Source organism: Rahnella sp. 1L-D-7-B-C2, assembly GCF_057290995.1.
Genome location: NZ_JBXAVQ010000024.1, coordinates 1 through 57,014 on the forward strand (window position 1 = coordinate 1; position 57,014 = coordinate 57,014).

A 57,014-nucleotide genomic window follows, 5' to 3' on the forward strand; every position below is an offset into this window, starting at 1 on the left:
GCGTTTGTTACGTCCGGTCATAATGTCACCTGTTTTGACTATGAGGCGATGATATCACCTCTATTCAGGTGGCCAAATTAACTATGCCACTACAGTTACGCTCACCAGACTTAACACGGTTCACTACCGACTTACGATGTCCGTATGCCAGCAACAGTTCGTAGACAAAATCATCTTTCGAGATTATTTGGCTTGATACTTGTTTCACCAAACTCTTAACATTTTCTTCTATTTGTACGCTATTCATGTGTTTTACAACCTAAATGACATTGGTTGAATTTTAATGTGCACAGTTCATTCAAGCTATTCTTTAACTTGAATTTTAACTATTATAGTGTCAACTAAAACTGTACATCCCTATGCAGGGCAATGCCCCCCTCTTCATCGCACTCAATAACTATCTTCTTTCTCCGTCAGAACGCTCACGGTCAATCTTTGTCAACGGTGCATTGAGTTGATGTTCTTTCATTCCATGTTTGTATGCATTGTATTGCCAGATAACAAACTTCTGTTTGTATCTCCAGTTCTCTTCTTTAAGCTCTTCGATTTCGCTTTCAAGATTCACAATCCTATCGGCTGCAATGTTCAAACTAGCCGGACGCGGATTTTTGGGGCCTCGGCCTTTAAGCGCCTCTTTTTTTGTTTGATAGGCAATCACAATTGTCTCATGTGCATTAAGTGACTGTCTTGACGGCAACTTTCCTACCAATGGCTCTGCCGCCTCACAAATTGCTGACCAAGACAGTTTTGGTTCCTGCCATCCTCGAATCAGGTTCACGATGGCATTTATGTCTCTATTATCCAGATGCTTAGCCAAAACCACCTCCTAACAACATTGTCAAATCGTCTAACATCACAGCATCTTCACTTTCTTTGCCTTTTTGTTCAATGGACTGAATGGACTTCTTTTCGGCAACACGGCGAAGCTGACTAAAATCATTGCCCAAAAGTTTAATCTGCGCACCACTTTCAATATCTGGATCTTCTAAAATTACGACTAGCTCCCTAAGCCGGATGACGGTTTTCTTGTGATACTGATACCAGCGATCAGTACCCATCTCACCGCTTGCCACAGCCATTTCGGCAAGCGAAAACAGTCGCTCTGACTTCACCAACCGTTTCTTAATACGATCTAATTTTTCTGTATCATCGCCCTTGATACAAACCTGCTCAGTACAGTTGACGCAATCTCGGAACTTTTCGCAGGGACTCATGGCGTAATCATGCACACAGTAGCCATATTCCGTCACATGCACCGCCGCATGCTCCAATGTATTGAACTCCTGCGCAGTCAAGGGCAGATGATTTGCCACCTCGCCAACAGGATCAAATAGCGCTTTAGTGGGGTCTAGGCGTTCAGCCATACCAACTAGCTCGTATTCAGTCATGTGGTTGTAAGTTCGATTCTGTTTCACGTCGGCCCGCCCTGACCACTTGGCAATTTCCAGGTTTGACAGCCCGCCGCGCTGGGCAATGGTGTTGAGCAGGTGTCGTGCCTGATGCGACGTCAATTTGACCCGTTCTCCGTTTTCAGCACGGTAACCATGGCGATCAAATATACTGGCATGTTTTCCATCCAGGGCCTCACGAGGCACCAGATCATTGTTGCAGAAATTATTGGTTGGCTTATGTAATTCAACCGGTAGGCATCCTCGGTTTCCGTGGAACTGATTAGCATTTAGTACAAACAAGGCATTGCTGTACTTAATTTCCTTATCTCTATCAAACCACGGAAAATCATCAGGTAAACGCGCCATAGTATGCTGCCACAGGCTATTTAGCGTATGTACATCATCTTCTTTAGCTAAACGTCGATTACCAAGAGACGACCTACACGTCTTTTTTGAGTCGTGTGCAAAGCCTAGAGCCATACAAGCCTGCTCCATCGTCAATGGCTCATCATCAGCGACATCAGGGCAGTTAGCATGGCGGTAAAACTTATTCGGGTGTTTCTCAATCCACTTAGCAAGTTGGCGGGCATTCTCTGACAATTTTTTCGCTCTGGCGACGGCTGTTTTGGCGACAGACATCATCACCGTTGGTATCCATTTGATATCGCCCTCGTAGCCTTTTCCCGAGAAAAAACGCCAGCCATAGCGTTCTATCCCTTCACGATCTGTTTCAAATACTTCGCAATCCACAGGCAGTGCTAGCACCTCTGTAATGCGTGACGGTGCTGACATCAACATAGCAAACACCGACGTTGTGAAGATGTCACGTCCGTCAACTGGATCGTTGGCAAAAATCTCCGCCAGCGCATTGAGAGCTACATCACTCGGAAGTTTTTCTTCCCTATTTTTCTTCGCCTCTTTACCTGTCTTGTTCTTGTCCTCAGCACGCTTAATTGGATTGACCCAATTTTGCACAGCACTTGATACAAGCTGGTTTTCAATGACAAACTTAGTCAACCGCTCAATCTCTCGGCCACAATGATATGCTGCACCATCGGAGTAGTGCTGCCTTGCCAATTCAACTGCTTCATCAAGCACAGAAATTGACAAGCCATCAATATTTGCATTCCCGTTTACTTGAAGCAAAGCCGCCTCAATCGCACGGAGGGCCTTACTTTCATTCTTTACCCCTGTGGGTTGATGCCCCTGCTGGTAACGGAAATAAGCTTTGGCGAAATCAATGAACGCGGGGTCTTGTACCTCTCTCTGCACGGGTTTTCGCGTAATAATGCCTAACTTGGCAAACACTGTTATGTTTGGCCAAACAGGAGCTTCCCAATTTAGATCAGAGCCGAATACAGTCAATTGATCTCGGCACTTAGATATGAATGCTTCAAGATTTTCTGCTGCGGTTAGAGTAGCCTTTGGCTTGAACTGGAAAATCTCAGCCATTGGTCATTGCTCCCTGTTGGCTAATCTCATCACGACGTTTTGCACAACGCATTATCACATCTGCCACCGCGATAATACTGCGATCAAGTACGGCAGCAATCTGGATGTCGCCAGTTATCTCTTTCACCCGTTCACGCTCGTTGAGTAGACCCTGATAGATATTCTCATGTGGGCCATCCAGCCAAGGCTGGAAATGCATGCAGGTATAGCAAGGAATAGGAACATTGGCACCACAAAAGCCATGTTCTCCACAAGTGCCAACATCCTGACCCATCTCGGTCCGAATACGACTGGTAGGGTCGTTACCTCGATGAGCATCCCTCTCTGAATCGACAAGTACCCCGACAAAGGCTTGAGCGTATGGTGCCAATTGGAAGCCAACAGCCTCATCCAGCTTTTTCACATGTTCGGGGATATTTTTGATGTAAACGCCTGCGTTTTGGGTGTCCGTATGGTCAAGCAGTTCCGCAATCACCAGTTCACCAAACCCTTCCCGGGCAGCTCGTGTGCCCGTGGTATAACGAAAACGACGAGCATTGATATGTAATCGTTCACCGGTACGTTCCGAGCGGATATCGGACTTTTCTACGATGTACTTGAGTGTGCCGGTTATCTCTGCTGCAGGGATGTGGAGTTTGTCGGTAGTAAGCAGTTGGCGGAATTCATAAGGAGATTGGACAGCAGATAACACATCAAGATCTGGAAACAGAGGGATTTGCTGCCGATCATCTTCCTGCAATTCGAACCTCAGATGCTTCTCAACAAGTGCAATTGCATTCCTTGCCTGAGCGCTCAGGATAGCCCATAGTTCGAGTGATATCGCAAAGGGCTTGAAGTTTGTTCGGAAAGAGCTACTGCGTTGCTTCGCTCTCGGCACATTCAACACATAAAAGGGTTCTCCCTTTTCATTTTTGCCACAGAGGACATCGACCACACGAAGTAACGATATTTGGATGGGACGACGTCCCGTATGACTGATACCAAGTGTCATAGCCAACTCGGCTATCGTAATTAAGCTCTTTTCATAAGCCCGAACAGCCCCTTCATTAACTGCTTTCAGCTCATGATCCGTCAGAGGCCCCTCTCGAGGATCCATGCGCTTAACCGCATCACCCTTACGATTACCCTTTAGCGTCCAGCCATCAAGCAGACGGACCACTTCCTTACTGATGCCGGGGTAGCCTAGCTCGTACCAGGATCGAAGAAAACCACGAATAGTTGCCAGATACCATTCTGTTGCAGGCGACAGCATTGACCGATAATTAACCAATGCCGTATCAGTAATTGCTTCCGCTTCAGTCTCACGCAGCATGTGCTGAAACCGCATAATAATGTTCAAAGTATGAGAAGCAGAAAGACTGGAAGCATAAAATGCTAGCGTGCGCAGGCAGCCATCTAGCACCTCTCCTGACAAGTAATGGTGAATGTCTGCAAGATTAACAGGGGTATTTTTATCCAAAATCCACGATTCATCGTACAACTGAAAGAAGTAGCCATTGGCCTTGGCACTGATTCGCTCGCGCACTAATGCAGGTAAGAAGTTATTCGTCATCATTCTTCATGTCCTTTGGCAAGCGAGTGCCGTTACCTTCTTGTAATGCCAAAGCGGCCTCAAACCCTTTTTGCTGAATGAAACGCTTGTTGTAAGTCGCTGCGGTTCCCGAACCATCTCTCCAGCCCATTAAGTACGAACGAAGTTGCTCTTGGCGTTCCTCACTGACTTTCTCATTCATGGCATCCATTCTTTCTGAAAACTTGCGATTCCACGTATGTCGGAGAGAGTGTCCTGTCGCTGCATGCAATTGCGGTGATACAGCCCTGACCACGGAAAAAATTTTGTGATACCCCCCTTTGGAGATAGGATTTCCAATAGTTGGCCCTAGCTTGTAAGTCACAAACAGGTAGTCATTTTTCTTTGCATTTCGGACTTTCCGGCGGTCTTGAATGATATAACTATGCAGTTCTTGAACTAAGGATTCAGCCAACGGTAAGAGCCGTTCTCTGGTTTTAGCATTAGGCTGATTGGTTCTAGAGTCAGCTCGCTCATCTGCTCGCCTAACGATACGGATCCTGTTAGTACTAAAATCAACATCCTGTATTCTGATGTTTAACAATTCACCACCTCGAATACCAAGATAAAACAGAAGCAAGATCATCAGCCGATTGCGCCGCTGCACATCTATTGAAAAAGGATTTGACTCTGATCCAGGTCGGATGACTTCAAATAGCGAATCCAATTGAACATCATTCAATGACCTGTCTTGCAACTCACTACTTCTGCTCTTTCTAGACGGTCGGCGTTTCTTTAACTGCTGCGCCATAGCATTGATCTGTTCGACAACTTCCAGTTCTGCCGTCTTTAAGATATGCATCGCATACCAGCGTAAATAGTTGGCAAACGTTGTCAGCCGGGAATGCTGTGTCCCGTTATCAACGGTATCGGTCATCGCATCTGCCAACCAAGGGGTAGAGGACGCCATTAATGGCTTCTTTCCTTGCTTACGCTGAGCAAAATCTCGCAGATCGTCCAGCTCATGTGGTTTGAAGAAGTCTTTACTCAAAAACCGCTGCTCAAGGTTGATGCCACGGCTATCCACAAAGCGTAATAACATAACTAAGTTGCTAGCCGCCGCCAACATCGTTGAAAAAGCATCACCTCTATTGCGGATTTGGGTTGTTAGAAACAGAGTAGGGTAATACACGGGAAGGCCAGAAGAACGCTCCATAACCATGCAGTATCGCTCACCACTGTCCATGATGAATGTTGTAATCCCGTAGCTCTTCTTCATGCATGCACACCCGATAAACTTTACACAATTACAAGGTACGCAATATGCTAAAAGGATATCAATCTATACTTGACAATTTTTTGGAGTGAAAAAATAAAAAGCCCCTGAATTAACAGAGGCTTAATAGATAATTCTTTACAAATCAGTCTTAGGTAAATCCTAGAACGGGATATCGTCGTCGAAATCCATTGGTGGTTCGTTGTTCTGTGCTGGTGCGTTGTTTTGCGCCGCCGGGCGCGCCTGCTGGCCGCCGCTGAACTGGTTGCCGCCTTGTGGCTGCTGAGGCTGACCCCAACCGCCCTGCTGGCCGCCGCCTGCTGCCTGACCACCGCCTGCTGGTGCGCCGCCGCCACTTGCACGGCCGCCGAGCATCTGCATGGTGCCGCCCACGTTAACAACGACTTCGGTGGTGTATTTTTCAACGCCAGCCTGATCGGTCCATTTACGGGTTTGCAGTGCACCTTCGATATAAACCTGAGAGCCTTTTTTCAGGTATTCACCGGCAACTTCGGCCAGTTTGCCGAACAGTACAACGCGGTGCCATTCGGTTTTTTCTTTCTGCTCGCCGGTGGCTTTATCACGCCAGCTTTCGGAGGTCGCCAGTGTCATGTTAGCCACTGCGCCGCCGTTTGGCATGTAACGGATTTCCGGATCTTGCCCGAGATTACCGACGAGAATAACTTTGTTTACGCCTCTGCTGGCCATGTGGATTCTCCTGATGATGTATGTCGTGGTTGAAACCACAGTTTGGGTGTGAGGGTCTCACTTCGCGTCATTATAACCACAAATCGTTCCCTTCGTACCACGGATGTAAAAGGATGCGGCATTCTTTCCAGATTGTTCAGCAAACGTTCCGCCGTTACATCGAGTACTGGATATACATTCAGGTTTCGGGGTGGCATAGACTGTGATTTGTGTCATAATTGCGCGTTACGTTCTTCTCTGTGCCCGATTCGCTGACCGGCGCGATGCAACATTTTCCGACGGTCACCGGCACGGTGAGCTATCAAGTTAATCCGGGAATGATGAATGGATAAGATCGAAGTTCGGGGCGCACGCACCCATAATCTCAAGAATATCAACCTGATTATCCCGCGCGACAAACTGATTGTTGTCACCGGCTTATCGGGATCTGGCAAGTCCTCTCTGGCGTTCGACACGCTCTACGCCGAAGGCCAGCGCCGCTACGTCGAGTCGCTGTCTGCCTATGCACGCCAATTTTTATCCTTAATGGAAAAACCGGACGTTGACCATATTGAAGGTCTGTCTCCGGCGATTTCGATTGAGCAAAAATCGACATCGCACAACCCGCGTTCTACCGTCGGGACTATCACGGAAATCCACGACTATCTGCGTCTGCTGTTTGCCCGCGTAGGTGAGCCGCGCTGCCCGGATCATAACGTTCCGCTGTCAGCCCAGACCGTCAGCCAGATGGTTGATAACGTGCTGGCGCAGCCGGAAGGCCAGCGCCTGATGCTGCTGGCGACGATCATCAAAGATCGTAAAGGCGAGCACACTAAAACGCTGGAAAATCTGGCGTCGCAGGGTTACATCCGTGCGCGTATCGACGGCGAAGTGTGCGATCTGTCCGATCCGCCGAAGCTGGAACTGCAGAAAAAGCACACCATCGAAGTCGTGGTTGACCGCTTTAAAGTGCGCGAAGATTTACAACAACGTCTGGCGGAATCCTTCGAGACCGCGCTGGAGCTCTCCGGCGGTACTGCCGTGGTCGCTGATATGGATGACCCGAAAGCCCCGGAAATGCTGTTCTCGGCGAACTTTGCCTGCCCGATTTGTGGTTACAGCATGAGCGAGCTCGAACCGCGCATGTTCTCGTTCAATAACCCGGCCGGTGCCTGCCAGACCTGCGACGGTCTGGGCGTACAGCAATTTTTCGATCCGGATCGCGTGGTGCAAAACCCTGAGCTTTCCCTGGCCGGTGGCGCCATCCGCGGCTGGGATCGCCGTAACTTCTATTACTTCCAGATGCTGCGCTCTCTCGGCGAGCATTATGATTTTGATGTAGAAGCGCCTTATAACGAACTGAGCAGCGACGTGAAAAACGCCATCCTGCACGGCTCCGGCAAAACGACCATTGAATTCAAATACATTAACGATCGCGGTGATACGTCGATCCGTCGTCATCCGTTCGAAGGTGTGCTGCATAACATGGAGCGCCGTTATAAAGAAACGGAATCCAGCGCGGTGCGTGAAGAGCTCTCGAAATACATCAGTAACCGTTCATGCGCATCCTGCAAAGGCACCCGCCTGCGCGAAGAAGCGCGTAACGTATTTGTGGAAGAAACGACGCTGCCGGAAATCTCTGATTTCAGCATCGGTCATGCGATGGATTTCTTCCGCAATATGAAACTCAGCGGCCAGCGCGCGCAAATCGCCGAGAAAGTCTTGAAAGAGATTGGCGATCGCCTGAAATTCCTGGTGAACGTTGGCCTGAATTATCTCTCGCTTTCCCGTTCTGCTGAAACCCTGTCCGGCGGTGAAGCCCAGCGTATCCGTCTGGCGAGCCAGATCGGTGCCGGACTGGTGGGCGTGATGTACGTCCTCGATGAGCCGTCTATCGGCCTGCATCAGCGTGACAACGAACGTCTGCTGGAAACGCTGATCCACCTGCGTGACCTCGGAAATACCGTGATCGTGGTAGAACATGATGAAGACGCAATCCGCGCCGCTGACCATATCATTGATATCGGCCCGGGTGCGGGGGTTCACGGTGGCCGCGTGGTCGCCGAAGGTACCGCCGACGATATTATGGCGCAGGAAGATTCCCTGACCGGTCAGTTCCTCAGTGGCAAACGTGAGATTTCAGTGCCCGCCCAACGCGTGCCTGCCGATGCCACCAAAGTGCTGAAGCTTTCCGGCGCCAAGGGCAACAACCTGAAAGACGTGACGCTGACGCTGCCGGTGGGTCTGTTCACCTGTATCACCGGCGTGTCCGGCTCAGGCAAATCTACGCTTATTAACGATACGCTTTTCCCGCTGGCACAGCGTGAACTGAACGGCGCGACGCTTGCCGAAGCTGCACCATACCGTGAGATCGAAGGTCTGGGGCATTTCGATAAAGTCATCGATATCGACCAGAGCCCGATTGGCCGTACACCGCGTTCTAACCCGGCCACTTACACCGGTATCTTTACGCCGGTTCGCGAACTGTTTGCCGGTGTACCGGAATCTCGTTCACGCGGTTATACACCTGGCCGTTTCAGTTTCAACGTCAAAGGTGGGCGCTGCGAAGCCTGCCAGGGCGACGGCGTGATCAAAGTAGAAATGCACTTCCTGCCGGACATTTATGTGCCGTGCGATCAGTGCCGTGGCAAACGCTACAACCGCGAAACGCTGGAAGTGAAATACAAGGGCAAGAGCATCCACGAAGTGCTGGAAATGACCATCGAAGAGGCCCGTGAATTCTTTGATGCCGTGCCGGCACTGGCGCGAAAATTGCAGACACTGATCGACGTCGGCCTGACCTATATTTGCCTCGGCCAGTCAGCAACCACGCTGTCCGGCGGTGAAGCGCAGCGCGTGAAACTGGCGCGCGAGCTCTCCAAACGCGGTACCGGTCAGACCCTGTACATTCTTGACGAACCGACCACCGGCCTGCACTTTGCCGATATTCAGCAATTACTGGAAGTGCTGCATCAGCTGCGCGATCAGGGCAACACCATCGTGGTGATTGAACACAATCTGGACGTGATTAAAACCGCAGACTGGATTGTCGATCTGGGGCCGGAAGGCGGCGCGGGCGGCGGACAGATTCTGGTCGCCGGTACGCCGGAAACCGTGGCGGAATGCAAAGAATCGCACACCGCCCGCTTCCTGAAACCGCTGCTGGAACGCCACCGTCAGCAGGCGAAGAAAACGGCTTAACCGCTATGTAAAAAGCCTTCCCGATTGGGAAGGCTTTTTTTCTCTGTATTCGCTATTTAAAAATCTTCTGCACAAACTCGACATACGCCGGGCGCCAGACGTCCATTTCATGGCCAAGATTCGGGTATTCGTGGTAATCGAATTTAATCTTTTTCTCTTCGAGCTCAGATTTCAGCCCCGCAATATCTTTGCCCGTCACCACATCTTTTTCCCCGACGACCACTGTAAAGTTTTTCAGCTGCGCGTTGATTTTCTCCGGTTCGGCGAAGCGTTTTGCCACGTCTGCATTCGGCACCGTCGTCGTGCTGACACCGCTAAACGTCGCCAGCCAGCCGAACTGGTCGAGGTGCGTCATCCCGCTGACCAGCGTCTGATATCCTCCCTGCGAAAGGCCCGCAAGCGCGCGTCCGGCGGCGTCATCACGCACGCGGAAGGTTTTGGAAATCAACGGAATGATATCGCCGGTCAGCTCTTTATCCGCTGCGGCAGCATTGCGCGGATAGAACTCTTTGCGGCGATCTTTAGTGACGTACTCCTCAGGCACGATGCCTTTGGCGTCGGTTTCGGTATCCGGGATGACCACTAACATCGGCGCGATTTTTTTCTCCGCCAGCAGATTATCCATGATTTGCGGAATGCGCCCCTGATCCAGCGCCGAGCGGCCGGTGTCGCCAAAACCGTGATAGAAATAAAGCACCGGCAGCGGTTGCGACGCATCGGTGTAGCCCGGCGGCGTCCAGACCGCCACCTGCCGTTCTGAATTCAGCGCCGCCGAATGGTAGGTCAGCATGCGCACTTCGCCGTGCGGCACGTTCTTCACATCCAGAATACTGCCCGGCACCAGAATCAGGCTGGTGTTCACCTGACGCTGCGGTTTCGGCATCGCACTGCCCGGATCGGCGATGCGCAGGCCATCCACGTTAAAGAAATATTCATACAGATCCGGTTTTTGCGCCGCAGAGGTCCAGCTCCAGACGCCTTTTTCATCCTTGGTCATCTGATGAGGAATATAGCTCACCGGCGTTGAACCGGTCACCACGTCCACATGCTCCGCCGTGGGCGCGTAAAGCCGGTAAGTGATGGTGAGATCAGGATTCACGGCGGTGATGTAAGTCTTCGCCGGAGACGATGCGTCAGGATCCTGCGGCAGGCTCTGCGCGAACGCGGTCAGGGGGAGCGGCGCACTGAGCGCCAGAATCAAAAGCGTGGCGAGATTCAGCCGGTTACGGGTCATCATCCTTTCCTTCTGGGTTGGCGTGAGCAGACGGACAACCAGTCCTTAAGTAACTCACTGTTTTTGCACAACTCTCAGAGTAGGTTATTTTTACCGCAAGCGGACGTGATCGGCGTCACTGTTTGGAGGTTGGTTCTAAGGAATGCAGCTGCGGAAGCGCGCTGAGCCGCTCAAAAGCAAAATCCCAGAAAGTGCGGACTTTACGCGGCATCTGCTGCACCTGCTGCGCCACTAACTGGACCGGCAACGGCAGCGGTTCGAAATCCGTTAACAGCCGCACCATGTTTCCCGCCTGCAAATCGTCCATTACCTGATACGACAGCAGCCGCGCAATACCCTGCCCGCTGCGCACGGCCAGCAGTTGCGACTCAACGTCATTCGACAGCAACCGTGGCGAGAGGCGCACGCGCAGGCCCTCCTCGTGCGGTCCGAACCGCCATTCGCGGATCTGCGTTCGCAGCGTGCCCATAATAGTCTGATGCCTGGCCAGCTCCGACGGATGCTGTGGGACGCCGTACTCGGCCAGATAATCCGGGCTGGCGACCAGCACGCGGGTTACTTCCGCCACCTTGCGCGCGACTTTCCCCGAATCTATCTGATGTCCGATACGCACCGCCAGATCCAGCCCTTCGTCAATCAAATCCAGATTGCGGTCGTTGAGCATCATTTCAATCTGCATGTCCGGGTTCTGCGCCAGAAACGCCATCACCACCGGCGCAACGTGTTTACGGCCGAACTGCACCGGCGCAGTTAACCGCAACAGGCCACTGAGCTGGGTTTCGGCCGCGTCTTCGACGGCGTCCTGATACTGGCTGAGCAGAACGCGCGCTTTTTCGGCCAGCCTTGCACCCGCTTCGGTCGGCGCGAGGCTGCGCGTGGTGCGCTCAACCAGCCGCGCGCCAAAGCGATGTTCCAGCGAGGCGATGGCACGGGTGATTGCCGGAGGGGAACGGTGAAGTTTACGGGCAGCTTCTGCCAGGCTGCCATACTGAAGTACGGCGACAAAAATCGCCATTTCGTCCAAACGATCCATAGATTCTTCCACAAAGTGAAACACTCAATTTCAATCTTCGTGGATCACAATCGTTTAGCGCAAGAGTAATCTGCAATGACAGCCACAGAGGAGAAACCTTATGTCCGCCATTCAACTGTTCAGCACGCCGTTTTCCGGCCACTGCCACCGCGTCACCCTGCTGCTCAACATGCTCAACTTACCGTTTGAAGTGAAAGATGCGCCTGCCGATGTACGTCAGTCCGCCGAATTTTTACGCCTGAATCCGCTGGGGCAAATCCCGGTGCTTGTCGATGACGGCCACGCCATCACCGACAGCAATGCGATTCTGGTGTATCTGGTGAAACGCTACGCGCCAGACAGTCACTGGCTGCCGGAAGATCCGCTGAAAGCGGCAGAGGTGCAGAAATGGTTATCCCGCGCCGCGGGTGAAGTGCGATTCGGCCCGGCCTCTGCGCGCATGGTGAAACAGTTTTCCGCGCCGGAATCGCTGGAAAGCGCGCTGGCGGTCACGGCAAAATTCCTGCCGCAGCTGGAACTGCACGTTGAGACGCATGAGTTTCTGGCGACAGAGCGCGCCACCATTGCCGATCTGGCCTGCTATGCCTATGTCGCGACCGCACCGGAAGGCGGTATTTCGCTGGCACAGTATCCTGCGATTCAACGCTGGCTGAGGCGCATTGAGAGCCTGCCGGGCTTCACGCCGCTGCCCGCCCTGCCGCTGCCAGAAGACAAGAAGTAAGTGCCATGAATAATCCGTTCCATGCCGGTGAACGTCAGGCGCAGGCACTGGCCGGTTTCGACGTCGTCGCGCATGGGATCCGCGAGGCGATGCCAGAACAACATCAGCTGTTTTTCGCCGCGCTGCCCTACCTGTTTATCTCAACGCTGGATGAAAACGGCTGGCCGGTGGCGACATTGTTGAGCGGCCCTGCCGGTTTTATCCGTGCGCCAGATGACGGTCATTTACGGGTTAACGCGCCGCGACGGGCAGACGATCCCGCGCTGGCGGCATTGCAGCCGGGTAAACAGATCGGTGCGCTGGGGATCGATTTTTCTAACCGGCGCCGCAACCGCGTCAACGGCAGGATCGGGCGGATGGACAAAAATCGGATCGAGATCGTCGTCGATCAGAGTTTTGGTAACTGTCCGCAATATATTCAGATCCGCCAACTGGCCGACGCACCGGTCAGCACATCGCTGGCACTGCGGGAAGATATGACTGAGCCCGATGATGATGCCCGTGCGCTGATTGCGCGCTCTGACACCTTTTTCATCGCCAGTCACGCGCCCGATGGCGCAGATGTGTCACATCGCGGCGGTCAGCCGGGATTTGCGCATCTGGTGGGAAACCGGCTATGGGTACCGGATTATCGCGGCAATAAGTACATGAACACGCTGGGGAATCTGCTGGCCGAACCCCGCGCCGCGCTGCTGTTTATCGATTTCGACAACGGTGATATTTTGCATATTCAGGGCACAACGCAGATCCACTGGCAGGCGGATGAGATCCCCGTTCCGGCGGGCACTGAACGCTACTGGACGCTGGACATCACCCGCCTGTGGCGTTTTCGCTCCGCGTTGCCGTGGTGCGCTGAAACCGTGGAATACTCTTCCGCCACGCTGAACACCGGTCACTGGCAGCGTGAATCAGATGCCTAAATCGTGACGCACCGCTTCCGGCAGGCCAGAGACCACCAGCTGATAGGATCCGTCGATCAGATAATAAAACTGTGAATCCGGCAGGGAGCCGTCGAGATACACGGTGTTCCAGTGCGCTTTGTTGAGATGGTCGCCCGGTACAATTTCAGGGTATTTGGCACGCAACTGCTCCGCCAGCTCCGGGCTGGTTTTCAGCGAAATCGCCTCACGCCCGCCGACATCACACACCATGGCGAACATTGCGTCGCCCACTTTTACCTGATTTGCACCGCGCTGATTTTCAACACTTTGCTCCGCACCGGGTTTTCCCATGCAGTAAGTCAGCAGTTCCGAACTGGTCATGTTTGGATTTCTCCTTGTAATGTGATGACGATCCGGCGCTGTCCGCCGTCGATCCGATGTTCGCCCAGCCAGATCCCTTGCCAGGTGCCGAGCAGCAACCTTCCTCTGGAAACGGGCAGAACTAATGATGCACCGAGTAACGATGATTTAATGTGACCCGGCATGTCATCACGGCCTTCGTAATCATGCTCGTAGGGTGCATTCTCCGGCACGCTTCGCATGAAGTGTTGCTCCATGTCGAACCGCACCGTCGGATCACAGTTTTCATTGAGCGTCAGCGAGGCCGACGTATGCTGGATAAACAGATGAAGCAGCCCGGTTTGGACCTCGCCGAGCCGCGAAATTTTGCCGATCACTTCGTCGGTGACCAGATGAAAGCCCCGCGATTTCGCGCCGAGTGTAATAGTTTGCTGATGCCACATAGGATTTCTCAACACCTTGCCTGCGTAAAATTCAACTGTAGTAAGTGTGCAGCAACATGACGAAAAATAAAGGCGGAAGGCGTAAAGAGGCGTAAAGAAGAAAAAAGGGCCGACATTGCCGTCGGCCCTTGGGAAGTATTTTTAGCAGATTCTACTGCACTCGGGCGAAGGCTTCAGCCACCTGTTTAACGTTGTGGTGATTCAGACCCGCCATGCAAACTCGGCCGCTGGCAATCAGATAAACGCCGAACTCTTCACGCAGACGTATGACCTGTGCTTCGCTGAAACCGGTGTAGCTGAACATCCCGCGCTGTTGCAGCAGGTAGTCAAAGTTACGGCCCGGCAAGGCCGTTTTCAAGGTATCGACCAGCGTGTGGCGCATTTCCAGAATACGGGTGCGCATCTTCTCAACTTCAGCTTTCCATTGGGCGTTCAGCGCGCTGTCGCTCAGGACTTTGGCTACCACTTTCGCGCCGAAATTCGGCGGGCTGGAGTAGTTGCGGCGCACGGTCGCTTTCAGCTGACCCAGCACGCGGCCTGCGGCCTCGCTGTCTTCACACACTACGGATAATCCGCCGACGCGCTCGCCGTACAGGGAGAAAATTTTCGAGAACGAGTTGCTGACAAAGCAGTTAACGCCGGCAGATGCCATCGCGCGAATTGCGTAGGCGTCTTCCTCAATGCCTGCGCCAAAGCCCTGATAGGCGATGTCGAGGAACGGGATCAGCTCGCGCTGTTTGGTCACTTCGATCACCTGATCCCACTGCGCTGGCGTCAGGTCAGAACCGGTCGGGTTGTGACAGCACGGGTGCAGCAGCACAATGCTTTGCGCCGGCAGCGTTTTCAGGCGCTCAATCATCGCTGTGAAGTTCACGCCCAGTGTTTCTGGGTCGTAGTACGGATACGTGTGAACTTTAAAGCCCGCACCACCGAAGATAGCCACGTGATTTTCCCAGGTCGGGTCGCTCACATAAACGTCTGAATCCGGGAAGTAAAACTTCAGGAAGTCTGCGCCCACTTTCAGTGCGCCGGAACCTCCGACGGTCTGAATGGTGGCGATACGCTGCTGTTTGAGGGCCGGATGTTCAGCGCCAAATAACAGTTCCTGAATGCCAGCACGGTAAGCGGTCAGCCCTTCCATTGGCAGGTACACTGACGCGGCCTGTGGCTCGGCGTTCAGCTGGTTCTCTGCACTTTCTACTGCCGCCAGTTGCGGAATAATACCCTGCTCGTCGTAATACAGACCGATGCTCAGGTTCACTTTGTCTTGTCTTGGATCGGTTTTAAAGCTTTCCATCAGCGACAAAATCGGGTCACCGGCATAGGCATCGACATGTTGGAACACGGTATACATCTCCTTGGTAGGGTTAAGTGGCGCGGCGATCGCAACGCCCGAGCGGTGGATCGACACTGTTTCACAGACTATCAAAGTTCGTTAAAAAAGATGAGAACTATGTTGTCATTTTTCGGGCAGCCGCGCGGTCGTTGCGTCAGACGCTGTAACGCCCCGGACGATGATTCATCGCAATAATCAGATTCACAATCACCGCGCCCAGAATAGAGGCGATAAGCATTTCAAAGCTGACCACGAACAACGACGCCAGCACGATGCAGCAGTCCACGCCCATCTGCAATTTGCCCGCACGGATGCCGTATTTATCTTGCAGAAACAGCGCCAGAATATTCACGCCGCCGAGGCTGGCCTTGTGACGAAAGAGGACGATGAAGCCAATGCCCATAATAACGTTGCCGAATAATGTGGCGTAAAACGGCTGGAGATGGTCGAAGTGAACGAACAGCGGATGCAGATCGGAAAACACCGACACCAGCGCCACGGCGCTGAAGGTTTTCAACGTGAACTGCCAGCCCATGCGGCGTATAGAAAGATAATAGAAGGGTAAGTTGATGATAAAGAAGGCCGTGCCGAAGGAGACCTGCGTCAGATAATGCGCCAGAAACGCCATGCCGGCCGTGCCGCCGGTGAGCGCACCAACCTGGCGCAGCATTACCACGCCAAAAGAAACCATCAACGTACCAATCACAATCGCCAGCACGTCTTCCAGCGCCGTGTGCGCGGTACGCGGTTGTTCCACCGGCTTATCAAAATTATCTACACTTGCCATAAATTCCCACTTCCCCGAAAAATAACCACCAAAAGAGTTTTAGTGATAATTCCTGAGATGTGAATTCAAGGCAATATCAACGCACGGAATTTGCATTAAAAATCGAAAATAAGATTTTTAGTAGCGTTAATTATTCTTTACATGCACAAATCATGCATTTTAATTGATGTTTATGCACCACAACAGGGGTGTCGCCCCAAAAAGAGTCACCATAATAGTGCATTAAAAATAACGGCCATTAAACATCAGGCAACCGTTAATAAGCCGTTTTCTTTTAACCGGTTAAGCACAACCGACGTTTTTACATGTGCCACACTTTTATGCACTGAAAGGATTTGGCTGATCAATGTGCTTAAACCCGCTAAATCCTTCACCGCGACTTTTAATAAATAATCGGCGTCACCGGTGGTTTTATAGGCATCAATAATGGCGTCCACTTCACCGAGCATGCTGTGGAAGGAATTCACCTGCGCAGGCAAATGATTGATTAATCTAACTTCAATCAGGCCAATCATCCCCAGGCCGACCGCTTCAGGCGCCAGTCTGGCGTGATAACCGAGGATCAACTGCGCCTGTTCCAGCCCGATACGACGGCGGGAGCATTGTGATGCGGATAACCCAACCAGCTCACTAAGCTCCTGATTGGTCAGTCTTCCGTTGGCTTGTAATAACGTCAAAATCTTCAGGTCGTAATCATCAATGCTGTACATGGTGCTTTTCCTGTCGTTTTAATTTTTGTTTATCGTTATTTCACACTGCAAGGACTATTCCTACTTCATACCCTGAATAATTCGGGTTGCAGGAAGGCGGTCAGCGAATGAATCACGATAAGCTTACATGAGTAAGTGATTCGGATGATTGAACGCAGCCAACGCACCTGCAGTTTGAAGTATGCCGGGTATATAAGGACTAAATACTTATCGGCCTTTTTTTCTTATACTCGCGCAGATTAATAGCAAAAACAAAATGATTTCACCGCAAGGAAAGAATAATGAAAAAGATCCTCACCTCTCTCGCCCTCCTTACCCTGTTCCCCACGCTGGCTCTGGCAGACGCCACGTCCTCACGTCTGGAGCGGGTTATTCAGAAAGGTTCTCTGAATGTCTGCACCACCGGTGACTATAAACCTTATACTTTTTTGAAAGCGCCAGGCCAGTACGAGGGCATTGATATTGCGATGGCTGAGTCGCTGGCGGCAAGTCTGGACGTGAAGGTCAACTGGGTGCCGGTGACGTGGAAATCGCTGATGGATGAGATGTCGGCCGGGCATTGTGATATCGCGATGGGAGGGATTTCGGTCACGCTCAAACGCCAGCAAAAAGCCTGGTTCGCCAACGTACTGGATCAGGATGGCAAAATCCCGCTGGTGCGCTGCGAAGACGTGCGTAAATACCAGACCGTTGAACAGCTGAATAAACCGACCGTGCGCCTGATCGAACCGGCGGGCGGCACCAATGAGGCCTTCGTTCACAGCCATCTGCCAAAAGGCACGCTGACGTTGAGCGACAACGTGACCATCTTCCAGAAGCTGGCGGATAAGGAAGCGGACGTGATGATTACCGATGCGTCCGAAGCGTTGTATCAGCAGAAACGCTATCCGAAACTGTGCGCGGTGAACCCGAAGAAGCCGCTGCAATATGGCGAGAAAGCCTACATGCTGCCGCGTGATGATCTGAGCTGGAAAATGTATGTCGACCAGTGGCTTCATCTGAGTAAAGCCACCGGTGAGTATCAGCAGGTGGTCAGTAAATGGCTGGCGGTGAAGAAGTAAGGCGGTCAGTCGCCAATATAGTCACGGCTGACGCGCTCGCTTAACTGCGTAATCAGCTCGTAAGCACTGATGCCGGTAGCTGCAGCAACGCGCTCTGCCGGCAACTCCTTGCCCCAGAAAATCACCTCATCACCGACGTTATCTGTCGCATCCGGCCCTAAATCAACGGTGATCATGTCCATCGACACCCGCCCGGCGATCGGCACAATGCGGCCATTCACCAGCACCGGCGTGCCGTTCGGCGCACTGCGCGGATAACCGTCGCCATAGCCCATTGCCACCACGCCGAGGCGCGTATCGCGCTCGCTGGTCCAGGTGCTGCCGTAACCCACCGGCTCACCGGCAGCGTGTTCGCGCACGGCAATCAGGCTGGATGTGAGCGTCATTACCGGTTGCAGACCAAAATCACTGGCGTCACCGGTCTCCAAGGGCGACACACCGTAGAGAACGATGCCGGGGCGTACCAGATCCAGATGCGATTCCGGCCACAGCAGGATGCCACCGGAGGCAGCAATAGATTTCAGCCCCGCTTTGCCTTCGGATACCTCATGGAAACAACGCATCTGTTTTGGCGTCGCATCGCTTTGAGGTTCATCGGCGCGGCAGAAATGGCTCATCATATTGACCGGCTGAACCACGCTCGGGCAGGCGCTCAGACGCTGATAAAATGCGTCAGCCTGTGCGGGCTGAACGCCCAGACGGTGCATACCGGTATCGATTTTTAACCAGACGTTCAGCGGCCGTGCCAGTTGCGCATTTTCCAGCGCCTCGAGTTGTTCAACACTGTGGACGGCGGTATGCAGCTGATGTTCCACCAGCAGCGGTAATTCGCTGGCGGAGAAGAAGCCTTCAAGCAGGAGAACCGGTTTAACGATCCCGGCTTTGCGCAGCGATAATGCCTCGCTGAGCCGGGAGACGCCGTAAAAATCAGCGTCTTGCAGGCTGTGCACTGTTTCCAACAAACCGTGCCCATAAGCGTTTGCTTTCACTACCGCAACCAGACGACTTTGTGGCGCCAGATGACGTACCCGTTGCAGATTGTGTCGCAGAGCGCGGCGATCAATGACAGCCGTAGCCGCTTTCATTTTTAGTCCTTGGAATGAAATTAAGAGTTTCTGATAGCGGGGTTGAGAACCCAACCCCACCTGGCCTCCCCTTCTGGAAGGGGAGGGATAACGTCAAAAACCGGGAGGTTAATCTTCGTCGTATTGCGGGCCGCCATAGTTATCGAAACGCGAAAACTGGCCGTTGAAGGTCAGTCTTACCGTACCGATCGGGCCGTTACGCTGCTTACCGAGGATGATTTGCGCGATGCCTTTTTCTTCACTGTTATCGTGATAAACCTCGTCACGATAGATAAACATGATCAAGTCGGCGTCCTGCTCAATGGAGCCGGATTCACGTAAGTCGGAGTTGACCGGGCGTTTATCCGCACGTTGCTCCAGGCTTCGGTTAAGCTGCGACAGCGCCACCACCGGCACCTGCAATTCTTTCGCCAGCGCTTTCAGCGAGCGGGAGATTTCGGCTATTTCCAGCGTACGGTTGTCAGACAGCGCCGGAACGCGCATCAGCTGGAGATAGTCGATCATGATGAGGCTCAGGCCGCCGTGCTCACGGAAGATACGGCGCGCGCGCGAACGGACTTCCGTCGGCGTCAGGCCCGAAGAGTCATCGATATACATGTTCCGTTTTTCGAGCAAAATCCCCATGGTGCTGGAAATACGCGCCCAGTCCTCATCATCAAGCTGGCCGGTACGGATTTTGGTCTGGTCGACGCGGGAAAGCGACGCTAGCATACGCATCATGATCTGGTCACCGGGCATCTCGAGACTGAAGATTAAGACCGGTTTGTCCTGCATCATCGCGGCATTTTCGGCGAGGTTCATCGCAAACGTGGTTTTACCCATCGACGGACGCGCCGCCACGATGATTAAATCGGATTTTTGCAGACCCGCGGTTTTCTTATCCAGATCGGCATAGCCGGTCGAGACGCCCGTCACGCCGTCGTGCGGGCGCTGGAACAGCTCTTCGATACGGGAAACTGTGCTTTCCAAAATGCGGTCGATGCTTTTCGGGCCTTCGTCTTTACTGGCGCGGCTTTCGGCAATCTGGAATACGCGGGATTCGGCCAAATCCAGCAGGTCTTCGCTGCTGCGGCCCTGCGGATCATATCCGGCATCGGCAATTTCATTGGCGACGGAAATCATTTCACGCACCACGGCGCGTTCGCGCACGATGTCGGCATAAGCACCGATGTTCGCCGCACTTGGTGTGTTTTTCGAGAGTTCTGCCAGATAGGCGAAACCACCGACCGAATCCAAATCCCCTTTCTGTTCCAGAGATTCAGACAACGTAATCAGGTCGATCGGTTTGCTCATTTCCAGCAAGCGCTGCATTTCGGTGAAAATCAGGCGGTGTGGCCGGCTGAAGAAGTCATTGCTGACCACGCGCTCGGCGACGTTATCCCAGCGTTCGTTGTCCAGCATCAGCCCGCCCAGAACGGATTGCTCTGCTTCCAGCGAATGCGGCGGAAGCTTAAGGCCTTCCATCTGGCGATCGCGGGTTTCGTTCTGTTGAAAGGTTGGTTTTTTTGCTGCCATCGGTGGATTACTTCCTGCTCTAAGCGCCTGTTTTGTGAGCGTCGGGCTTCTAAAAAACCAAAGCCAGACTAGCGCGTTAGTATAGGTTGTCATGTCTCATTTCAAAAGGGTATTAACCGGCTGTGCCTAAAATCTGGATTGTCGCGGGCATTTAGCCTAGGGTTGAAAACAGACTCCATCACGAGGGAAAAGCATGGCCAAGCGCATCCAGTTTTCTGAAACAGGTACACCTGACGTTCTGCAATATGTTGATTATCAGCCACAAGATCCGCAGGCCGGTGAAGTTCAGGTCGAAAACAAAGCCATAGGCATCAATTACATTGATACCTATGTGCGCAGCGGCCTGTATCCGCCCGCCAGCTTCCCCGCCGGTTTAGGCACCGAAGCGGCAGGCGTGGTTATCAAAGTGGGCAGCGCCGTCACCGGCATCAAACCGGGCGATCGCGTGGTGTATGCCCAGTCAGCCCTGGGTGCTTACAGTGAAATCCATAACGTGCCGCAGGAAAAAATCGCCATTCTGCCGGATGTAATCAGCTTCGAGCAGGCGGCGGCATCTTTCCTGAAAGGACTGACGGTCTATTATCTGCTGCGTCTGACCCATAAAGTGCAGCCGGGCGAAACGATTTTGTTCCATGCCGCCGCCGGTGGCGTGGGTTTGATTGCCTGCCAGTGGGCGAAAGCGCTGGGCGTGAAACTGATCGGGACCGTCGGTTCAGATGAAAAAGCGGAGCGCACGAAACAGGCCGGTGCCTGGGCGACGATCAATTATCATAAAGAAGATATCGCTACCCGCGTGGCGGAGCTGACAAACGGTGAGAAAGTCGGCGTGGTCTACGATTCCGTCGGCAAAGACACGTTTGAAAAGTCACTGAACAGTCTGAAACGCCGTGGTTTACTGGTGAGTTTCGGCAATGCGTCCGGGCCGGTGAAAGGCGTGGATCTGGCGATCCTTAATCAGAAAGGCTCACTGTTCGTCACGCGCCCTTCCCTCAATGGCTATGTGACTAACCGCGAGGAGCTGGAAGAAGCCAGCGGCGAACTGTTCTCGCTGATCGCCAGCGGCGCAATTCAGGTAGACGTCAGCGATGCGCAGAAATTCCCGCTGTCCGAAGCCAAACGCGCACACGAAACGCTGGAAAGCCGCGCGACCCAGGGGTCGAGTTTGCTGATCCCTGGTAAATAATCAGTCCGCTGAATGATAAATGCAAAAAAGGCTTCCATCTGGAAGCCTTTCTTACTGTCTGATCCAGACGACCTCTGATTTCAGACGGGTACTGCCGTAGGGTACTGCAAGGTAAATCCGAAGGGCGGTGTCACTTATGCGACTATTGTGTGCCTCAACGGACTTGATGAATTCAGTTTATGGCCTGCTGACCATGCATGAATCTCATCCTAACAGTCACCCATGTTAAAAAATATGATTTATAACCTTTGACCGCACATTCTGATCCAGCTTGTGATCGCTAGCACATAAGTAAAAGTTATCTTTGTAACGATTACATTTTTATGTGCACAGCAGTGCGTTATTAACCGTCATGATTTCATGATGTTATAGAAGCCACTTATTGACTTCAAAAATCATGGTAAACGGCGGCGACGGTATTTAGGCGCGTCCGGCCTGATATACGCACGATAAATCCAGACCGCGATGACAGCCAGAACCAACCACGGCAACATTTTGATAACAATCGCCAAGAATCCGCCCAGCATCATCAGAGCAAACGCCACGATCAGTGCAGCCGCCATGCCCAGCAGAGAGACGCCGGTCAGCATCAGCATGAAGAAAAAGCCAAGCACAAAGAGAATTTCCAGCATCGGGTGCTCCTTAATAAGCGAATTGCATTAAGACGCGATGTCATAACACCTGTCTACCATTACAAGAAACGTGCCAATCGGAGACAGGAATTATTGCATTGAATATCAAGGATAAAATTATTCGCAGGCACGAATGACCTGCGAAGAGATAGCGAATTTGACTAACAGATAGTGATTTTACTCACAGCTTAAACCTGCGCTGTCGCTTCCTGAGGTTGATTTACCAACGACAGCGCCTGCTCAACCACATCAATGCCCGCGCCGGCTTTATGCGCATTCTCACTGAGATGACGACGGAACTGACGCGCACCTGGCACGCCCTGGAACAGGCCGAGAATATGGCGGGAGATATGACCAAGATAAGTGCCTTTACTCAGCTCCGCTTCAATATAAGGATACAGCGCGCGGATAATGTCCGGGCCTGTTTTCAGCGGTGCGTCTGAGCCAAATAGTTCGCGATCCACGTTCAATAACATGCCAGGATTTTGGTAAGCTTCGCGGCCCACCATGACGCCATCCATAAATTGCAGATGCGTTTTGGCTTCTTCCAGCGTCTTAATCCCACCATTAATCGCCATCGTCAGATGCGGGAAATCACGCTTAAGCTGATAAACGCGTGGGTAATCCAGCGGTGGGATTTCACGGTTTTCTTTCGGGCTCAGACCGGAAAGCCACGCTTTGCGCGCATGAATGATAAACGTATCGCAGCCGCCTTTTTCAGAGACCTGACGGATGAAATCGCACAGGAATTCATAGCTGTCCTGGTCGTCGATGCCGATGCGGGTTTTGACGGTAACAGGAATTGACACCACGTCGCGCATCGCTTTGATGCAATCCGCTACCAGCGACGCCTGTCCCATCAGACAGGCCCCGAACATGCCGTTCTGCACACGATCCGACGGGCAACCAACGTTGAGGTTAATTTCATCATACCCGCGCGCTTCGGCCAGTTTAGCGCAGTGCGCCAGATCGGCCGGATTACTGCCACCGAGCTGAAGCGACACCGGATGCTCTTCCTCACCAAAGCCGAGATAATCCCCTTTACCATGAATGATGGCGCCGGTGGTCACCATTTCAGTGTAAAGCAGCGTCTGGCCAGTCATCAGGCGGTGGAAATGGCGACAGTGACGATCGGTCCAGTCAAGCATCGGCGCAACGGAAAAACGCTGAGCGGAAAACGGGGTGGTTTGGGGTATTTCGTGTTGAGTTTCTGACATCGACCTGACATTCGCTGAAGGAGTTCGTGGCGCTCCCTCCGGCGCACAGGCCAGAGGGAAGGTAGTTGCTGATTATACCACAGAACAAAGATTCGGCATCCGGTGCGGGTTTTAGGAGGCAGAATATGTCACAGCCCGGCGGCGCATAATTCGTCGATTTGGCCGAAGCATGATAAAATCAACAATGGCCACATGATGTGGCTTATCGATCCCAATCTGCGCTCAGAGAACGTTTTTATGACCCTGAATAATCCGGAAAAAGTCCTTTCACAAGCTGAAGAGCTTTGCCAGCAGCGTAATGTTCGCCTTACGCCGCAGCGTCTGGAAGTGCTGCGCCTGATGACGCAACAGCCCGGTGCGATCAGCGCCTATGACTTACTGGATTTGCTGCGCGTCAGCGAACCGCAGGCCAAGCCACCAACGGTCTATCGTGCGCTGGATTTCCTGCTGGAACAGGGGTTTATTCACCGGGTGGAATCCGCTAACAGCTACGTGTTGTGCCATCATTTTGAAGAGCCGAGCCATACGTCAGCGCTGTTTATTTGCGATCGCTGCGGTCTGGTGACGGAAAAAACCACTGACGGTATCGAAGAGCGCCTGGCGAAACTGGCACTGGATTCTGGGTTCGAATTACGTCATTCCGTAGTAGAAGCGCATGGTCTGTGCGGCGAATGCAAAGTCGTTGAGACATGCGAAAGCCACGACCACTGCGATCACGACCACACAATTGTGGTGAAGAAACGCTAAATTTTATATCGCGGGATTTGAATAGCGAGGATGCGGTGCTGTCGGGAGGACTTTACGGCTGACGTACTCAAGATAAAACAGTGGGTACATCCTTGTACCCGTATCCTGAAAGCGTTCCGGGTAGGAGCAGCTTCTACTCAGGATACGTCACTGAAACACGAGGGGGAGTCGCGTTTTTACCAGTGATATTTGTTGCTTGATTCCCAATCCTTGAGCTCTTTCTCGGCCTGATCTTTCTGATAGCCGTAACGCTCCTGAATCTTACCAACCAGCTGATCGCGTTTACCTTCCACTACGGTCAGATCGTCGTCAGTCAGCTTGCCCCATTTTTCTTTTACTTTGCCTTTAAACTGCTTCCAGTTACCGTCGGCTTGGTCCTTATTCATAAAATATCTCCTGTTACCTTAGGGTTTATGGAGCTGCGGGTTACCGCTGCAGCTCGGGCTTAACACTTCTAAGGTTAGTAGAGAATTTGGATTTATCCTGCAAACGAAGGGATAAAACGCGTTATTAGGATTATTCCAAAGCAGGATATAACGACTAACCGCTATATCCTGCCATGTAAAAAAGTCGCCAATTCAGTGTGATGACGAGGAAAACCATGCGTCTCGCTGCCAGTACCGGTGCCATATCCAGCCGAGAGAAACGCCCCGCAGCCCGAGGAAGACGGTCAGCGCCAGCCACAGCGCATGGTTGCCCAAAAGCGGTAATGACAGCAACGTCAGTCCATACCCGAGTGCGGCAATCGCCATGCTGTTGCGCATATCCCGCCCGCGGGTCGCGCCGATAAACATACCATCGAGCAGGTAACACCAGACCGCGACCAGCGGCAGAACAATCTGCCATCCCAGATAACTGTCAGCCAGCTGGCGCAGCTCTGGCAGAGACGTCAGCGCATTAATAATTTGCTCGCCGGTCAGGGCATACAACAGCGCAAACGCCAGTGCCACCAGACCCGCCTGCCGACAGGCTGCGCGCCATACCTTCAGCAGTTTTTCACGGTTACGGGCACCAAACGCCTCACCGGAATGGGCTTCAATCGCGTAAGCAAAGCCATCGAGCGCAAAAGCTGTAAAGGTCAGAAGATTCATCAGAACGGCATTCACCGCAACAATATGGCTGCCGAGCCGCGCCCCGAGAATAGTCAGCGAGGCGAAACAGAGCTGGAGTAGTAACGAACGCAGCATAATGTCACGGTTGAGACTCAGCAACCGGTGCAAGTCGCCGCGCCACGATGAGGTCAGCAGCGGGAAAGTGATCCCCCAGCGCTTCATCACACGCCAGACAAAACACAGCCCGATGAACAGCGTGAAATACTCCGAACAGGCAGTTGCCGTCGCTGCGCCCTGTACATTCCAGCCGAGCCCTATCACCAGCCACAGATCCAGCACGATGTTAAGCAGGTTACCGGCAATCAGTAAAATCACCGGCCCGCGCACGTATTGAATTCCGAGGAGCCAGCCCAGGATCACCAGATTTGCCAGAGAAGCGGGCGCGCTAATCCAACGGATTTCAATAAACAGCCGCGCCTGTTCCAGCACCGACTGACTGCCGCCAACAATGTAAAAAGCCCCTTCCATCAGCGGATGACGGAACAATAAAATCACCACACCCGCCAGCACAGCCAGAAGAAAAGGCTGCACAAAAGCGCGCGCCAGCAGGACTTTATCTTTCGCGCCGAGCGCCTGCGCGGTCATACCGGTGGTACTCATGCGCAGGAACAGCAGCATCATGAACAGGAAGGTGGTGATCATCGAACCCACCGCGACGCCGCCGAGATAATCCGGGCTGTCGAGATGACCGATCACTGCCGTATCCACCAGTCCCAGCAAAGGCACAGTGATATTAGAAAAGATCATTGGCAGCGCGAGCATCCAGAGGGCTTTATCGGTCGGGCTCAGAAAAGTGTGTTGAAACTTTTGCAGAAGGGATTGATGTTGCATAGAGAATCTCATGCCGGAGGTTCAGGATATGCCTAAAATGAAATCGCCCCGTGAGGGGCGATGATGCGAAATTCGTGTGACTTAGTTCAGGGGAAAGCGCAGAAATCGCATTTTCGTTGACTGATTAGATCCAGTCGCCGTTGCGAATAACACCAACCGCTAAGCCTTCAATGCTGAAGTTTTGCTCACGCAGATCCACCACAATCGGCTGGAACTCGCTGTTTTCAGGCAGTAACTGCACCACGTTGCCTTGTTTCTTCAGGCGTTTTACCGTGACTTCATCATCGATACGGGCGACGACAACCTGGCCATTACGCACGTCCTGCGTTTTATGCACGGCCAGAAGATCACCATCAAGAATCCCAATATCGCGCATCGACATACCGCTAACGCGCAGCAGGAAATCCGCGCTCGGTTTAAACATCGCGGGATCTACCTGATAGTGTCCTTCGATATGTTGCTGAGCCAGCAGAGGTTCACCGGCGGCTACACGGCCAATGAGCGGTAAACCTTCTTCTTCTTCCATCAGCAGACGGATACCGCGCGAAGCCCCGGAGACAATCTCAATGACGCCTTTACGCGCCAGAGCTTTCAGGTGTTCTTCCGCAGCATTCGGGGAACGGAACCCAAGACGAGCGGCAATCTCCGCGCGGGTTGGTGGCATACCCGTAGTGGAGATATGATCGCGAATCAGGTCATAGACCTCTTGTTGTCTGGTCGTTAAAGCTTTCATTCCGCCCCCTGGTTGTTTATACAGTCTAGCTGTGAGTATATACAGCTATACGGGCAATGAAAACCTAAGATTGAATAAAAACAGTGCATAAGCGCGATTCCTGGAATACAGATTCCAAATCAGAACCATCGCGGCCAAAAGATGCTGACCCAGACAAAAATCGCCAATATGATGGTCAACAGTACAGCAGCCGACCCGATGTCTTTGGCACGTCCTGAGAGCACGTGAAACTCAGGCCCGATGCGGTCGATTGCGCATTCCACGGCGCTGTTGAGCAATTCCACCACGCAAACCAGGACCACCGAGCCGATTAGCAGGATGCGTTCGATGCTGCTCACATCGAACCAGAATGAGAGCAAAATTAAGGGGATAGCCGCACTGGCTTCCTGACGGAAAGCCGCTTCATTTTGCCATGCCGCTTTCAGCCCTTTCCATGAATATCCGGCTGCTTTATAAATTCGGGTAAATCCAGTGACTTGGTTCGCCATTCTGTTACTGATCCTTGAGGGGTAGTCCTTCGGGTGTTTGATGCATTTTAGCGGTTTAATGGTCTCTCATCACCACAGATCTCATTTGAGCTTTCTGGTATCCTTGCGGCGAAATGGCTAACAAGAGGCTTCACGTTTTTATGTCAGGTTGGCGTAGACTTTATTACACATTATTGAATTTACCGCTTTCATTGCTGGTAAAGAGCAAAGTCATACCTACAGATCCGGTGACCGAGTTGCACTTAGACCCGACGCGCCCGATCCTGTACGTATTACCTTATAACTCCAAAGCAGATTTGCTGACCCTGCGTGCGCAGTGTCTTGCCCAGAATTTGCCCGATCCGCTGATTCCGCTGGATATCGACGGCACACTGCTGCCAAGCCATGTGTTTATCGCTGAAGGCCCGCGCGTGTTTTCGTATTACACGCCGAAGCAGGAATCCGTAAAGCTGTTCCACGACTATCTGGATCTGCACCGTAATAATCCGGATTTAGACATTCAGATGTTGCCCGTCTCGGTGATGTTCGGACGTGCACCGGGCCGTGAAGGTCAGGATACGCCGCATCTGCGCGTGCTGAACGGCATTCAGAAATTCTTCGCCGTGTTGTGGCTAGGCCGCGACAGTTTTGTCCGCTTCTCTAATACGGTGTCGTTGCGCTACATGGCGACCGAGCACGGTACGGATAAAACCATCGCGCAAAAGCTCGCCCGCGTGGCGCGAATGCACTTCTCTCGCCTGCGTTTGGCAGCAGTCGGCCCGCGCCTGCCTGCCCGTCAGGATTTATTCAATAAGCTGCTGGCCTCGAAAGCCATTGAAAAAGCCATTGAAGATGAAGCGCGCAGCAAAAAGATTTCACACGAAAAGGCCCAGCAAAACGCTATCGCGCTGATGGAAGAGATTGCCGCGAACTTCTCTTATGAAGCCGTGCGCCTTTCCGACCGCGTACTGAGCTGGACGTGGAACCGCCTGTATAAAGGCATCAACGTGAATAACGCCGAGCGCGTGCGCCAGTTAGCGCAGGACGGTCAGGAAATCGTGTATGTGCCCTGCCACCGCAGCCACATGGATTATCTGCTGCTGTCTTACGTGCTCTATCATCAGGGGTTGGTGCCACCACACATTGCAGCCGGTATCAATCTGAATTTCTGGCCAGCCGGCCCGATTTTCCGCCGTCTGGGTGCGTTCTTTATCCGTCGTACCTTTAAAGGCAATAAACTTTACTCGACCGTGTTCCGCGAATATCTGGGCGAGCTGTTCAGCCGGGGTTATTCGGTGGAATACTTTGTCGAAGGGGGCCGCTCGCGAACCGGGCGTCTGCTGGAGCCAAAAACCGGCACGCTGGCGATGACGATTCAGGCCATGCTGCGCGGCGGTTCCCGCCCTATTACGCTGGTGCCGATTTACATCGGTTACGAACACGTGATGGAAGTGGGAACTTACGCGAAAGAGTTACGCGGCGCGACCAAAGAGAAAGAGAGCCTGACTCAAATGCTCAACGGACTGCGTAAGCTGCGCAACCTCGGTCAGGGCTATGTGAACTTCGGTGAACCTCTGCATCTGACCACCTATCTGAACCAAAACGTGCCAACGTGGCGTGAGGCGATCGACCCTATCGAAGCCCAGCGCCCGAGCTGGCTGACGCCGACGGTGCAGGATCTGGCTGAGCAGATTATGGTGCGCATCAACAATTCAGCGGCTGCCAACGCCATGAACCTGTGCTGTACCGCGCTGCTGGCGTCCCGTCAGCGCTCACTGACCCGCGAACAGTTGACTGAGCAGATTGATTGCTACCTGCAGCTGCTGCGCAATGTGCCGTACAATGCTGATTCAACGGTGCCCGATCTGACCGCCGATCAGTTACTTGATCACGCGCTGAACATGAACAAGTTCCAGGTCGAAAAAGATAATATCGGTGACATTATCGTTCTGCCGCGCGAGCAAGCCGTACTGATGACGTACTACCGCAACAACATCCATCATATGCTGGTGTTACCATCGCTGATTTCAAGCATCGTGATGCACCACCGTCTGGTCACCCGCGAGGAGTTGCTGCGTCAGGTTGAACTGATTTATCCGATGCTGAAAGCCGAACTGTTCATGCATTTCGATAAAACCGATCTGCCACAGGTGCTGGATGTTCTGACGCTGGAACTGGCGCGTCAGCAGATTATTCATCTGGAAGATGATGAGTTATCGCTGAACCCGGCACGTATCCGCACGCTGCAACTGCTGGCTGCCGGTGTACGTGAAACATTGCAACGCTACGCGATCACCTTCTCCTTGCTCACAACCAATCCAAGCATTAACCGCGGTGCGCTGGAAAAAGAGAGCCGGATTATGGCGCAGCGTCTGTCGGTGCTGCACGGTATCAATGCCCCTGAGTTCTTCGATAAAGCGGTATTCTCAACGCTGGTTGGCACGCTGCGCGCAGAGGGTTATATCAACGATATCGGTGATGCGATTCAGGAACAAACGCGCGAGATTTACAACATGCTTAGCGACCTGATGACGCCAGACATCAAACTCACTATCGAAAGCGCCGGTATGCCTTCCGAGCTGCCACAGCCGACTGAACCGCCGGCTGAACCTAAGATGGATGTGCGCGATACCGATCATTAATCGCCCGTACTAGCGCTTTAAAAGGTAGAAAACAAAACGCCCGGACTTTGCAAAAAGTCCGGGCGTTTTTTCATTGTCTGAAGGGATTAGAAACTGAACGCCGACAGACTCATCAGGATGCCAAGGAACAACACCAGGCCAACATAGTTATTCTGACGGAAAGCCAGGAAACAGGCGTCACGTTCGCGCTTCGCGATCAGTTTTTGCTGGTGCGCAAATAGCGCTGCGGCCAGCAACAGCGACCAGTAGAACGGCGCGCCAAGCAGGGAAAGATGCCCGACCATCGCCATCAGAACCAGCGTTGCCAGCTGCAACAGGCCGATGATCAGCGTGTCAAAACGGCCAAACAAAATGGCCGTCGATTTTACGCCAATCTTCAAATCGTCATCGCGATCGACCATCGCATATTGCGTGTCGTAGGCCACCGTCCAGCAGATATTTGCCACGAACAATAACCAGCAACTGAGCGGAACGGTTTCACTGACGGCTGCGAAAGCCATCGGGATCGCCCAGCCAAACGCCGCGCCCAATACAAACTGCGGCAGATGGCTGACGCGTTTCATGAACGGGTAAATCCACGCCAGCGCCAGCGCGGCAAGCGAGAGGAAAATCGTCATGCGGTTGAGGGTCAGCACCAGCAGGAACGACACCAGCACCAGCCCGGCAAACAGCATTTTGGCCTGTTTACCGCTGACTGCCCCACTCGGCAGCGGCCGGTTGGCGGTGCGCTTAACGTGCCCGTCGATTTTGCGGTCAGCATAATCATTCACCACGCAACCGGCGGCGCGCATAAAGAAAACGCCAAGCACGAACACCACTAAAATTTTTGCAGAAGGCATGCCGCCACCGGCGAGCCAAAGAGCCCACAGCGTCGGCCAAAGCAGCAACAGCGAACCGATGGGTTTATCAATGCGCATCAGGCGGCAATAATCCCGCCAGGTGCCCTGCGTCATACTTCCCGACACTCTCTGTTCTCCTTGTGGATTGGTCTGGCTCATATCCCGCTCACTTTGCCTTCAGGGCGGTGAACCGGTGAATCTGGCAAGAAAATTTCCGTCAGCAGCAGCGGTTTATCAGAAAGACGCAGACGCGAACGGCGCGCCCATAAGTCGCCCTGCTCACTTTGCAACTGCCCGAGATGGATGTAATCGCGGGTCAGGTTATTACCGCTGAAGAGGTAACGGCCAAGCGGTACGGTACCGAGATCCACCAGCGCCATGTCAGGCCCGGTCAGTGTCTCTTCGGGAATGACGGTACGACCGAGCAACCAGGGCTCAGCGTCGCCAAACAGTACGATTTCGCGCACCCAGTAACGGGTGCTTTCCGGCAACTGCTGCGCTTCACTTTCTCCCAGCTCAGCGCGGCTGACAAAGCATTCGTTTTGAGGTTTAACGGTGACAGTAACACCCTGTTTTTCAAAGCGACGGGTCATGGATCCCATTTCCATCAGCCAGTCAGCCACGTCCGCAGGAACATCAGTCGGATCGTTAAACCAGTGAATCGGGGGTTGTGCAGGGGAATGGGAATCAGACATCAACGGCTCCGTAATGGAGGTATTCATACCTCCAATGAATTATCTGCCTCGTATTCTAACGCATGAATGCGAGGCAGTAATTGCATCATTTTACTCGCGGCGCAGACGCTCGCTGTTCGCCAGGAAGAGTGTGACGACCAGAACGAGGATCGCGCAGGCATACACCAGCGTGTCATAAGGGCTTTTGTGATCGACAATAATCAGTCGAATAATCGCCGTGATACCGATGTAAATAAAGTAGCGCAGCGGGAAATGATATCCCGACGAAAAATACTTAATGATCAGCGCGATAAATTCGAAATAGAGGAAGTAAATGACAATCCCCTCTATCAGAAGATACGACGAAGACTGATCGTTATTCACGAACAATACCATTGCTAAATGATAGGTTTCGCGGCCGATAAAAATCATCAGAATCGCGGCCAGTCCCAATAAAAAAACGTTCAAAATTCGCTGCATGATGACCGAAATCATCGTTGCCCGTTTTGATCCTGCCATGTGATCTACATCCCACTTTTGTTATTAATACCCGCAGAATACCACAGAGTCCGCACAGGAAAAGCGCCATTAAAAAAGGGTCAGCCTGTGAAGGCTAACCCTTTTATTTCCAGCGTTCTTTTACGTATTTCTACGCAATTATGCGCGCCAGTTTTTGAAACGATTGATCAGGCCATTCGTCGAGCTGTCGTGACCCTTCACATCTTCGCTGCCTTCAAGCTCTGGCAGGATGCGGTTCGCCAGTTGTTTACCTAATTCCACGCCCCATTGGTCGAAGGTGTAGATGTTCAGGATAGCGCCCTGCGTGAAGATTTTGTGCTCGTACATCGCGATCAACGCACCCAGGCTGTATGGCGTGATTTCACGCAGCAGGATGGAGTTAGTCGGACGGTTACCTTCGAACACTTTGAACGGCGCAACGTGTTTCACGTCTTCCGGTTTTTTACCCTGGTCGGCGAATTCTTTCTCGACCACGTCCAGAGATTTACCAAATGCCAGCGCTTCCGTCTGTGCGAAGAAGTTAGACAGCAGTTTCGCGTGGTGATCACTCAGCGGGTTATGGCTGATGGCCGGCGCGATGAAGTCACAAGGGATGATTTTAGTACCCTGGTGAATCAGCTGATAGAACGCATGCTGGCCGTTGGTACCCGGCTCGCCCCAGATGATCGGGCCAGTCTGGTAATCCACCGGATTGCCGTTACGGTCAACGAATTTACCGTTGGATTCCATATTGCCTTGCTGGAAGTATGCAGCAAAACGGTGCATGTACTGATCGTATGGCAGGATCGCTTCGGTTTCAGTGCCGTAGAAATCGTTGTACCAGATACCGATCAGCGCCAGCAGAACCGGCAGGTTTTTCTCAGCAGGGGTATTCGCGAAGTGGTTATCCATCGCGTGCGCGCCGCTCAGCAGCTGCTCGAAGTTTTCGAAACCGACGGACAGCGCAATTGACAGGCCGATTGCGGACCACAGAGAGTAACGGCCACCGACCCAGTCCCAGAACTCGAACATGTTGTCGGTGTCGATACCAAACTCGCCGACCGCTTTACCGTTGGTAGACAGCGCGGCGAAGTGTTTCGCCACGTGTTTGTCATCGCCCGCGGTTTTCAGGAACCAGTCACGCGCGCTGTGGGCGTTAGTCATGGTTTCTTGCGTGGTGAACGTTTTTGATGCCACCAGGAACAGCGTGGTTTCCGGCGACAGGTCTTTCAGCGTTTCGGCGATATGGGTGCCATCAACGTTGGAGACGAAATGCATGTTCAGATGATTTTTATACGGACGCAGCGCTTCGGTCACCATGAACGGGCCGAGGTCTGAACCGCCGATACCGATGTTGACGATGTCAGTGATCGCTTTGCCGGTATAACCCTTCCAGTCACCACCGATAACGCGCTCGGTGAAACCTTTGATCTTCGCCAGAACCGCGTTGACTTCCGGCATCACATCTTTGCCATCGACCACAATCGGCGTGTTGCTGCGGTTACGCAGCGCAACGTGCAGAACGGCGCGGTCTTCGGTACGGTTGATCTTCTCACCAGAGAACATCGATTTGATGGCCCCCTGAAGATCAGTCTCTTTTGCCAGAGCCTGCAGCTTGTCCAGCGTTTCTGATGTGATGCGGTTTTTAGAGAAATCGACCAGCATCTGGTCTTCAAACGTGGCAGAGAACTTGGAGAAACGATCACCATCTTCAGCAAACAGATGGCTAATCTGCACATCTTTCATCGTGTCGAAATGCTGCTGCAGCGCTTGCCAGGCAGCGGTCTGAGTTGGATTGATATTTTTCATAGCAATGCTCTTAGGCTGAGAATAAATATGAGGTCACTGTCCCGATTGTATCCTGAACTTCCCGAGATGAGATGCCTTTTCTTGCGATAGGCCAGATCTGTGGATCCACAATGACAAAGAACAATATTAGATGACAATCGCTCAAAATGTGGCTCGACCGGCCGTGAGACCGTTGACAGACGCGCCATAACCCGTTATTCCTAAGCACCTAACTCGCACGCGTGCTCATGTACGCTGTTGTGAGCCAGAAGAGGCGCGTCGCCCAGGCAGTGTACCGGAGGAGCCGAAATCCTACGAAGGTGCATCAGGGGGAGCGGCGCCGAGGTCAAATGCTGACGGCAGGCAGATGATCGACCACAGGGGCTGAATCCTCTGGGTTGTCACCGACATACCCGAAAAAGGGTATTGGCATGGTGGGGCGCTTCTGGGTGTATCGTAGCATCTCTACGCCTGCTCCCGTTTCCCGCTCTCCCCTTGTGCCAATTCTTATGGATTAGGTGGCCGTCATAGAAATGACGTCCCGGACATGAGGTTTTACATGAATCACGCAGCATCCCGCAACGCCACTGTGCAGCCTTTGGGCAACGTTATCGTCGCCAAGTTCGGCGGTACCAGTGTGGCTGATTTCGACGCGATGAACCGCAGTGCAGACATCGTTCTTGCGCGCCCGGAAGTTCGTCTGGTCGTTCTCTCCGCCTCTGCGGGCGTCACCAATTTATTAGTCGAGTTGGCAACGGGCCAGGAAACCGAACGCCGTGTCTTCCTGCTTGACGAAATCCGCCGCATCCAGAATGCCATTATTGACCGCCTCGATAATCCAACGGTGATCCGCGAAGAAGTGGGTCGCATGCTGGAAAATATCGCCATGCTGTCGGAAGCCGCAAGCCTCGCGACCTCTACCGCATTGACCGACGAACTGGTCAGCCACGGCGAGCTGATGTCCACCCTGCTGTTTGTTGAAGTCATCCGCCAGCGCAACGTGCCTGTGGAATGGTTCGACGTGCGTAAAGTCATGCGCACCAACGATCACTTTGGTCGCGCAGAGCCGGACACGCAGGCGCTGACCGACTTGACGCTTTCGCAGCTGCAACCGCGTTTGCAGGACGCACTGGTGATCACTCAGGGCTTTATCGGTTCAGAAGGTAAAGGCCGCACCACGACGCTTGGCCGTGGCGGCAGTGACTACACCGCAGCATTGCTGGGCGAAGCGCTCGGCGCGGTGCGTGTGGATATCTGGACGGACGTACCGGGCATTTACACTACCGACCCGCGTCTGGTACCGGCTGCGAAACGTATTGACCGAATCGCGTTTGAAGAGGCCGCTGAAATGGCCACTTTCGGTGCCAAAGTTCTGCATCCTGCCACGCTGCTGCCGGCGGTACGTCGCGGCATTCCGGTATTTGTCGGCTCCAGCAAAGATCCGTCGGGCGGCGGCACGTTGGTGTGCGATACCAGCGATAATCCACCGTTATTCCGCGCGATCGCCCTGCGTCGCAGACAAACGCTGGTCACGCTGCACAGCCTGAGCATGTTGCATTCACGCGGTTTCCTCGCTGACGTGTTTGGTATTCTGGCCCGCCACAACATTTCTGTGGATTTGATCACTACATCCGAAGTCAGCGTAGCGCTGACGCTGGACACCACCGGTTCCACCTCATCTGACGCCAGCCTGCTGACCACGTCACTGCTGACCGAACTGTCGTCGCTGTGCCGCGTGGAAGTCGAAGAGAATCTGGCGCTGATCGCTATCATCGGCAACAAGCTGTCGCAGGCGTGTGGCGTTGGCAAAGAAGTCTTCGGCGTGTTGGATCCGTTCAACATCCGCATGATTTGCTACGGCGCGAGCAGCTATAACCTGTGCTTCCTGGTACCGGGCAGTGATGCCGATCAGGTCGTTAAAACACTACACCGCAACCTATTCGAACAATAACGGGCGCGGTATCTGTGAAGACCGGGCCTTGTGCCCGGTCTTTTTTTTGTCTGTATTTTTGCAAAACAACAAAGACAAGGATCATCCTCAATGTTAGCCATCATCACCCGTCTGTTTCCGCTGTGGGCCGTGCTGTTATCGGTCGCCGCGTACTATTCACCCACCACGTTCACCCCCATCGGCCCGCATGTTTCTACCCTGCTGATGCTGATTATGTTTGCGATGGGCGTCACCCTCGAGTTCGGTGATTTCAAACGCGTGCTCTCCCGCCCCGGCCCGGTGGCAGCGGCGACGTTTCTGCATTATCTGATCATGCCGCTGGCGGCGTGGGTGCTGGCAAAACTGTTCAACATGCCGGCGGATTTGTCTGCCGGGATGATTCTGGTGGGCAGTGTCGCCAGCGGAACCGCTTCCAACGTGATGATCTATCTGGCGAAAGGTGACGTAGCGCTGTCAGTCACGATTTCAGCCGTATCAACGCTGGTGGGCGTGGTGGCCACGCCGTTGCTCACAAGGTTGTATGTCGATACGCACATTAAAGTCGATGTGGAAGGCATGCTGCTGAGCATTTTGCAGATCGTGGTGATCCCGATTTTAGCCGGTCTGATTATTCATCATTTATTCACTAAAACGGTGAAACGGATCGAACCGCTGCTACCGCTGTTTTCCATGGTCTGCATTGTCGCTATCATCAGCGCCGTGGTGGCGGGCAGTCAGGGCTTTATCGGCTCGGTCGGTCTGGTGGTGATTGTGGCGGTGATCCTGCATAACGCGATCGGCCTGCTGAGCGGCTACTGGGGCGGGAAACTGTTTGGCTTTGACGAAACCACCTGCCGTACGCTGGCGATGGAAGTCGGGATGCAAAACTCAGGTTTAGCCGCGACGCTCGGGAAGATCTACTTCTCCCCGCTGGCCGCCTTGCCGGGCGCGCTGTTCTCAGTCTGGCACAATCTGTCAGGTTCTCTGCTGGCCGGTTACTGGTCAGGCAAACCGGTTAAGAAAGACTAAAAAAGAAAAGGGCGCTTTTGACAGCGCCCGTTTTACTTTACTGAATACCTTACGTTAAACCACTTTCACGTCATCATTGGGTTCACGCATTTCATCTTCCTGCTCATCCTGATCCAGCACGTTATACGCCACCGCACAGAACAACGAATTCAGACGCTTCATGTCGCCCAGCAGGCCAAGGTGCAACGAACTGGTTTCGATACTCTGGACGTTATGCTGATGCAGACGGTCAACGTGCGCGTGTGCATAGCGACGGTCGAGAATGCGGAAGCGGTGTTTGGAACGGCGCAGACGACGCGCGCTGGTCAGGTCATTCGACAAGAACACCCCGAGACTCAGACGCAGGTTATCGAGCAGTTTTTCATGCAGGGCTTCCAGCTCCACCAGCCCTTCCGGCGAAAATGCGCGGCGCGTTGCGTGGGATTTGGCGGTGATATCGCCGGTCATGCGTTCGATGATGTCGCCCGCCTGTTCCAGGTTCAGCGCCATTTCGATGATTTCCGCCCAGCGACGTGAATCCTCTTCGCCCAGCCCCTCTTTGTTGATTTGCGCCAGATAGAGTTTGATGGCGGTGTACAGCACATCCACGTCGTCGTCGAGGCGGCGCACTTCGCGATCCTGCGCCAGTTTCCCGTGCATGACTTCGCGGTTGAGGATCAACATATGTTCTACCACATCGCCCATGCGCAGAGTTTCGCGGGCGGCGTTGGCCAGCGCCAGCGTCGGGGTATCAATGGCGCTGACGTCCAGATGGCGCGGACGCAGGCGCGGGTCGTCTTCCGGCACGTCGGCAATCATCATCTCGCACACTCTCGCCATCGGCGCGGTCAGCGGCACCATCGCCAGACAACGGATAAGGTTGTAGAACATGTGGAAGTAGATCACCAGCTCTTCGTCCGGAATACCGAGCCGCGCCAGCTGCGTCGAAAGCGGGCCGACAAACGGCAGTACAATCACCAGACCAATCAGCTTAAACAGCGTGCTGCCCAGCGCCACGCGGCGACCTGCAGCATTCATTTTACTGGCGTTAATCATCGCCAGTAAACCGCTACCGAGGTTGGCCCCGATCACCAGACACAATGACACTTTCAGTGAAATCACACCGGTGGCCGTCAACGTGGCGGTCAGCAGTACGGCGGCGAGACTGGAATAACTGATGATGGCAAAGATCGCACCGGTCAGGGCATCGAGCAACACGTCCCCGGTCAGCGACGAGAACAGCACTTTGACGCCGGATGCCTGCATGATCGGCGTCGCCGCCGAAACAATCAGTTCCAGCGCCAGCAATATCAGGCCAAGGCCGATCCCTACGCGTCCCATCTGGCCCGCGCGGGTTTGCTTGCGACTGAGGAAGAACGCCACACCGACGAAGATAAACAGCGGGGAAAGCCACGACAAATCGAACGTCAGGATACGCGCCATGACAGCAGTACCGACGTCGGCACCGAGAATGATCACCAGCGCGGGCGCCAGCGCCACCAGCCCCTGAGAAACGAAGGACGTCACCAGCAGCGCAGTGGCGTTACTGCTTTGCACCAGCGCGGTCACACCGATACCGGCCACGAAGGCCAGCGGTTTTTTTTCTACACTACTGCTCAGCACGCGGCGCAAATTCGCACCAAAAACGCGCATGATGCCGGTACGGACGATGTGCGTTCCCCACACCAGCAGGGAAACAGCAGATAACAGATGAAGAAGGGTTAACACGAAAAAACAGCTCCATTAACGCCAGGCATAGACCGGCCATCCTGCCTGCCGGGCGTGCTGGAGCAGGATGGCGTCCGGATTCACTGCGTAAGGCTGACCCACTTTGGTCAGCAACGGCAGATCGTTATGGGAATCCGAATAAAAACTGGCTTGTTGCAGCAGGGTTTCATCCTGATTGATGAGATCCAGCAACCGCGAGACTTTACCTTCGCGATAGGTCATCGTTCCCTGCGTGGCCCCGGTAAAGCGGCCATTCTGAATTTCTACACCGATCGCCAGCGTTTCATCGACACCGAGGAAACGGGCAATCGGCTGCACCAGATGCTCACCGGAGGCGGAAATAATCACCGTCCGGTCGCCCTGTGCGCGGTGAGTGGCCAGACACTCACGCGCCTGCGCATAAATACGCGGTGCAATAACATCTTCGATGTAACGCGCGACCATCGCAGCGACGTCGCCTTGAGTACGGCCGGTCAGCGGCGCCAGCGTACATCGCATGTACTCGCGCATATCCATCTGACCGACGGCATATTGCTGCATCAGCGCAGCATCCTGTTGCAGAAAAGCCTGTTCATCAGCCACCCAGCCTTGTGCCACCATATAGGCAGACCACAAACTGGAACAGTCGCCGCTAATCAGGGTTTCATCGAGATCAAACAGCGCCAGTTTCATGCAACTTCCCGTAACGTAACAAGATCTAACTGTAGACCAATATCGCTGCCATCGGCGCGAAGTGAAGCCACAGACCGGTTTAAGACGTCCACAGAAAGCTCTACGCCGTGCGCTAACACGCGATAACGCACCACGTTGCCAAGCAGGCTGTGGCTGAGAATTTTGGCCGGAATACCTTCAATCACTTCACACACGGTGACTGACTCCGGGCGGATAGCGACGCGCCCCGTGTAGGTGATGCCGGTCAGCGCCATCGCCTGTTCGGCACTTAGCAGGTTATAACTGCCGATAAATCCGGCGGCGAAAGCATCCACGGGTTCAGTATACAAGGTTTCGGCATCGGCATTTTGGACGATTTGCCCCTTGTTCATGAGCACAATGCGATCTGACATCGTCAACGCTTCTTCCTGATCGTGTGTGACAAAAATGGCGGTCAGGTTCATTTCACGCTGGATACGACGGATTTGTTCGCGCAGATGTTTACGGATGCGGGCATCCAGCGCGGACAGCGGTTCATCCAGCAACAGCAGCCGCGGCTGCGTCACCAGCGAGCGGGCGAGCGCCACGCGTTGGCACTGGCCGCCAGAAAGTTGGTGGGGATAACGTCTGGCGTAATCATTCATTTCCACCAGTTCCAACACTTCACCGACGCGGCGATGCACTTCTCCGGCAGGCAATTTTTGCATCTTCAGCCCAAACGACACGTTAGCTTCCACCGTCATATTGGGAAACAACGCATAGCTCTGAAAGACCATACCGATGCCGCGCTGCTGCGGTGGCAACGGAACGATATCCTGCCCCTGAAGCACAATTTTTCCACTGTCGACGGACGTCAGACCGGCAAGACAGCGCAGCAGCGTGGACTTGCCGCAGCCGCTCGGCCCCAGCAGCGTGACGAATTCACCCTCTCTGGCGGAGAAATCAATATTGTTGAAAATCTGCGTAGGGCCATAAGACTTGTTGAGTTGAGTGACCTGCAAATAAGACATATCAGCTCTTTCCTTTGTTCAGCATGTTCGCCACCCAGGTGAAAATCAGGACGACCATAAAATAGGAGATGACCAGCGCGCTGGTGAAATGGCCGCTGCCGTTGCGCATGTTATAGAGATAAACCTGAACCGTTTCATAGCGGCTGCCCACCAGCAGATTGGCGAAGACAAATTCCCCGATCAGGAAGGAGAAAGAGAGCAGCACGGCGATGGTTGCGCCTTTGCGCAGGTTCGGCAGCACTACCAGCAGCGCAGCTTTCCAGGTGCTGGCTCCCAGCAGATGTGCGGCGTCCATCAAATCGCGCAGGTTAATGGCCTGCATGTTGTTGGAAATGGCGCGGTAGATAAACGGCAGCGCGATGGTGAAGTAACAGCCGATCAGGATCCACGGCGTGCCGGTCAGCGATAACGGCTCGCCAGAATAAAGCTGCATCAGGCCGACCGATGACACCACCGGCGGCACCGCAAACGGCAGCAGAATGAGGATATTCATTAGCGCGTCGAGCTTGGGGAAATAGTAAGCAATCACAAACATCAGTGGCAGGATCAGCACCAGCGAGAGAAAAAGCGTCCCGAAACACACCAGCAGCGAATGCCACAACGCGATAAGAAATCGTGGATCGCTCCACAGCGCCACCAGCCATTTGAGCGTAAAGCCGCTCGGTAAAATCGTCGCGCCCCATTCCAATACCAGCGCGTAAACCAGCGTCGCCAGCAGGGGCAACATCAACACAATCAGTAAAACCCAGATCACCACACGGTGGTAAATCGCTTCAGATCGCGACATTTCACACTCCTCTTTTGCAGCAATTACTGCCGTTGGCTGAGATAGCTTTTACGCAGCAGCCACTGATGGATTAGCGTGATAAACGCCATCAGCACCACCAGCAACATCGCCAGCGCGCTGCCCATATTTGGGTCGAGGGAAATATCACCCGAAACCAGCGCGGCGATCCGCACCGGCACCACGTTGAAGTTGCCGGTGGTCAGGGCATACACCGTGGCATAGGCCCCCAGCGCGTTGGCGAGTAAAATCACGAACGTCCCCATCAGCGCCGGGAACAGCACCGGCATCCCGATATAGCGCCAGTAACTCCAGCGACCAGCGCCGAGCAACGCGGCGGATTCACGCCAGTCTTCGCGCAGCGCGTCAAATGCCGGATACATCAGCAAGACGCCGAGCGGGATCTGGAAGTAGGTGTAGAGCACAATCAGCCCGCTTTTCGAGTACAGATTGAAGTTTTCCATCAGCCCGTATTTTTGCAGCAGTAGGGTCAGACAGCCGTTGAGACCGAGCAGAATGACGAACGCGAAGGCCAGCGGCACGCCTGCAAAGTTACTGGTCATGTTGGTAAACGACATCATGAAGTCATGAAGCTTTGTCGGGCCTAGCTGACGGAGTGAGTAACTGCCCACTAACGCGATCAACAAACCATAGAAACTTGACCAGATTGAAATATCCAGCGAGAAGCGCATTGCCTGCAAATAGAACGGCGACGTGAGGATATCGGTGTAATTTCCCAGCCCCCAGGCTTCATAGGTTTCGCTGTAGAAGCTGCTGACCGCAATCCATGCCAGCGGCGCGAGCTGGAAGGCAATGAAAAACACCAGAAACGGCAGCATAAACAGCGCCGCAATCCACTTAGCTTTCATCGGGTATCCTCTAAAAGTGACGGGATTCAGGCCAGTAATGCCGCACAATGTGGCTTATCGTGGGTGATATTGAGGATCTGACAGACGGTGCCGCACAGCTCGGTTTGCAGTGGCGCAGCGTCTCCTAACGTGAACGCACTGCCGAAAACAAATAACGGCACCTGACGCTCTTCCGGCAAAATGCCGCCGTGGCTGCGATCGTCGTTCATGCCGTGATCGGCGGTGACAATCACCTGATAACCCGCCTCCAGCCAGTCACCTAAAAAGCGGGATAAAATTCCGTCCGCCGTCCGCGCTTTGTTGCGGTATTGCGGCGTTGAGAGGCCAAATTTGTGGCCCGCATCGTCAATGTTCATCGGGTGGATCAGCAGAAAATCGGGGTCATGACGGCGGCGCAGGCTTTCGGCATCGTCAAACAAATGCGAATCCGGATAAGCGTCATCGTAATAGAAATGACCGTGCTGAATTGCCAGCGTTTCATCGCTGGTATGGCGGTCACGCGGTGGGTCAAACGGCGTACGGTTATACAACTCGCTGACCCAGTGATAGGCCGCGGCCGCCGTCGTCAGACCGGCATCACGGGCATAATGAAAAATACTGCGTTGTGTGGATAAGCGATCGACCTGATTATTCACAATGCCGCTCACGATCGGCGTAATTCCGGTGAGGATGCACTCATATAGCGGCCGGGACAGCGAAGGCAAGGCACATTCCAGCTGATACAAGCGGCCTCGTCCTTCAGCACACTGCGCCTGTAAATACCCCATTGCGTCGCGGGCGACCTGATAATTCAGGCCGTCCAGTACTACCAGAATGCTTTTCATGAAACGTTTGCCTTTCTTGCAGGTGCTGAAATCCCCGCCGTCGTTCGGGCAACCCGAATGAGTTTGGGGATACTTTTATTATTTTTTTCAGGTAATTACTGCTGCATATTGATCATGACGTTTTCCTGCCACAGACGAGGCAGCGTTTTGGCGCTCTTGTCCCAGGCGGCAGGGTCAGCAATCGGATGGGCATTTTTGTACTCGCTGGACGGCAGCAGTTTAGCTTTCACGTCGTCAGGCAAGGTGATGTGGTCGGCACGGATTGGGCGGGCATAACCCTGCGCCAGATTGATCTGACCGGCATCGGAGAAGATATATTCGCGCGCCAGTTTGGCGGCGTTCGGGTGTTTAGCGAATTTGTTGATGATCGTGGTGTAACCGGATGTGATAGAGCCATCGGACGGGATAACAACGTCGAAGCGTGTTTTGTCGATTTTGTCGCGATAGCTCAGGCCGTTGAAGTCCCACACCACGCCGACCTGCACTTCGCCTTTTTCCAGAGAAGCGATCACCGGATTAGTGAGGCTCAGACGCCCTGCTTTCGCCAGTTTGCCGAAATATTCCAGACCCGGTTTCAGATTAGTTTCATTACCGCCCATGGCGTATGTGGCGGCAAGCACGCCGTTGGCAGCCTGCGCTGCGGTGCTGACATCCCCGATGGTGACTTTATATTTGCCCTTCAGTAGTTCAGCCCAACTGTGTGGTTCATCCTTCACTTGAGACTTATCGATAATGAACGCAATGGTTCCGGTGTAAGCGAGTGCCCACATACCCTCTTTGTCCTTCGCCCAGTCAGGCACCTGATCCCAGGTGGTTGGCTTATAAGGCTGGGTGACGCCCTTTTGCACGGCGACCGGTCCGAACGCGGCGCCTACATCACCAATGTCGGCACTGGCGTTATCTTTTTCAGCGAGGAATTTGGCAATTTCCTGCGCCGAACTCATGTCAGTATCGCTGTGTTTGAGACCGTATTTGGTGCTCAGATCACTCCAGGTCCCTTTCCAGTTGGCCCAGTCATCAGGCATACCGACACTGTTTACCGTTCCTTCAGCTTGCGCTGCTTTAAGAAGTTCAGCAGGAGGCTCAGCGGCAAAAGCCGTTGAGGTGGACAATACGAGCGCGCTGGTTAACACAGAAGCGAACAACTGTTTCATAACGGAAGCTCCAGATGGTAGGGTGTGAGGTGCTGGTCTAGTCCAGCAATAACCAAGCCAATCTAACGATCAATTGTGATAATTATATGTCAGCCTGAAAAAGCAGCAGTTTTAAGCTTCCAGCTGTTATCGGGCGCACATTATTTACACAAAAAAGGGTCGGATTGGTGCATAACCGCACTGAAATAAGGCTTGCTGACCGATGAGAGATCCGCAGACGACGTTGGCCGTGATCTGTAAGGCATTAAGTCAAAGTATCGCGACGGGGGAATTTTCGGCCGAGGGAAGGCTGCCCTCTGAGCGTGCGCTGAGCGAACGTTTTTCAACCACCCGTATCACGCTGCGGGAAGCATTAAGTCAGCTGGAAGCTCAGGGGCTGATTTACCGGGAAGTCCGCCGCGGCTGGTTTGTCTCACCGCCACGGATTATCTACAACCCGCTGCAACGCAGCCATTTTCATGCCATGGCGAGAGACCAGGGCCGCAGTGCGCAAACTGAAGTGATCGATGCCAGACAGTGCGCCGCAAGCGAAGCCGTAGGTCAGAAATTGCAGCTGCCGCCTGACAGTGAAGTGATATGTATCCGGCGGCTTCGTTACATCGACGGTCGCCCTGTCTTATACGTCGAGCATTATCTCAATGCGCTGTATTTTCAGGGCATTCTCGACGCGGACCTGACGTCCTCGCTGACCGACCTGTATGCCTCGCGTTATGACATTCACTACGGTCGGGTTCGTTTCGATATGGTGCCGACGCTGCTGACCGAAGAAGCTTCACGCGCGCTGAGGGTCGCCTCCGGTAGCCCGGCGTTATTTATTACGCGCACCAACCGCGATCAGCATGACCGGGTTATCGACTGCGATCTTGAATACTGGCGTTATGACGCGTTGCACATTGATGTGGAAGTGAACTGAGTGGGGAAAACAGATAAAAAAATGCCCGTTAATTAACGGGCATTTTTACGATCAGTCGGCGTCGTAGCCCAGATTCGGCGCCAGCCAGCGCTCAACTTCAGCGATCGGCATATTTTTACGCACCGCATAATCCTCCACCTGATCGCGCTGGATCTGCGCCACGGCGAAGTATTTGCTGTCCGGGTGACTGAAGTACCAGCCCGATACCGCCGCACCCGGCCACATGGCGAAAGATTCCGTCAGTTGCATACCGGTGTTGGTTTCCACATCCAATAATTTCCAGATCTGGCCCTTTTCTGTATGTTCAGGACAAGCCGGATAGCCTGGCGCAGGGCGGATGCCCTGATAATTTTCGCGGATCAATTCTTCGTTACTGAGATTCTCATTGGCCGCGAAGCCCCAGTACACTTTCCGTACTTTCTCGTGCAGATATTCCGCAAAGGCTTCGGCCAGACGGTCTGCCAGCGCCTTGATCATGATTTTGTTGTAGTCGTCATGCTGTTTGTCGTACGCCTCGGCCAGCGCGTCTTCCTCAAGCCCGCCGGTGACCGCAAACGCGCCCATATAATCTTTTTTGCCAGTGGATTTCGGGGCGACAAAGTCAGCCAGACAGTAGTTGGCGAAATCATTTTTTTCCGTCTGCTGACGCAGATGATGGCTGACTACCAGCACGTCCTGACGGCGTTCATCGCTGTAAATCTCAATATCATCGCCTTTGCGGTTTGCCGGAAATAAACCAACGACCCCACGCGGATTGAGCAGTTTCTCCAGCGAGAGTTTATCCAGCAGATCGTTGGCATCTTTGAACAGGCGCCTGGCTTCTTCGCCGACCACTTCATCTTCCAGAATGCGGGGATATTTACCCGCCAGCGACCAGGTCATGAAGAACGGCGTCCAGTCGATATAATTACGCAGCGTTTCAATACTGGCTTCCACTTTCTGCACACCCAGACGGTGCGCAACCGGCGGCGTATAGCTTTCCCAGTCAATCGTTGTAGCGTTATCACGTGCGACTTCCAGACTGACCGGCGGCGTGCGCGGCTTTTTACGGCCATGCTGAATACGCACGGTGTCGTACTCTTTGCGCGTGCGCTCAACAAAAGGACCGCGCTGTTCATCCGACAACAACGCAGACACCACGCCAACCGAACGTGAGGCGTTTTGCACATACACCGTTGGCCCGCTGTAATTTTGCTCGATTTTCACGGCGGTGTGCGCTTTGGAAGTCGTCGCCCCACCAATCAGCAGCGGCATGGTAAAACCACGGCGCTCCATCTCTTTTGCCACGTTCACCATTTCATCCAGCGAAGGCGTAATCAGCCCGGAAAGACCAATGATATCAACCTTTTCCTCAATGGCGGTTTTCAGAATTTTGTCAGTAGCAACCATTACGCCGAGATCAATAATCTCGTAGTTATTACACTGCAGCACCACGCCAACGATGTTTTTGCCAATGTCATGCACATCGCCTTTCACCGTGGCCAGCAAGATTTTGCCGTTGGTTTTGCCTTTCTCTTTGCTGGCTTCGATGTATGGCTCGAGGTAAGCCACCGCCTGTTTCATTACGCGCGCAGATTTTACCACCTGCGGCAGGAACATCTTACCGGCACCAAACAAGTCCCCGACCACGTTCATGCCGTCCATCAATGGTCCCTCGATCACTTCAATCGGGCGGGCAGCCTGCTGACGACACTCTTCGGTATCCAGTTCGATAAACTCAGTAATGCCTTTAATCAGGGAATATTCGAGACGTTTTTTGACGTCCCAGCCGCGCCATTCGGCCTGTTGTTTATTGGCTTCGCCGTCATCTTTGTTACCGCGATATTTTTCCGCCAGATCGAGCAACCGCTCCGTACCGTCATCGCGACGGTTCAAAATCACATCTTCCACGGCATCGCGCAGTTCGGCTGGTAAATCATCATAAATCGCTAACTGACCGGCGTTGACGATCCCCATGTCCATACCGTTTTGGATGGCGTGATAGAGGAATACGGCGTGAATAGCTTCGCGGACGTGATCATTGCCGCGAAAGGAGAACGAAACATTGGAAACACCACCGGAAATTAAGGCGTGCGGCAGCTGCGCTTTGATGTCAGCGCAGGCTTCGATAAAATCCACCGCGTAGTTGTTGTGTTCTTCGATACCGGTTGCGACGGCAAAGATATTCGGATCGAAAATGATGTCTTCCGGCGGGAAACCCACTTTTTCGGTCAGTAATTTATAGGCGCGGCGACAAATTTCAATTTTGCGCGAGCGGGTATCCGCCTGCCCGGTTTCATCAAACGCCATGACCACCACGGCAGCACCGTAGCGACGAACAATACGCGCATGGTGTAAGAAAGCCTCCTCACCTTCTTTCATCGATATCGAGTTAACAATGCCCTTGCCCTGAATGCACTTTAGCCCTTGCTCGATAACGTTCCACTTGGAGGAATCGATCATGATTGGTACACGGGCGATATCCGGTTCACCGGCAATCAGGTTAAGGAAACGCACCATCGCCGCTTCGGCGTCCAGCATCCCTTCATCCATGTTGATATCGATGATTTGCGCACCGCTTTCTACCTGCTGGCGGGCAACCGCCAGCGCTTCGGCATATTTCTCTTCTTTGATCAGACGTTTAAAGCGCGCTGAGCCAGTGACGTTGGTACGCTCACCCACATTAACGAACAGTGTTTTCGGATCGATGGTCAGCGGTTCAAGCCCGGCCAGACGACAGGCGACAGGAATGTCCGGTATGACGCGTGGTGGCACGCCTTCGACGGCTTTGACCATCGCCGCGATGTGCGCGGGCGTTGTACCACAGCAACCACCGACAATGTTCAGGAAGCCCGAGCGCGCCCATTCGCCAATATGCTCGGCCATTTCTTTGGCTTCAAGATCGTACTCACCGAAGGCATTCGGCAGCCCGGCGTTCGGGTGGGCCGTAACGTAGCATTCCGCGATACGGGATAATTCGGCGACGTATTCACGTAATTCATCCGGGCCCAGTGCGCAGTTCAGGCCGAAGGTTAGCGGTTTGACGTGACGCAGGGAGTTGTAAAAGGCTTCAGTCGTCTGGCCTGACAAGGTACGGCCGGAGGCATCGGTGATTGTGCCGGAGACCATGACCGGCAGCACAATACCCAATGCTTCAAATTCTGTTTCTACCGCAAACGTGGCGGCTTTGGCATTGAGCGTGTCAAACACGGTTTCGATCATGATCAGATCAGCGCCACCTTTGATCAGCGCACGGGTGGATTCGCGGTAGGCTTCCACCAGTTGATCGAAAGAGACGTTACGGAATGCCGGATCGTTCACATCCGGAGAGATCGAGGCGGTGCGGTTGGTCGGCCCTAAAACACCCGCAACGTAACGCGGTTTCTCTGGTGTGCGGGCGGTCCATTCGTCTGCGCAGATACGCGCCAGACGGGCGGCTTCATAGTTAATTTCAGACGACAACGACTCCATGCGGTAGTCAGCCATCGCGATAGTGGTGGAGTTGAAAGTGTTGGTTTCAAGGATATCTGCGCCAGCGGCCAGGTAGCCGTTATGGATCTCGACGATCACTTCCGGTTTGCTTAACACCAGAAGATCGTTATTGCCTTTAAGATCGCTTTCCCAGTCGGCAAAACGCTCGCCGCGGTAATCCTCTTCTTCCAGACGATAGCTTTGGATCATGGTGCCCATGCCGCCGTCCAGAACCATTATGCGCTGTGCCAGCTGCTTATGTAGCGCTTCTACTCGATTAGTCACTTTCACCTCATCACCCATCACGCACACCGGGCAAATTGTTCACTCATGCACCGGAAATTATGGTCAACATCCTAGCATACCTTCCCGAACCAAAAGGCCGTGCCGACGTGAGACTTTTTCAATTCGGGAAGACATCCCGCAAATGCAATGCAACACATCGGATGAGCGCAAAGGCAGGTTGCGATCCATACTGTAAAAACGAAAACTACTTCCAAAAATGATTTTTCTTCGCCAACCTTTGGCGCATCTTACAAGGAACAGGCTTATGGCAACGTCCGCATCGACCCCGGCCAAACGCGCTAAAAAAACCAAAGCCGCAGCCGCAACAGGCAGCGCCGCCACCGGACAGGTCCAGTCCCTGACCCGTGGCCTCAAATTGCTGGAATATATTGCCCAGGCACAGGGCAGCGTAGCGCTAACCGATCTGGCTCAGCAGGCCGGTTTACCGAATTCCACCACGCACCGTTTGCTGACCACCATGCAGCAGCAGGGATTTGTGCGTCAGGTCGGGGATTTAGGTCTGTGGACAATTGGCTCGCATGCATTTGTGGTGGGCAGCAGCTTTCTGCAAAGCCGTAACTTGCTGGCGATGGTGCATCCAATGCTCCGCCGCCTGATGGAAGAATCCGGCGAGACCGTGAATCTGGCGGTGCTGGATCACAGTGACTATCAGGCGATCATCATCGATCAGGTGCAATGTAATGCGCTAATGCGAATGTCAGCGCCGATCGGAGGAAAACTGCCGATGCACGCCTCGGGCGCGGGGAAAGCGTTTCTATCCACATTGCCGGAAGAGCGGCTGGTGAAACTGCTGCATAAAATCGGGTTGCATAGCTATACGCCGCTGACTAAAACCTCGCCGGTAAATCTGAAGCAAGAACTGACGGAAACGCGCAAGCGCGGGTATGCCTTTGATGACGAGGAGCACGCACTGGGACTGCGCTGTGTAGCGACCTGCATTTACGATGAGCATAACGATGCCTATGCAGCGATTTCGATTTCAGGCCCGGTCTCACGCATCACCGATGACCGAGTGACCGAACTGGGTGCACTGGTGATCCACGCAGCAAAAGAAATTACGCAGGCTTATGGTGGTGGACACTGATTTTCAGATGAAGTGACCATGAAATAATTTGGGTTAAGTCATGCTCTTATGCTTAACTCATTGATAGTCAGTCAAGACCTTTAATTTTTCCAGGTAGTAATTTATAAGGATATTTATGCCAAGTGTATTCGGCTCGAAAAATCGTGGTCATTCAGGGTCTCCTTTTATCTCTTCATCATCCGTCACCCCGATACCTGTTGATTCTACGTCTTTACAAGCACCTGCCACAAAAAATCAACTTTTCATTTTAGGGTGTAATTCACCTACTGATTATTTTTTCAAACCAGTTAATGATATTCCCAAATTCAGACCACGACTTCATGGCCGTTTCTTATTTGCTATACTGGCAAGCGAACCGGAAACAATTTATTGCGGACAGCCGTACGATATTCTCAATAGAATGATGGAAGGTAATCAACACAAAGTTGAAAGACACGTCAGCAATGCCTCTATACATCCCTATAAAAGTGAGCGTCGCGGGAGCGATCCGGGGCTAGGAACAAACGGTCATATTTCCCATCCGTTCTATGGGTTTTTATCAGATAAGCGGGTTGAAATAGAAGGTCACACTTCCATCACTATGTGGAAACCCGTCCTTTTTGCGGGTGATATGACATTTAATAATGGAAGATTAACGATGTGGACAAATAATAGTGGTCATTATCGTCCACCGTCTCAATTACGCAGTACCAATTTATCTGCGAATATTAAACGCTTACTTCCGGGACATCTTTACCAGGAATGTATCTTTAATGATTTAAGTGTTGTTAATCCGTCAGGTTCAGTGATTTCACGCCATCTCTCGGATTTTTCGAGTTAATAACAATATAACTTATGAGACATCCCTGAAATGCAAAGTTCAGGGATATCCGTATTCACCAGCCGGGCTAGGTTTAAAGCGCTGGCAACGCCGGTAGGCAAACACATCTTCCACATGCCCTTCACGAATACGCTGTTGTAAACCGCGCCAGTAATCCGCCTGAAACAGGTCATCGTGGACAGCTTCAAAGATCTGCCTGATACGTTTATCGCTGCATAAAAAATGTCGGAATTCTTCGGGGAAAACATCGTTCTGCGCGATGCTGTACCAGGGTTCGCTGGCCAGTTCGTCTTCTGGAAAACGCGGTGAGGGAATATTACGGAAATTCACTTCAGTCATATAACAGATTTCATCGTAATCATAAAACACTACGCGGCCGTGGCGGGTCACGCCAAAGTTTTTGAACAACATATCGCCGGGAAAAATATTGGCGGCTGCCAGCTGTTTTATTGCGTTCCCGTATTCTTCGATCACGTCATACAGCTGCTGATCGCTGGCCTGCTCCAGATAGATATTCAGCGGGGTCATACGTCGTTCGATGTACAAATGCCGCAGAACAATACTGTTTCCCAAATCCTCCATCTTTGCCGGTACCTCTCGCTGTAACTCCGCCATCAGTTCCGGGCTGATATTTTTCTTCGGCAGAATAAAGTGCTCAAACTCCTGGGTATCCGCCATACGTCCAACACGGTCATGTTCTTTGACCAGCTGATAGCACGCCATGACCTGCGCTTCGGTGACCTCTTTTTGCGGCGCGAAACGATCTTTTATCACTTTAAAAACACGGTCGCTGCCTGGCAGGGTAAACACCAGCATCACCATGCCTTTGACACCCGGTGCCACAATGAAAGATTCATCGGTCTGCGCCATAAAACGTAAATGCTCACGATAACACTCCGTTTTTGCGTGCTTCTGGCAGCCGATGGCGCTGTAGAGTTCGGCGGTGGTTTTGGCCGGTAAAATCTCACGCAACCATTCCACCAGCGCACCGGGCTGAGGGGCATACACCATGAAATACGATCGGGCAAAGCCGAAGACAATACTGGCGTCGTTGCTGTCGGTGAGACAGGCATCGACGAACAACATGCTTTTATGCCCCAGATGCACAGGCAGCAACAACGGAAAACCCTGCTGCCCGACTCTGATTTTACCAATGACCCATGCGGCTTTGTTGCGGTAAAAAATCTCCATCGCTATCTCAATCACAGCGTCAGAGAGTTGTACCGCAGAAAAACGTTGTTGCAACGCTGTGGCGATATATTCGACATCACGCGGGGCGTTTTCCCAGGGTAAGCGCATTGGGAGATCGCCAAGCACCTTTTCAAGCGTGGTCGTCAGATTTCCCTGAACCAGGTATTTACGCGCTAACGGGCGCGGGCAGTGTCGCTGCGGATGAGCGGGCTGCCCACTGAAAATATAGAGTTTATCTGCGGTCAGATCGCGGTGTTTGAAAATCCGGCAATAGACTGAATTAAAGAAGCTTTCAGCAATTTCTGCCCGTGGATAGTCTGGCAGCAGTTCTGAGTAACAATTTTTGACCCGAATCAGAAAAGCCGCATCATAAAAATGAGGGCCAGTGATGCATTTAAGCTGGGCGACCACCAGCCCGACGTGATGATCGTAAAGATGGATCCGTTGCTTCATCGCCGCCTGTACCGCGGGCCAGTCTGCCTGCTCGAATCTCTGCTGAGCACCGGCGGTCACTTCCAGAAAACGGCCATACTGCGCATCGAACCCTTGTAAAATCGTCTGGGCAATCAACAGCTCTATGCGCATCGTCTGGCTCCTGAAGAAGAAATGCCCGACTTTCGCCGGGCAGAATAAAAATCAGTGATGTGTCGGCGAGAATTGCTGCTCTTCCGTTGAACCCGTTAAAGCAGTCACCGAGGAGTGCCCACCCTGAATGATGTTAGTGACCTTATCGAAATAGCCGGTGCCCACTTCCTGCTGATGAGAAGCAAAGGTATAGCCGCGACTGATGGCTGCAAACTCCGGTTCCTGCACTTTTTCAACGTAATGTTTCATGCCTTCGCCCTGCGCGTAAGCATGGGCCAAATCGAACATGTTGAACCACATACTGTGGATACCTGCCAGCGTGATGAACTGATACTGGTAGCCCATCGCGGCAAGCTGATCCTGGAAGCTGGCGATGGTCTTATCGTCGAGATTTTTCTTCCAGTTAAACGAGGGTGAGCAGTTGTACGCCAGCAGTTTTCCTGGGGATTTTGCGTGGATGGCGTCCGCAAATCGCCGGGCAAGCGCCAGATCCGGTGTCGAGGTTTCGCACCAGACGATATCAGCATAAGGGGCATAAGCCAGCCCGCGGCTGATGGCCTGTTCGATTCCGGCGTTAGTGCGGTAAAAACCTTCGTGCGTCCTTTCGCCAGTAATAAACTGGCTGTCATAGGGGTCACAATCGGATGTCAGTAAATCCGCCGCATCGGCATCTGTTCTTGCGACCAGTAACGTCGGAACGCCGAGCACATCTGCCGCAAGACGTGCGGAAACCAGCTTTTGCACCGCCTCCTGAGTCGGTACTAGCACCTTGCCGCCCATGTGCCCGCATTTTTTCACCGCTGCAAGTTGATCTTCGAAATGCACCGCCGCTGCGCCCGCTTCGATCATGGATTTCATCAGCTCAAATGCATTCAATACACCGCCAAACCCGGCTTCAGCATCAGCAACAATCGGCAGAAAGTAATCTGTGTAACCCGGCTGCCCCGGTTCAATGTTATTCGACCACTGAATTTGATCGGCGCGGCGGAAGGTATTATTAATGCGTGCCACGACTTCCGGAACGGAATTCACCGGATACAATGACTGGTCGGGATACATGCTGGATGCAGTATTGGCATCCGCAGCGACCTGCCAGCCGGAGAGATAAATGGCTTCGATACCGGCTTTCGCCTGCTGCAATGCCTGACCGCCGGTCAGCGCGCCGAGACAGTTCACATACCCTTTACGTGATGAACCGTGCAATAACCGCCACAAACGGGATGCGCCATGCTGTGCCAGCGTGCACTCAGGGTTAACGGAGCCGCGCAGACTGATCACTTCAGCGGCGGTATACGGACGGGTAATGCCTTTCCAGCGTGGCTGGCTCCAGGTTTCTTCAAGCTGCTGAATTTGCTGAGTACGTGTTATTTTCATGGCAAATGCTCCGGTCTTTTTTATAGGTAGGGTAAGAAGGATCAGGCCAGCAGCTGATAGCCCGGCAGTGTCAGGAAGTCGATAAGCTCATCCTGAGTAGTGATTTTTTCCATCAAAGCGGCAGCCTGCGTGAAGCGGCCAGCGCTGAAACGTTGTTCTCCCAGTTCTTGCTGGATCACCAGCATTTCTTCATTCAGCATCCGGCGGAACAGGGGCTTGGTCACCAGTTGGCCGTCGCTGAGCGTTTTGCCATGACGGATCCACTGCCAGATGGAGGTACGGGAGATTTCTGCAGTTGCTGCGTCTTCCATCAGCCCGTAAATCGGTACGCAACCGTTGCCGGAAATCCAGGCTTCGATGTACTGAATCGCCACACGGATATTGGCGCGCATGCCCTCTTCGGTACGCTCGCCGGAGCAGGGTTCAAGCAACTGCTGAGCGGTAATTTCCTCATCTTCTTCGCGCATGACATCAAGCTGATTAGTACGCGATCCGAGTGCTTTATCGAAGACTTCCAGCACCGTGTCGGCCAGCCCTGGATGCGCGATCCACGTGCCGTCATGTCCGTTGTTCGCCTCAAGCTCTTTATCGGTTCTGACTTTATTGAGCACCAGTTCATTACGCTGGACATCTTTGCTGGGGATAAATGCCGCCATGCCGCCCATAGCAAAGGCACCGCGACGGTGGCAGGTCTTGATCAGCAACCGCGAGTAGGCGCTAAGGAAAGGCTGGGTCATGGTGACCGACTGGCGATCGGGTAAAACGCGATCACTATGATTTTTTAGCGTTTTGATATAACTGAAGATGTAATCCCATCGACCGCAGTTAAGTCCGACAATGTGATCTCGCAGGTGGTACAGGATTTCGTCCATCTGGAAAACGGCGGGCAGCGTCTCAATTAATACGGTCGCTTTGATTGTGCCGCGCGGTAAATCTGCGTAGTCCTCGGCAAAGCTGAAGACCTGACTCCACCAGTCAGCTTCATGATAAGACTGCATTTTTGGCAAATAAAAATAGGGACCGCTGTCTTTAGCGAGCAAGGCGCGATAGTTGTGGAAAAAGTACAAAGCGAAATCGAACAATGAACCAGGGATCGCTTCGCCCTGCCATGTCACATGCTTCTCTGGGAGATGCAGACCGCGAACGCGGCAAATCAGCACCGCAGGATCAGGCTTGAGCTGATAAATTTTACCGGATTCATTGGTGTGGCTGATGGTCCCATTTACCGCATCCCGCAAATTGATTTGCCCTTCAATGACCTTCTGCCAGTCAGGAGCCAGCGAATCTTCAAAGTCAGCCATAAAAACTTTCACATTGGCATTGAGCGCGTTAATCACCATTTTGCGCTCAACCGGTCCGGTAATTTCAACGCGACGGTCCAACAAATCAGTTGGAATATTACGAATTTTCCAGTCTGATTTTTTTATGGAATCTGTTTCCGAAATAAAATCAGGAAATTCTCCTTGATCAATTTTCTGCTGTACAGCGATGCGGTCTGCCAACAGTCGGTTACGCGTCGGGGTGAAATGCACCACCAGTTCTGACAAAAAATTGACGGCTTCTTCCGTCAGGATAAGGGGTTCATGCTCACCAAATTGGCGTGTAAAGCCAAGCTGACTGCAGGTAATTTGCTCTGACATCGCTATTCTCCTGATTTATCTGCGTAATCTGCCAGACCGCCTCACTGGACAGATGCTATTACGGTAGGAAATAAACCAGTCTCGTCAGCCAATCTCTATGACGATTTCTTTCTGGTTATTTATCACCCGATAGACTTAAGCGTAATCAGGAATTACATAAAATCAAAAACGATTTCCATTTTATTTTTAGTTTTGAAATATATTCATTTTAATCAAATAGATACTGAGAAATATAATTATTCAGAAATGATAATGAATTTCGAAATCTAGAAAAAACTGTTAGGGGATGTACCGAAAAGTAGGGTGATCGCGGGGAAGAAGTAAATCCGGCAGACGATCAGGCGTGATCGTTTTCCGGATCTTTAAGTCTGTTATTCCAGGGTTGGATTCATCTGGCGAAGATCAAACGGTGTGATCTGATAGACGTAGTAGTTAAGCCAGTTCGTAAAGAGCAAATGGCCGTGACTACGCCAGGTCGCCTTTGGCGATAACTCGGCATTATCTTGCGGAAAATAGTTGTAAGGCATGTCTGGAGATAGCCCTGCTGCGACATCTCGGAGATATTCACCGGCCAGAGTACCTGCATCATATTCAGGATGCCCGGTGACGAAGGCCATTCGCTTATCTTTAGTCGCAAACAAATAAGCTCCCGCTTCTTCAGATTCAGCAAAAATATCCAGATCCGTGTACTGACGCAGGACCTCCGCCGGGAAATCTGCATAGCGGGAGTGTGGTGCCAGGAAAGTTTCATCAAATCCGCGAGTTAGCAATGCAATGGATTGCAGTGTCTGATGCGGATAAACACCTGACAGCTTAGTTTCGCGCGTCATTTTGGGAATGTCGTATAACACATTTAAAGCCGCCTGAACCGCCCAACATACAAACAGCGTCGAAGTAACGTGCTCCTTTGCCCAGTGGATAACGCGCTCTATCTCAGGCCAGTAGGCGACATCGCAGAAATCGACGAGTCCGAGAGGTGCTCCGGTGACAATCAGACCGTCATAGTTGTCATGCTGGATATCTTCGAAATCACAGTAGAAGTTATCAAGATGCTCAGCTGGCGTATTTTTTGACTCGCGGTTATCGATGCGCAGAAGCTGAACATCAATTTGCAAAGGAGAGTTGGAAAGCAGCCGTAAAAACTGATTTTCGGTCTCAATTTTCTTTGGCATCAGGTTAAGTACCAGCACTTTCAAAGGTCTGATTTCCTGAGTTTTTGCGCGCGACGATGTCATTACAAAGACGTTCTCATTGCGCAGGAAATTCACGGCTGGTAACTCATCTGGAACCCGAATCGGCATAGCAACTTCCTCACTGCATCCATTTATACGTTTAGACTTCTAGATAGCCGAAGATAGCGAACTTTAGCAGCAATGTCGAGCCTGCAAGCAGTAAGTGAAAATGTTTCAGCTTCAGTTATTTATTTAGACGTTTTAGATATATAGAGACATATATTAGGGGAATCAAGCGATAAAGCAGTGGCTCATAAACAGTGGATTTGAGCAGAAAACGTTCTGATATGTAAACGGAACCACCTATTCCCCTTCACTTCCCAAATTCCAGACAGCAAAAAGCCCTGTACGTCAGTACAGGGCTTTCCACTTATTTGATGCCTGGCAGTTCCCTACTCTCGCATGGGGAGACCCC

48 protein-coding genes and 1 riboswitch are annotated in these 57,014 nt (G+C 52.8%); of the genes, 12 read left to right on the forward strand and 36 right to left on the reverse strand.

Features of this window, described 5'->3' with window-relative positions; genetic code table 11:
* Nucleotides 1–397: 397 nt before the first annotated feature.
* The 5 genes from AC0Z7K_RS22250 to AC0Z7K_RS22270 all read right to left on the reverse strand — a co-directional run bounded on the left by AC0Z7K_RS22250 (nucleotide 398) and on the right by AC0Z7K_RS22270 (nucleotide 6,337).
* Nucleotides 398–823, reverse strand: a complete 426-nt coding sequence (locus AC0Z7K_RS22250; RefSeq protein ID WP_485615991.1) for a hypothetical protein — start codon at nucleotides 821–823, stop codon at nucleotides 398–400.
* The gene (locus AC0Z7K_RS22255; RefSeq protein ID WP_485615993.1) at nucleotides 810–2,843 is read right to left on the reverse strand and encodes an integrase; all 2,034 of its coding nucleotides are present in this window, start codon (nucleotides 2,841–2,843) and stop codon (nucleotides 810–812) included. Before AC0Z7K_RS22255 ends, AC0Z7K_RS22250 begins: the two co-directional genes overlap by 14 nt.
* Nucleotides 2,836–4,398: a site-specific integrase gene (locus tag AC0Z7K_RS22260; RefSeq protein WP_485615994.1), complete on the reverse strand. Its 1,563-nt coding sequence runs from the start codon at nucleotides 4,396–4,398 to the stop codon at nucleotides 2,836–2,838. Before AC0Z7K_RS22260 ends, AC0Z7K_RS22255 begins: the two co-directional genes overlap by 8 nt.
* Entirely contained in the window at nucleotides 4,385–5,632 is a 1,248-nt protein-coding gene (locus tag AC0Z7K_RS22265; protein WP_485615995.1) for a tyrosine-type recombinase/integrase, read from the reverse strand. Before AC0Z7K_RS22265 ends, AC0Z7K_RS22260 begins: the two co-directional genes overlap by 14 nt.
* A gap of 159 nt (nucleotides 5,633–5,791) precedes the next feature.
* Entirely contained in the window at nucleotides 5,792–6,337 is a 546-nt protein-coding gene (locus AC0Z7K_RS22270) for a single-stranded DNA-binding protein (protein WP_413530499.1), read from the reverse strand.
* A 324-nt stretch (nucleotides 6,338–6,661) separates the two neighbouring features.
* Between AC0Z7K_RS22270 and uvrA the strand changes: the two genes are divergently transcribed.
* Nucleotides 6,662–9,517: an excinuclease ABC subunit UvrA gene (gene uvrA, locus AC0Z7K_RS22275; protein WP_485615996.1), complete on the forward strand. Its 2,856-nt coding sequence runs from the start codon at nucleotides 6,662–6,664 to the stop codon at nucleotides 9,515–9,517.
* 52 nt (nucleotides 9,518–9,569) lie between these two features.
* Here the strand turns inward: uvrA and AC0Z7K_RS22280 are convergent, their stop codons facing one another.
* Complete coding sequence (locus tag AC0Z7K_RS22280; protein ID WP_485616027.1) at nucleotides 9,570–10,751, reverse strand: alpha/beta hydrolase-fold protein; 1,182 nt, start codon at nucleotides 10,749–10,751, stop codon at nucleotides 9,570–9,572.
* A gap of 115 nt (nucleotides 10,752–10,866) precedes the next feature.
* Nucleotides 10,867–11,784, reverse strand: coding sequence for a LysR family transcriptional regulator (locus AC0Z7K_RS22285; RefSeq protein WP_485615997.1), 918 nt, complete (start codon nucleotides 11,782–11,784; stop codon nucleotides 10,867–10,869).
* Between the two features lie 100 nt (nucleotides 11,785–11,884).
* On the opposite strand from AC0Z7K_RS22285, the gene AC0Z7K_RS22290 reads away from it, so the two are divergent.
* Together AC0Z7K_RS22290 and AC0Z7K_RS22295 are read left to right on the forward strand one after the other, a co-directional pair.
* Nucleotides 11,885–12,505 (forward strand): glutathione S-transferase family protein, encoded by a 621-nt coding sequence (locus tag AC0Z7K_RS22290; protein WP_485615999.1) that lies wholly within the window; start codon nucleotides 11,885–11,887, stop codon nucleotides 12,503–12,505.
* 5 nt (nucleotides 12,506–12,510) lie between these two features.
* Complete coding sequence (locus AC0Z7K_RS22295) at nucleotides 12,511–13,425, forward strand: pyridoxamine 5'-phosphate oxidase family protein (RefSeq protein ID WP_485616001.1); 915 nt, start codon at nucleotides 12,511–12,513, stop codon at nucleotides 13,423–13,425.
* Here the strand turns inward: AC0Z7K_RS22295 and AC0Z7K_RS22300 are convergent.
* From AC0Z7K_RS22300 to AC0Z7K_RS22320, 5 genes are all read right to left on the reverse strand, one after another.
* Complete coding sequence (locus tag AC0Z7K_RS22300; RefSeq protein ID WP_485616002.1) at nucleotides 13,414–13,767, reverse strand: MmcQ/YjbR family DNA-binding protein; 354 nt, start codon at nucleotides 13,765–13,767, stop codon at nucleotides 13,414–13,416. The genes AC0Z7K_RS22295 and AC0Z7K_RS22300 overlap by 12 nt on opposite strands.
* Nucleotides 13,764–14,189, reverse strand: a complete 426-nt coding sequence (locus tag AC0Z7K_RS22305; RefSeq protein ID WP_413530631.1) for a secondary thiamine-phosphate synthase enzyme YjbQ — start codon at nucleotides 14,187–14,189, stop codon at nucleotides 13,764–13,766. Before AC0Z7K_RS22305 ends, AC0Z7K_RS22300 begins: the two co-directional genes overlap by 4 nt.
* A gap of 151 nt (nucleotides 14,190–14,340) precedes the next feature.
* Complete coding sequence (locus AC0Z7K_RS22310; RefSeq protein WP_413530485.1) at nucleotides 14,341–15,534, reverse strand: amino acid aminotransferase; 1,194 nt, start codon at nucleotides 15,532–15,534, stop codon at nucleotides 14,341–14,343.
* A 145-nt stretch (nucleotides 15,535–15,679) separates the two neighbouring features.
* Nucleotides 15,680–16,312, reverse strand: a complete 633-nt coding sequence (locus AC0Z7K_RS22315; protein WP_485616003.1) for a YitT family protein — start codon at nucleotides 16,310–16,312, stop codon at nucleotides 15,680–15,682.
* 245 nt (nucleotides 16,313–16,557) lie between these two features.
* On the reverse strand, nucleotides 16,558–17,022 hold the full coding sequence (locus AC0Z7K_RS22320) for an Lrp/AsnC family transcriptional regulator (RefSeq protein ID WP_485616004.1): 465 nt from the start codon (nucleotides 17,020–17,022) through the stop codon (nucleotides 16,558–16,560).
* Between the two features lie 281 nt (nucleotides 17,023–17,303).
* Here AC0Z7K_RS22320 and AC0Z7K_RS22325 point away from each other — a divergent pair, with 281 nt between their 5' ends.
* Nucleotides 17,304–18,083: a transporter substrate-binding domain-containing protein gene (locus tag AC0Z7K_RS22325; RefSeq protein ID WP_413530483.1), complete on the forward strand. Its 780-nt coding sequence runs from the start codon at nucleotides 17,304–17,306 to the stop codon at nucleotides 18,081–18,083.
* Between the two features lie 5 nt (nucleotides 18,084–18,088).
* Here AC0Z7K_RS22325 and alr read toward each other — a convergent pair whose 3' ends face one another.
* Both alr and dnaB read right to left on the reverse strand, forming a co-directional pair.
* Nucleotides 18,089–19,168: an alanine racemase gene (gene alr, locus AC0Z7K_RS22330; protein WP_485616005.1), complete on the reverse strand. Its 1,080-nt coding sequence runs from the start codon at nucleotides 19,166–19,168 to the stop codon at nucleotides 18,089–18,091.
* A gap of 108 nt (nucleotides 19,169–19,276) precedes the next feature.
* On the reverse strand, nucleotides 19,277–20,683 hold the full coding sequence (gene dnaB, locus AC0Z7K_RS22335; RefSeq protein WP_112168449.1) for a replicative DNA helicase: 1,407 nt from the start codon (nucleotides 20,681–20,683) through the stop codon (nucleotides 19,277–19,279).
* A 193-nt stretch (nucleotides 20,684–20,876) separates the two neighbouring features.
* On the opposite strand from dnaB, the gene AC0Z7K_RS22340 reads away from it, so the two are divergent.
* Nucleotides 20,877–21,866, forward strand: coding sequence for an NADPH:quinone reductase (locus AC0Z7K_RS22340; protein WP_485616006.1), 990 nt, complete (start codon nucleotides 20,877–20,879; stop codon nucleotides 21,864–21,866).
* A 395-nt stretch (nucleotides 21,867–22,261) separates the two neighbouring features.
* On the opposite strand, the gene pspG is transcribed toward AC0Z7K_RS22340, so the two are convergent.
* On the reverse strand, nucleotides 22,262–22,498 hold the full coding sequence (gene pspG, locus AC0Z7K_RS22345; RefSeq protein WP_413530480.1) for an envelope stress response protein PspG: 237 nt from the start codon (nucleotides 22,496–22,498) through the stop codon (nucleotides 22,262–22,264).
* A gap of 188 nt (nucleotides 22,499–22,686) precedes the next feature.
* Nucleotides 22,687–23,715 carry a tRNA dihydrouridine(20/20a) synthase DusA gene (dusA, locus tag AC0Z7K_RS22350; protein WP_485616007.1) on the reverse strand — a complete coding sequence of 343 codons (1,029 nt, stop codon included), beginning with the start codon at nucleotides 23,713–23,715 and terminating at the stop codon, nucleotides 22,687–22,689.
* A 237-nt stretch (nucleotides 23,716–23,952) separates the two neighbouring features.
* Between dusA and zur the strand changes: the two genes are divergently transcribed.
* Complete coding sequence (gene zur, locus AC0Z7K_RS22355; protein WP_112168478.1) at nucleotides 23,953–24,462, forward strand: zinc uptake transcriptional repressor Zur; 510 nt, start codon at nucleotides 23,953–23,955, stop codon at nucleotides 24,460–24,462.
* A 176-nt stretch (nucleotides 24,463–24,638) separates the two neighbouring features.
* On the opposite strand, the gene AC0Z7K_RS22360 is transcribed toward zur, so the two are convergent.
* The 4 genes from AC0Z7K_RS22360 to AC0Z7K_RS22375 all read right to left on the reverse strand — a co-directional run bounded on the left by AC0Z7K_RS22360 (nucleotide 24,639) and on the right by AC0Z7K_RS22375 (nucleotide 27,626).
* Nucleotides 24,639–24,848 carry a CsbD family protein gene (locus AC0Z7K_RS22360; RefSeq protein ID WP_056776037.1) on the reverse strand — a complete coding sequence of 70 codons (210 nt, stop codon included), beginning with the start codon at nucleotides 24,846–24,848 and terminating at the stop codon, nucleotides 24,639–24,641.
* A gap of 192 nt (nucleotides 24,849–25,040) precedes the next feature.
* Nucleotides 25,041–26,405 carry an MATE family efflux transporter DinF gene (dinF, locus tag AC0Z7K_RS22365; protein WP_485616008.1) on the reverse strand — a complete coding sequence of 455 codons (1,365 nt, stop codon included), beginning with the start codon at nucleotides 26,403–26,405 and terminating at the stop codon, nucleotides 25,041–25,043.
* A 124-nt stretch (nucleotides 26,406–26,529) separates the two neighbouring features.
* The gene (gene lexA / locus AC0Z7K_RS22370) at nucleotides 26,530–27,138 is read right to left on the reverse strand and encodes a transcriptional repressor LexA (RefSeq protein WP_413530477.1); all 609 of its coding nucleotides are present in this window, start codon (nucleotides 27,136–27,138) and stop codon (nucleotides 26,530–26,532) included.
* A gap of 119 nt (nucleotides 27,139–27,257) precedes the next feature.
* The gene (locus tag AC0Z7K_RS22375) at nucleotides 27,258–27,626 is read right to left on the reverse strand and encodes a diacylglycerol kinase (protein WP_112168455.1); all 369 of its coding nucleotides are present in this window, start codon (nucleotides 27,624–27,626) and stop codon (nucleotides 27,258–27,260) included.
* A gap of 140 nt (nucleotides 27,627–27,766) precedes the next feature.
* Here AC0Z7K_RS22375 and plsB point away from each other — a divergent pair, with 140 nt between their 5' ends.
* Entirely contained in the window at nucleotides 27,767–30,247 is a 2,481-nt protein-coding gene (gene plsB / locus AC0Z7K_RS22380) for a glycerol-3-phosphate 1-O-acyltransferase PlsB (protein WP_413530476.1), read from the forward strand.
* Nucleotides 30,248–30,333: 86 nt separating this feature from the next.
* On the opposite strand, the gene ubiA is transcribed toward plsB, so the two are convergent.
* The 4 genes from ubiA to pgi form a co-directional block, all read right to left on the reverse strand.
* Nucleotides 30,334–31,200 carry a 4-hydroxybenzoate octaprenyltransferase gene (ubiA, locus tag AC0Z7K_RS22385; protein ID WP_485616028.1) on the reverse strand — a complete coding sequence of 289 codons (867 nt, stop codon included), beginning with the start codon at nucleotides 31,198–31,200 and terminating at the stop codon, nucleotides 30,334–30,336.
* Between the two features lie 41 nt (nucleotides 31,201–31,241).
* A complete protein-coding gene (gene ubiC / locus AC0Z7K_RS22390) occupies nucleotides 31,242–31,781 on the reverse strand; it encodes a chorismate lyase (RefSeq protein WP_485616010.1) in 540 nt (179 codons plus the stop codon).
* Between the two features lie 90 nt (nucleotides 31,782–31,871).
* Nucleotides 31,872–32,279, reverse strand: coding sequence for a phosphate-starvation-inducible protein PsiE (gene psiE / locus AC0Z7K_RS22395; RefSeq protein WP_056776022.1), 408 nt, complete (start codon nucleotides 32,277–32,279; stop codon nucleotides 31,872–31,874).
* Between the two features lie 138 nt (nucleotides 32,280–32,417).
* Complete coding sequence (gene pgi / locus AC0Z7K_RS22400; protein ID WP_413530474.1) at nucleotides 32,418–34,067, reverse strand: glucose-6-phosphate isomerase; 1,650 nt, start codon at nucleotides 34,065–34,067, stop codon at nucleotides 32,418–32,420.
* A gap of 240 nt (nucleotides 34,068–34,307) precedes the next feature.
* Nucleotides 34,308–34,499: riboswitch (Lysine riboswitch) on the forward strand.
* 106 nt (nucleotides 34,500–34,605) lie between these two features.
* Here pgi and lysC point away from each other — a divergent pair.
* Nucleotides 34,606–35,997, forward strand: a complete 1,392-nt coding sequence (gene lysC, locus AC0Z7K_RS22405; RefSeq protein ID WP_413530473.1) for a lysine-sensitive aspartokinase 3 — start codon at nucleotides 34,606–34,608, stop codon at nucleotides 35,995–35,997.
* 90 nt (nucleotides 35,998–36,087) lie between these two features.
* Nucleotides 36,088–37,005, forward strand: a complete 918-nt coding sequence (panS, locus tag AC0Z7K_RS22410; protein WP_485616011.1) for a ketopantoate/pantoate/pantothenate transporter PanS — start codon at nucleotides 36,088–36,090, stop codon at nucleotides 37,003–37,005.
* A 54-nt stretch (nucleotides 37,006–37,059) separates the two neighbouring features.
* On the opposite strand, the gene AC0Z7K_RS22415 is transcribed toward panS, so the two are convergent.
* The 7 genes from AC0Z7K_RS22415 to AC0Z7K_RS22445 form a co-directional block, all read right to left on the reverse strand.
* A complete protein-coding gene (locus AC0Z7K_RS22415; protein WP_413530472.1) occupies nucleotides 37,060–38,712 on the reverse strand; it encodes a Na/Pi cotransporter family protein in 1,653 nt (550 codons plus the stop codon).
* Between the two features lie 15 nt (nucleotides 38,713–38,727).
* The gene (locus tag AC0Z7K_RS22420; protein WP_413530471.1) at nucleotides 38,728–39,384 is read right to left on the reverse strand and encodes an HAD family hydrolase; all 657 of its coding nucleotides are present in this window, start codon (nucleotides 39,382–39,384) and stop codon (nucleotides 38,728–38,730) included.
* Entirely contained in the window at nucleotides 39,381–40,373 is a 993-nt protein-coding gene (locus tag AC0Z7K_RS22425) for an ABC transporter ATP-binding protein (protein WP_485616013.1), read from the reverse strand. Before AC0Z7K_RS22425 ends, AC0Z7K_RS22420 begins: the two co-directional genes overlap by 4 nt.
* Before the next feature lies 1 nt (nucleotide 40,374).
* On the reverse strand, nucleotides 40,375–41,160 hold the full coding sequence (locus AC0Z7K_RS22430; protein WP_485616014.1) for an ABC transporter permease: 786 nt from the start codon (nucleotides 41,158–41,160) through the stop codon (nucleotides 40,375–40,377).
* Between the two features lie 23 nt (nucleotides 41,161–41,183).
* On the reverse strand, nucleotides 41,184–42,026 hold the full coding sequence (locus tag AC0Z7K_RS22435) for an ABC transporter permease (RefSeq protein ID WP_485616015.1): 843 nt from the start codon (nucleotides 42,024–42,026) through the stop codon (nucleotides 41,184–41,186).
* Between the two features lie 26 nt (nucleotides 42,027–42,052).
* Nucleotides 42,053–42,850, reverse strand: coding sequence for an alkaline phosphatase family protein (locus AC0Z7K_RS22440; protein ID WP_485616016.1), 798 nt, complete (start codon nucleotides 42,848–42,850; stop codon nucleotides 42,053–42,055).
* Between the two features lie 95 nt (nucleotides 42,851–42,945).
* Nucleotides 42,946–44,004: an ABC transporter substrate-binding protein gene (locus AC0Z7K_RS22445; protein WP_485616017.1), complete on the reverse strand. Its 1,059-nt coding sequence runs from the start codon at nucleotides 44,002–44,004 to the stop codon at nucleotides 42,946–42,948.
* Nucleotides 44,005–44,206: 202 nt separating this feature from the next.
* Here AC0Z7K_RS22445 and AC0Z7K_RS22450 point away from each other — a divergent pair, with 202 nt between their 5' ends.
* Nucleotides 44,207–44,917 carry a UTRA domain-containing protein gene (locus tag AC0Z7K_RS22450; RefSeq protein WP_413530465.1) on the forward strand — a complete coding sequence of 237 codons (711 nt, stop codon included), beginning with the start codon at nucleotides 44,207–44,209 and terminating at the stop codon, nucleotides 44,915–44,917.
* A gap of 51 nt (nucleotides 44,918–44,968) precedes the next feature.
* On the opposite strand, the gene metH is transcribed toward AC0Z7K_RS22450, so the two are convergent.
* Entirely contained in the window at nucleotides 44,969–48,670 is a 3,702-nt protein-coding gene (gene metH / locus AC0Z7K_RS22455; protein ID WP_485616018.1) for a methionine synthase, read from the reverse strand.
* Between the two features lie 247 nt (nucleotides 48,671–48,917).
* On the opposite strand from metH, the gene iclR reads away from it, so the two are divergent.
* Both iclR and AC0Z7K_RS22465 read left to right on the forward strand, forming a co-directional pair.
* Nucleotides 48,918–49,757: a glyoxylate bypass operon transcriptional repressor IclR gene (gene iclR, locus AC0Z7K_RS22460; RefSeq protein ID WP_485616020.1), complete on the forward strand. Its 840-nt coding sequence runs from the start codon at nucleotides 48,918–48,920 to the stop codon at nucleotides 49,755–49,757.
* 115 nt (nucleotides 49,758–49,872) lie between these two features.
* Nucleotides 49,873–50,577 carry a hypothetical protein gene (locus AC0Z7K_RS22465; protein ID WP_485616022.1) on the forward strand — a complete coding sequence of 235 codons (705 nt, stop codon included), beginning with the start codon at nucleotides 49,873–49,875 and terminating at the stop codon, nucleotides 50,575–50,577.
* A 39-nt stretch (nucleotides 50,578–50,616) separates the two neighbouring features.
* On the opposite strand, the gene aceK is transcribed toward AC0Z7K_RS22465, so the two are convergent.
* From aceK to metA, 4 genes are all read right to left on the reverse strand, one after another.
* Complete coding sequence (gene aceK / locus AC0Z7K_RS22470; RefSeq protein ID WP_485616023.1) at nucleotides 50,617–52,353, reverse strand: bifunctional isocitrate dehydrogenase kinase/phosphatase; 1,737 nt, start codon at nucleotides 52,351–52,353, stop codon at nucleotides 50,617–50,619.
* Between the two features lie 51 nt (nucleotides 52,354–52,404).
* Entirely contained in the window at nucleotides 52,405–53,727 is a 1,323-nt protein-coding gene (gene aceA / locus AC0Z7K_RS22475; RefSeq protein WP_485616024.1) for an isocitrate lyase, read from the reverse strand.
* Between the two features lie 41 nt (nucleotides 53,728–53,768).
* Nucleotides 53,769–55,367, reverse strand: a complete 1,599-nt coding sequence (aceB, locus tag AC0Z7K_RS22480; RefSeq protein ID WP_485616025.1) for a malate synthase A — start codon at nucleotides 55,365–55,367, stop codon at nucleotides 53,769–53,771.
* 371 nt (nucleotides 55,368–55,738) lie between these two features.
* On the reverse strand, nucleotides 55,739–56,668 hold the full coding sequence (metA, locus tag AC0Z7K_RS22485; protein WP_485616026.1) for a homoserine O-succinyltransferase MetA: 930 nt from the start codon (nucleotides 56,666–56,668) through the stop codon (nucleotides 55,739–55,741).
* Nucleotides 56,669–57,014: the final 346 nt, after the last annotated feature.

What these genes read in the sequence shown, in the direction of transcription:
- AC0Z7K_RS22260 (WP_485615994.1), bottom strand. Translation starts at nt 4,398, where the DNA reads ATGATGACGAATAACTTCTTACCTGCATTAGTGCGCGAGCGAATCAGT.
- lysC (WP_413530473.1), top strand. Translation starts at nt 34,606, where the DNA reads ATGAATCACGCAGCATCCCGCAACGCCACTGTGCAGCCTTTGGGCAAC.
- plsB (WP_413530476.1), top strand. Translation starts at nt 27,767, where the DNA reads ATGTCAGGTTGGCGTAGACTTTATTACACATTATTGAATTTACCGCTT.
- AC0Z7K_RS22295 (WP_485616001.1), top strand. Translation starts at nt 12,511, where the DNA reads ATGAATAATCCGTTCCATGCCGGTGAACGTCAGGCGCAGGCACTGGCC.
- AC0Z7K_RS22325 (WP_413530483.1), top strand. Translation starts at nt 17,304, where the DNA reads ATGAAAAAGATCCTCACCTCTCTCGCCCTCCTTACCCTGTTCCCCACG.
- AC0Z7K_RS22320 (WP_485616004.1), bottom strand. Translation starts at nt 17,022, where the DNA reads ATGTACAGCATTGATGATTACGACCTGAAGATTTTGACGTTATTACAA.
- lexA (WP_413530477.1), bottom strand. Translation starts at nt 27,138, where the DNA reads ATGAAAGCTTTAACGACCAGACAACAAGAGGTCTATGACCTGATTCGC.
- AC0Z7K_RS22315 (WP_485616003.1), bottom strand. Translation starts at nt 16,312, where the DNA reads ATGGCAAGTGTAGATAATTTTGATAAGCCGGTGGAACAACCGCGTACC.
- AC0Z7K_RS22435 (WP_485616015.1), bottom strand. Translation starts at nt 42,026, where the DNA reads ATGAAAGCTAAGTGGATTGCGGCGCTGTTTATGCTGCCGTTTCTGGTG.
- AC0Z7K_RS22450 (WP_413530465.1), top strand. Translation starts at nt 44,207, where the DNA reads ATGAGAGATCCGCAGACGACGTTGGCCGTGATCTGTAAGGCATTAAGT.
- AC0Z7K_RS22255 (WP_485615993.1), bottom strand. Translation starts at nt 2,843, where the DNA reads ATGGCTGAGATTTTCCAGTTCAAGCCAAAGGCTACTCTAACCGCAGCA.
- iclR (WP_485616020.1), top strand. Translation starts at nt 48,918, where the DNA reads ATGGCAACGTCCGCATCGACCCCGGCCAAACGCGCTAAAAAAACCAAA.
- pgi (WP_413530474.1), bottom strand. Translation starts at nt 34,067, where the DNA reads ATGAAAAATATCAATCCAACTCAGACCGCTGCCTGGCAAGCGCTGCAG.
- dinF (WP_485616008.1), bottom strand. Translation starts at nt 26,405, where the DNA reads ATGCAACATCAATCCCTTCTGCAAAAGTTTCAACACACTTTTCTGAGC.
- AC0Z7K_RS22280 (WP_485616027.1), bottom strand. Translation starts at nt 10,751, where the DNA reads ATGACCCGTAACCGGCTGAATCTCGCCACGCTTTTGATTCTGGCGCTC.
- dnaB (WP_112168449.1), bottom strand. Translation starts at nt 20,683, where the DNA reads ATGGCAGCAAAAAAACCAACCTTTCAACAGAACGAAACCCGCGATCGC.
- uvrA (WP_485615996.1), top strand. Translation starts at nt 6,662, where the DNA reads ATGGATAAGATCGAAGTTCGGGGCGCACGCACCCATAATCTCAAGAAT.
- ubiC (WP_485616010.1), bottom strand. Translation starts at nt 31,781, where the DNA reads ATGTCTGATTCCCATTCCCCTGCACAACCCCCGATTCACTGGTTTAAC.
- alr (WP_485616005.1), bottom strand. Translation starts at nt 19,168, where the DNA reads ATGAAAGCGGCTACGGCTGTCATTGATCGCCGCGCTCTGCGACACAAT.
- ubiA (WP_485616028.1), bottom strand. Translation starts at nt 31,200, where the DNA reads ATGACGCAGGGCACCTGGCGGGATTATTGCCGCCTGATGCGCATTGAT.
- dusA (WP_485616007.1), bottom strand. Translation starts at nt 23,715, where the DNA reads ATGTCAGAAACTCAACACGAAATACCCCAAACCACCCCGTTTTCCGCT.
- AC0Z7K_RS22430 (WP_485616014.1), bottom strand. Translation starts at nt 41,160, where the DNA reads ATGTCGCGATCTGAAGCGATTTACCACCGTGTGGTGATCTGGGTTTTA.
- AC0Z7K_RS22420 (WP_413530471.1), bottom strand. Translation starts at nt 39,384, where the DNA reads ATGAAACTGGCGCTGTTTGATCTCGATGAAACCCTGATTAGCGGCGAC.
- psiE (WP_056776022.1), bottom strand. Translation starts at nt 32,279, where the DNA reads ATGGCAGGATCAAAACGGGCAACGATGATTTCGGTCATCATGCAGCGA.
- AC0Z7K_RS22265 (WP_485615995.1), bottom strand. Translation starts at nt 5,632, where the DNA reads ATGAAGAAGAGCTACGGGATTACAACATTCATCATGGACAGTGGTGAG.
- zur (WP_112168478.1), top strand. Translation starts at nt 23,953, where the DNA reads ATGACCCTGAATAATCCGGAAAAAGTCCTTTCACAAGCTGAAGAGCTT.
- AC0Z7K_RS22300 (WP_485616002.1), bottom strand. Translation starts at nt 13,767, where the DNA reads ATGACCAGTTCGGAACTGCTGACTTACTGCATGGGAAAACCCGGTGCG.
- metA (WP_485616026.1), bottom strand. Translation starts at nt 56,668, where the DNA reads ATGCCGATTCGGGTTCCAGATGAGTTACCAGCCGTGAATTTCCTGCGC.
- panS (WP_485616011.1), top strand. Translation starts at nt 36,088, where the DNA reads ATGTTAGCCATCATCACCCGTCTGTTTCCGCTGTGGGCCGTGCTGTTA.
- AC0Z7K_RS22305 (WP_413530631.1), bottom strand. Translation starts at nt 14,189, where the DNA reads ATGTGGCATCAGCAAACTATTACACTCGGCGCGAAATCGCGGGGCTTT.
- pspG (WP_413530480.1), bottom strand. Translation starts at nt 22,498, where the DNA reads ATGCTGGAAATTCTCTTTGTGCTTGGCTTTTTCTTCATGCTGATGCTG.
- AC0Z7K_RS22440 (WP_485616016.1), bottom strand. Translation starts at nt 42,850, where the DNA reads ATGAAAAGCATTCTGGTAGTACTGGACGGCCTGAATTATCAGGTCGCC.
- AC0Z7K_RS22465 (WP_485616022.1), top strand. Translation starts at nt 49,873, where the DNA reads ATGCCAAGTGTATTCGGCTCGAAAAATCGTGGTCATTCAGGGTCTCCT.
- metH (WP_485616018.1), bottom strand. Translation starts at nt 48,670, where the DNA reads ATGGGTGATGAGGTGAAAGTGACTAATCGAGTAGAAGCGCTACATAAG.
- aceB (WP_485616025.1), bottom strand. Translation starts at nt 55,367, where the DNA reads ATGTCAGAGCAAATTACCTGCAGTCAGCTTGGCTTTACACGCCAATTT.
- aceA (WP_485616024.1), bottom strand. Translation starts at nt 53,727, where the DNA reads ATGAAAATAACACGTACTCAGCAAATTCAGCAGCTTGAAGAAACCTGG.
- AC0Z7K_RS22270 (WP_413530499.1), bottom strand. Translation starts at nt 6,337, where the DNA reads ATGGCCAGCAGAGGCGTAAACAAAGTTATTCTCGTCGGTAATCTCGGG.
- AC0Z7K_RS22375 (WP_112168455.1), bottom strand. Translation starts at nt 27,626, where the DNA reads ATGGCGAACCAAGTCACTGGATTTACCCGAATTTATAAAGCAGCCGGA.
- AC0Z7K_RS22360 (WP_056776037.1), bottom strand. Translation starts at nt 24,848, where the DNA reads ATGAATAAGGACCAAGCCGACGGTAACTGGAAGCAGTTTAAAGGCAAA.
- aceK (WP_485616023.1), bottom strand. Translation starts at nt 52,353, where the DNA reads ATGCGCATAGAGCTGTTGATTGCCCAGACGATTTTACAAGGGTTCGAT.
- AC0Z7K_RS22285 (WP_485615997.1), bottom strand. Translation starts at nt 11,784, where the DNA reads ATGGATCGTTTGGACGAAATGGCGATTTTTGTCGCCGTACTTCAGTAT.
- AC0Z7K_RS22445 (WP_485616017.1), bottom strand. Translation starts at nt 44,004, where the DNA reads ATGAAACAGTTGTTCGCTTCTGTGTTAACCAGCGCGCTCGTATTGTCC.
- AC0Z7K_RS22340 (WP_485616006.1), top strand. Translation starts at nt 20,877, where the DNA reads ATGGCCAAGCGCATCCAGTTTTCTGAAACAGGTACACCTGACGTTCTG.
- AC0Z7K_RS22425 (WP_485616013.1), bottom strand. Translation starts at nt 40,373, where the DNA reads ATGTCTTATTTGCAGGTCACTCAACTCAACAAGTCTTATGGCCCTACG.
- AC0Z7K_RS22290 (WP_485615999.1), top strand. Translation starts at nt 11,885, where the DNA reads ATGTCCGCCATTCAACTGTTCAGCACGCCGTTTTCCGGCCACTGCCAC.